The following is a 46,099-nucleotide window of genomic DNA, read 5'->3' on the forward strand; positions in this document are numbered from 1 at the left end:
GATTCGGTCCAATGCTTCCTGGCATTATCGTAATTCCTTACGGTGATTTAGAAGCGTTAAAAGCTGCTATTACACCAAATACAGCTGCATTCATTTTAGAGCCAATCCAAGGTGAAGCAGGAATTAACATCCCACCAGCTGGTTACTTAAAAGAAGCTCTTGAAGTATGTAAAAAAGAAAACGTTTTATTTGTAGCAGATGAAATCCAAACTGGCTTAGGCCGTACTGGTAAAGTATTTGCTTGTGATTGGGACAATGTAACTCCTGACATGTACATACTTGGTAAAGCACTTGGCGGCGGCGTATTCCCAATCTCTTGTGTAGCAGCAAACCGCGACATTTTAGGCGTATTCGAGCCAGGTTCTCACGGTTCTACATTTGGTGGTAACCCACTTGCATGTGCTGTTTCTATCGCAGCTCTTGAAGTGTTAGAAGAAGAAAAATTAACAGAGCGTTCTCTTCAATTAGGTGAAAAATTAGTTGGGCAATTAAAAGAGATTGATAACCCAATGATCACTGAAGTTCGTGGTAAAGGTTTATTCATCGGTATCGAATTAAACGAGCCAGCTCGTCCTTACTGTGAACAACTAAAAGCAGCTGGTCTATTATGTAAAGAAACACACGAAAATGTAATTCGTATCGCACCACCTCTAGTAATCTCTGAAGAAGATTTAGAGTGGGCATTCCAAAAAATTAAAGCGGTATTATCGTAATAATAGAGAGGTTGTCCTACATGTTGGGACAACCTCTTTCTTTTTATATTGATTTATACTAAAATAAAGTTGTAATTTTCTGCCTTTTAAAATTGTAAAGGAGATTCGATATGTTATTAAGGTACGGCAAACACATTAACTATTTGGCTACATCTTTTATTTTAGTTACGTTCTTTGGCTTCCTACTTTCCACAACATTGCTTATTAACTACTCAACTTCTACTACATTCACACTACTGAAAGCATCATTTTGGACTGCTGTTATTCTTACTATCATTGGTTTTGGACGAGAAAAAAGTGCACTTACCGTTATACTATTTGGCATTTGTACACTTGCATTCATTGGTCTTTACATTTTTTCGGTTATTGATTACCTCTATAACCCAAGACCATAAAAAAGAGCTATCTTCGATAAGATAGCTCTTTTTTCATTTCACTACATTTCGCAAAGTACCAATGCCTTCTACTGTAATGACAACTTCATCACCAGCATGTAAAAACTTCGGTGGTGTGAAACCTTTTCCGACTCCAGACGGCGTTCCTGTTGCGATAATATCCCCTGGTTCTAACGTCATGCCTTTACTTATCGTTGAAATAATTTCTTCTATTGAAAAAATCATTTTATTTGTATTTGAAGTTTGCCTTACTTCCCCATTTACTACCGTTTCAATGTGTAACGCATTTGGCGTTTCAACCATTGATTTATGAATTAAATACGGTCCCATCGGACAAAATGTATCGAAACTTTTCCCAAGGAAAAATTGTTTATGCTTCCTTTGAATGTCGCGAGCGGTTATATCATTTATAATGGTGTAGCCAAACACATGCTCAAGCGCTTTTTCTTTTTTTATTTGTTTCCCTCGCTTACCGATAATGATAGCTAGTTCTCCTTCATAGTCTAGTTCATTCGTAGCGTGGGGATGACTATTAATTTTTTCATCCATTCCAATAACTGTCGTTGGTGCTTTCGTAAAGATCATTATATTTTCCGGAATGGATTCTACTCCGCCCATTTCTATCGCATGCTCACGATAGTTTTTTCCAACGCATAGAATATTCTTCCTTGGCCTTGGAATTGGTGCTAATATTTTCACCTCAGTTAACGGATAATACGCGGTTTCCCCATGCTCTTTTGCCCAATTTACAATTTCACATACTTTCTCAAAGCATGTGGTCCCTCTTTCAATATACTCTAGCATTGTAATGGGGATTGTAACCTTTTCCCCCTTTTGCCTTTGCGCTTCTCTTAAGTGCAATACCTTTTTTTCTTCTTCATCCACAATACCTACAAATACCTTTTCATCTTTTTTTGCCGTTACCAAACGCAATATTTCCACTCTCCATCCTAAAACTCATACCATTTAATTGTATTCGCATCCGTAAGAAAAAAACCTTCTCATGCGCGCTAATTTTTACAATATTCTTCACCTATCCTATTCGTTACTCCTTTACATTTGACATAAAATGTAGAAAATTTACTTTTTTTAGCGAAAGCATTTCTTTTTTATGGGGTTTTTGTATAATATGTACTACATATATACTAAAAATTTCATTTAGAGATGGAGCCGATTTCAATGTTTGAGCAAGCGATTGAAAAAAAACGTGAAAAAATGATTTATTTTGCTGAACGCTACGGAATGACTTCTCAAAAAACAGTGGATTGTAGCCAAGAACTGGACAGGCTCTTAAATGTAATTTGGCATGTACATACGGATTTTCACCCTAATCAAACACTCGATACACACACGCAATAACGCGTGTGTTTCTTTTATTTCAAAAAAACACACATTTTATTGAAAACGCCCATACAATAGTAGAAAAGAAAATTTTAAAAACGAAAGGTGTTTTGTATGCCAGCTATGGTCGGACATATTCGTATCGTCAATATTGGATCAAGTGGTATTTTTCATATTGGAGATGTATTTGCGATTAGGCCTATTAGTTATTCACGCGCTTTTGCTGGGGCCGGCTCTTTTAATGTTGGAGATAACGTTTCTGTCTACAATTATCAAAGCGCAACGACTGTTAATGACTCCGATGTAATTGATCAAGCGATAATTGGTTCAACTTAGAGGAGGCGATTGTATTGAATTTTTACGTAAATCAAAGCATCATCATTAACAGCATTAAAATTGATAGCATTACAACCTCTTCTGTATTTCAAATTGGTACTGCTGGAAGTATTAAAGCTCTATCTAAATTCTCAAATAGTGGTGGCTTTACAGAGCCCCTTCGCCCCTTACAAGCGAAAGGACAAATTATTTCTATCAAACCATCAACTAGTTCTTCTTAAGACATCCTTGTCATAAATATATAGCAGGAATATATTTACCCTCCCTATTGAAAAGGAGGTTTCACAAATGAATCAAGATATATATACTTACTTACACCAACTTCAACAAGCTCTTCAAATACAACAAGCATCCATCCTGAATTTAGAAGAACAAGTGCGCCAACTCCAAGAAGAGCTTAACGAATTAAAAAATCGCCCCTCCTCTTCTGTAGGAAAAGTGGAATACAAATTCGATCAATTAAAAGTAGAGAACTTAAATGGCACTTTAAATATTGGTTTAAACCCATTTTCAGCAAAAGGACAGCAAATTGAAGATTTCCAAGTAGATACAGAAACTTTGAAGGTCAATCCTGAGACTGACACAAATCCAGACTTTTACCAAGGGATTCTTCAAGAAATGCATCGTTACTTAGATGAAGAAGCATATAATCGAATTCTCCATTTTGAACAAGAAGAGAGAACGCCGCTCGATGAAATGTATCGACAAATGATGGTTGATGACATAAAAAAACAGATGGAGCACAGACTTCCTTATTATTTAACACAAGCGCAATCATATGAAGGGATTTCAACAGATCCAGATTATTTACGAGATATTATTATTCAAGCAATGAAGCATGATATCGACAAAGCTTTCCTCTCTTTTATTCAACACATACCGGGCAATTTCCGAAAGGAGTAAGTATGTATGAATCTTAACGTTGTAAATCGTGAATTAAAGGTCGGCCAGATTAAAATGAACGGTGTATCGTCATCTGCACTCTTTTTAATTGGGGATGCGAATCTCCTCATTCTATCTTCTATTCTTGATACACCATTTGAAACTGTAACAGAGGGTCCGTTTGTACCGTTAGTAACAGATGTCCCTCCTACTCCAGGTTAAGGAGACTGAGAAATTATGTTACATCATGTGTCTGTTGTCCAAAATGTTTCTATTATTTCTTTAGGGATTACTGCCGTGTTTCAAGTTGGAGATGCAAATCAAATGGAGTTAAAAAGTAGGGCTCTTGCCGTCCACCGGGAAATTCCTTGTTATATAAAAGGCGAAGGTCGCTTAGATGCATTTGAAATTTTTACAGATGAACATGTCACAATCCCAAAACGCACGACAGATGTAAAATTAAACATTGTAAATGAATGTCCTTTTATTGAAGTGAATGACGTTGAATTACGAACACTCTTAAATTCTGGTTGCTTTCAAATCGGAAATGTTGATTATGCTTTCAATAACTCTCGTATTATGCAAATTCGCCAATATATTACTGATGAACCTTCCGCTCAATAATTCATATAGTAATTAAAAGGCTTAGTAAAGTAGGTGGATGGTATGCCTTCTGTTGTTGGAAATCTCGTCGTTCAAAACAGTAATGGTTCTTTTAATTTAGGGGATTTTTATAACGTATCTCCGAAAGAAAATACGAAAGCTTATAATGGATCCGGAGCTTCCAATGTTGGATTTGTCGTGAATACTTTTAGTGGTGTTAGTGCAACAAATACGTTTGATTCTGATGTGGCGGATCAAGATCAGATCGGAACAGCGTAAAAAAAGTAGGAGAATATCTCCTACTTTTTTCTTTTATCTCATTCAAGATTATGAAAAGACTCCACTGTTTACTGCTTCATTTTATTGAAATGATAACCCAGCTTCCTCCAAAGCCTTTCTAAGCTTCGGCATAGACGCTGGCCCCATACCATGCAGTTTTAAAATTTCTTTCTCACTATACTTTGATAGTTCTTCTATCGTGTGAATTCCATGATGCTCTAGCGCATTTCGTGCTGGTGATGAAAGAAGTGAAAGAAATCCTGTTGTTGGTTTCTTTTCTTTCTCACAATCTGGGCAAGTTGGACAATCGCTACTTTTATAGTATTCATGTCCTTTTTCACACGTTCTTAACGTTTTTTCCGTTGCCATTTTCAAGTCCCTCTATTCTTCAATTTTTACAATATGATTGCCATCAAAGAAGTATAAGCATTTCTCTTTCACAGGATGTTGCAAGCTTTTTTCAAGTGCCTTTGCATACAACGAAAGCTGCACTTTGTATCGATCTTCTAAAATTGGTTTCGCTTGATCAAATCCACCTGGGAACTTTCCTTCAATCGTATCTGTTTTAAAGTCGATTAATGTAATACCGTCTTCCTCTTCAATTATGCAGTCGATAACCCCTTGGACAAGTATTGATTCCCCGCTCTGCCCTTGCCAATCTTGATATGCTTCTTCTGCTGCAAGCATCATCGTAAATGGTACTTCACGCTCAACACTTTTCGCCGCTAATACCCTTTTACCTAGATCACTGTCAAAGAATGAAATCACTTTTTCGATTGCTATTTCTTCGGCTTGTTCGAATGTTAATAGTTCTTTATTAACCATGCCACTAATTTGCTCCCGAATCACTTCTTCTGTAATCGGCTTTTTCAAATCAACATGCTGCATAACAGCATGAACTGCCGTACCTCTTTCAGCGTATGTTAATCCTTTTTTCTCCATAAAACGAGGGCGTGTTTTAATTGGCGCACGCATTTTTTTAATAAAGGCGTTATCGCTACCTTCTTCAGATTGATAATTTCTCTTTATTTCCGTAACAGATTGTTTCGCACGGTGAGATGTTGCTTCCTCATATCCATACTTCCACATTAATCTGTCGTACACTTCATCTTTTCGTTCACTTTGCAGGGGAACAGCTTTTTTCTCACGAAGTGCTTCTAGTAATTCTTGTTTCTCTTCTTGAACCGGTTCTGGCGCAAGTAACGTGCTGCCGTCTACAACTTCGACTTTCCAGCTCGCACTATATCCATAAATTTCAGCTGGAATACTACCTTGTCCTAATTCAAGAAGCATTTCACTATCACGATGTCTATATAACGAAGGTGCAATCCAGTCTAAATAACAAGACGCCCCAGCACGTATATGGTCTGGTAATAACCACTCACTATGCTCCCTCGCATCAAGCCATTTTTCCATTTCCTTATTTGCATCCTTAACCGTTCCGATTAAAATTAACTTCTCTTTTGCACGCGTTAACGCTACGTATAATACGCGCATTTCTTCCGCGATTAATTCCATTTTCATTTTACGCTTAATTGCTAGTTGCGATAATGTCGTATATTTAATACGTTTACGTGGATCGATAAATTGCGAACCGAAACCGAAGTCTTTATGCAGTAAGAAACGTTTCATTAAATCTTGTGTATTAAAACGGCGACCAAGCCCCGCTACGAATACCACTGGGAACTCTAATCCTTTACTTTTATGAATCGTCATAATACGAACGACATCTTCTTGTTCACCTAAAGCTCTCGCCGTACCCATATCATCACCGCGTTCTAAAATACGCTCAATAAAGCGCAAGAAGCGGAATAATCCTCTAAACGATGTTGCTTCATATTGCCTTGCGCGGTCATAAAGTACACGCAGGTTTGCTTGCCTTTGCTTTCCAGCTGGTAAACCGCCAACAAAGTCGTAATAACCTGTCTCACCGTACACTTTCCAAATTAAATCAGAAAGTGACTGTTGACGCGCAAATTCACGCCATCCTTGCAGTAAGTTATAGAACCACTCTAATTTATCATGAAGTTCTTGTTCTTCCTCAAGCGGTGCCCCTTTTAAGAATGAGCTCATTACTTCATAAAACGACCCTTTCTTCCCATGAGCACGAAGCGTCGCAAGTTCCTCATCATTTAACCCAACGATTGGTGAACGAAGCACTGCGGCAAGTGGAATATCTTGCATCGGATTATCGATCACACGGAATACGTTCATCATAATATTTACTTCTGTCGCTTCAAAGTAACCAGTCGCAAGATCAGCGTATACTGGAATTCCTTGCAGCTTTAACTCTTCCATAATTTGTGGTGCCCACGGCATCGAGCGAAGTAAAATAACGAAATCGCGGTATTGTACAGGGCGCATACTATCCGTTTTACGATCGTACACTTCATAACCTGAATCAACCATCGCTTTAATGCGCTGCGCCATAAGACGAGCTTCAAGTTGCGCTTTTTCGACTTCCGCACCTTCTTCTCCGTCTTGCACTTCTTCTTCCGTTTGCTGAATGCATAGTAGTTCTGCCGCTACATCTTCACCTTCTGGATAGCTAGCACCTAACTTTAATTCAGCGTCTGCATCGTAGTCGATTTCTCCGACTTCTTCACCCATAATTTGTTTGAAAATAAAGTTCGTACCTGCTAACACTTCTTGACGACTACGGAAGTTTTTCGCTAAATCTATCTTCATTCCGCCGCCCGATCCTTCTGGTGTGAAGCGTTTATACTTTCCTAGGAATAAACCTGGTTCTGCTAGTCGGAAACGATAAATCGACTGTTTTACGTCACCTACCATGAACAAGTTTCCTTCACTCTCAGAATCTTTCGTTACGAATTTAATAATGGATTCCTGTACGAAGTTCGTATCTTGATATTCATCAACTAGTACTTCAGCAAATTTATTGCGATATTGAAGCGCTACTGCTGATGGCTTCATCTCACCATTTTCACTTTGTTCACTTAAAATTTGTAAACAGAAATGCTCTAAATCTGTGAAATCGACCATCCCTTTATCTCGTTTCATCGCTTGGAAACGCTCTGTAAATACTTTTACAAGTTGAACAAGCTTTTCTAATACAGGATGCATATCTTGAAAATCTCGTAAGAAACTTTCAGGTTTACGGCTAAATAGCTCTTCTTGTAATTTCTTCACTTCATCTTTCGCTTTATTACGAAGAGAGTCTACTTGTTTTACAACATCTTCGTTGTAATCACTTTTCTTAATACGCTTTAATGTTTGCCACGATACGTTTTGCATCGCTTCATAAACGCTTGTCCACGATTCACAAGCAGCTGATGATAACGTTCCGAGTAACGCTGCATCAGCTTGCAAGGTTTCAACGCGAGGCGCTGGACCGTCAGGAAGCATTGCGAGTTCATTCGCTTTACGAATATGCTGTTCTGCTGTTTCAAGCTGGAATTTCACATCTTCTAATAAGTAAGAAGCATACACTAAATCTTCAATTGTCTTTCCTTCCACGTCGTATGCTTCTACTAATTTATCGAGCCATTTTTCCGGATTTGGATGCGCTCTTGATTCTGTATGAAGCGCTAAAATCATACGCTGTAAGTCATCATCACTACGATCACTCGTATAACGATCAACGAGTTCAAAGAATATCGTATTATCTTCAATTCCATACTCTGCTTCTAATATGTCATCTAACACTTCTTCTTTTAATAATTCATTTTCTGTTTGATTCGCAATGCGGAAACGAGGATCAACATCAAGCATGTAGTAGTATCCTCTAATTACTTGTAAACAAAAGGAATGGATCGTCGAAATAGAAGCTTTATTTAATAAACTCAGCTGCTTTCTTACGTGCTGAGAGCCCGGCTCATCAATTAATACTTTTTCTAACGCTTCCCCAATTCTGTTTTTCATCTCTTGCGCCGCTGCATTCGTAAATGTTACAACGAGCAGGCGGTCGACATCGACTGGATTTTCTTCACTTATAATCTTTTTAATAATACGTTCAACTAATACTGCTGTTTTCCCTGATCCAGCTGCTGCTGCGACTAAAATATCACGTCCGTTCGCTACAACCGCTTTCCACTGATCATCTGTCCACTGACTACCTTCTGGTTTTTCAGGCCAATTTTCAATCATTCTCCGCCAACCTCCTCTCTAATTTTCTCCATCGCTTCGCTATCTTTCATATCTTTTAGCGTACGGAATTGATTATCTTCAAGTGATTCATCGAACTGACAAACAGATTTGAAGTTACAGAACGTACATGCCGCTTTGTTCCCCTTTTTGTAAGGAGCAATATCGATTACGCCTTCTGTAATGTCTTTTCCGATATTTTCAAACGTATGGTGTACGTATTTTTGCAATACGTTAAACTCTTGTTCACTTGCAATACTTGAACGCGCACTAAAGCTACCGTCTTTTTTCAGACCCGCAGAAATAATATCAGAGCTTCCTGTTGAAAGTTTGTTATCCATTAAACGAACAACGTCAGCATCGCCTAGCACGAGTCCTTTCATTTTAAATTTCTTTAAAATTTCTTTCTCAATTTCTGCTTCAGATGCGTCACCTTTCATCTCAACGATTGGGTTATGAATATGGAAGTACAGTACACCAGCCGGTGATGCCGTGCCGCCTTTTTTCATCCACGTATGTGCATTCGAAGTAACAACATCTAAATACGTTAACATTTGAAGTGCCAATCCGTAATACACTTCCGTTAAGTCTAACGATTTTGAGCTTGATTTATAGTCAATAATACGTAGGAACGTACCACTTTCATCTTCTGCCTTATCAACACGGTCAATACGGCCAACTACTTCCATCTTCACGCCATTTGGTAATGAGAATTCCATTGGCGGAAGTGATCCTGTACCGCCCATACCGAACGGCACTTCTAAATCAACGGGTACGAAACCACTTGATTTCGCATGTTCACGAAGAATAATTGACGTACGGAAAATGATTTGTTGTAGTTTTTGTTTTAAATAGAAATGACGGTTTGAACTTAATAAAATTTGTCTTTGTAATAACGGTGCAATCTCTTCTATTACTACAGCAGAAAGATGCTCACACTCTTTTATTGATAAATCTGCCCAAGTACGATTTTCACGTAATAGCCTGTCTGCAATTCTCTTCAGCGCTGCATGGAATAATTCCCCGATATCTGGCGCATCCAGTTTGAAAATATCACGCTCTCTTAATGATAAACCGTGCTGCGCGAAATGAGCATATGCGCAACGGTTAAATAGTTCCATACGAGAGACGCTTCCTTTTATTGTGTCTCCGTATAAATCTCTACTTACAACTGAACTTAGCTTTTGCGCACGATTTCGGTAGAATAAACTTGATAATACACGGCTACTTTTTTGCTTCCATTCATCTGAAGTAACGTAGAAATTATATACGTCCCACCAAAAGTCTAAATTCCCTTCAAATCCATATCGCTTCCACGTTTGCAGTTGCTGCATAACATATGACAACGTTACTTCTGGCGTTGCTACGTACGAAATTTGTTCCAAGCGTGATAAATCATTTACATCATTCGTAATAAATGTATCTTTCACATCAGGAAACATTCTTTTTATTTTCTTAATAAAGCTAGACGCAAGTAACGTCTTTCCTTCCTCATCTGCTAGCGGACAAGAAATATATAATTTCTCAGTCGCTCTCGTTACCATTTGGTACATAACGAACTGTTCTTCTAGTAAAGTTTGTCTCGTCGTTGGTGCTAATTCGATACCTGCAGCACTAAGAACATCTCTTTCTTCATCAGAAAGCATACCTTCATCCATCGGTGCTGCTGGAATCACTCCTTCATTTACGCCAATAACAAACGTTGCTTTCACATTCGATAATCTAGAACGATCAATATTTGCAATTAACACTTGGTCTAATGAAGGCGGAATGTTTGCGAATTGAAGCGCCTCAAGACCTGTCGACATAACGTCTGTGAACATAGAAAGTGACATTTTCTCTTCACCAAGCATCTCAACGAACGTATCAAGAAGACTCATTACTTCTTCCCATACTTGCTCATGATCTGTTGCGAATAAGAAATCTCCACTCTCTTCTGCACGAATACGTAATGCTTCTAGCTTTTTCGGAACATCAAGCTCTTCTAAAAATAAGTAAACAGCTTCGCACATTTGCATAACTGTTCCCGCACGCTTCAACCTTTTTTGCATACGAATAACAGGCGTTCTTACAACGTCGCGTAGTCGATTTATTTTCTCTTCCATTTCACGTTCACTGTCTGTAATCATCCCGTCCGTATCGTCAAGAGAACGATAACGACGGTACATCCACGGATCTTCTGAAGTCCATCTCTTCCCTTGTACACCGTACGCTAAACAGTAGTTTTCAAACTCATCCATCTCTTCACGCATCGTTTCTTTTCTTACGTCTAATGGATATAAAAGCTCTGTTTTCACGCAGCGAAACACTGCATCATAACGCCAATTCCCACTAATAATCTCTAGTGCAGAACGAATACATTCTACTAGCGGATGATGTGACATTGGGCGTTTTTCATCGATGAAGTGTGGGATATTATAATCCGTAAATAACGTTCGCATTACATCGTAATAACTTTCCCCATTACGAAGAAGGACCGCAATATCTCGGTAACGGTAGTCTTCATCCGCCACAAGTCTACGAATTTCACGAGCAACACCTTCTACTTCAGCTCGTAAATTCGCTGCTGTATGAATCGTTACACTTGCTTCCCCGTGAAACTTTTCATTCGGACGCGCTTCATAATGCGTTTCTAAATGCGCTAATGCTTGCGAATGAAAACGTGGTTGTTCCATAAGTGGAATCGTTTTTTCAATTTCTATCTTCTCTTCACGCGCCACTTGCTTTATTTTTTCATACGTTAACGTCGTTTCATAAAATAAATCTAGTTCATTTACTGGCTGTGCTAACGTTTTTTCATCTATCGTTAACGTGATTGTAACTCTCGCTCCGCAAATCATAAGCTGTCTTACAATTTCTAGTTCTTGCGGTGAGAACGAATGGAATCCATCTATATAAATTTCAGCTCCATTTACATATTCAGATTGCGGAAGCTTTTCCACTAGTAATTGCAGGTAGTCTTCTGAATCTAAATATTTTCCGATTAAAGCACGTTCGAAATCATCATATAATAGTTGTAGATCATACACTTTATTCGCTAATAACTTTTGCTCTGCACTGCTACTATGCGCATCTAATTGTTGCCACATTTCATATACGTTAGATGGCGTCACGTTGTAACGTTTAAACTCCGCAATCATGCTACCAAGATGTTCAAAGAAACCGTTTTGCTCCGCTGCTTTTTGGAACACTGATAATCCATCTTTACGAGACTCTACAATTTTACGAAGTAGCATATGTACACCCGCTTCATCGATGTGAAGACGACTCGCTCCGCCCACTTCTTGCAGCACCTTCCACGCTAACCGTGAAAAACTAAAAACTTGTGCCCGAATAGAACCTCTAACATCCTCACTACCAATTAACGCCTGCTGCGTTTGGAATGTCATCTGTTCTGGCACAAGATATAATATTGTTTCCCCTCTTGGGCGCTGCTTTAACTCTTCTTGCACTTCGTGTAAACAAAGTGTACTTTTTCCACTTCCCGCTCTACCAATCACAAATCGAAGTGACATGTAACCCCACCTTTCACTTACATAACGAACGTTAGTTTGCTACTATAATTGTATTATAGGACACGAAAAAAGACAAACGGAGTAGTTTGTCTTTTTCTATACTTTTACCTATTATATCAACCTTTTGAAAAATTCGTTTGTACCTCTTGAATTGGCCAATATCGTAAATCAACTTTACCGACAACTGTATCAGCTTTTACAAATCCAAAGTGTCTACTATCCCAGCTCCCGAGGCGGTTATCACCTACTACAAAAATATATCCAGGTGGCACCGACTTTTCTTTCGTTAACTCTTCTAGTTTAAAATCACCTGTTAGTTGTCGTCCATTTATCTCTTTCTTATACGTCTCTAAATAAGGTTCATCCACGAATTGTCCGTTTATATATAGTTTATCATGCTTATATTCAATTTGATCCCCAGGTAAACCGATAATTCGTTTTACGTAGTCCTCTTTTTTATTCGCATGAAACACAACAACATCAAATCTATTCAAGTCCCCCACTTGATAACTCACCTTATTTACAACGAGCATATTGCCATCTTGCAATGTCGGCATCATTGACTTCCCCTCTACAACGTACGTTGAAAAGAAAAACGTTCGAAAAAATACAGCTAATAATACACCAATTAAAATTGTTCGTATCCACTCTATGCCTTCTTTTTTCAAAGTTTTCTTCATCCGCTTCTCCCCTTATCCTTTAATAATGAAGCTTTCCTTTACCAAGAAGACTATTCTTAATGTAGTTCTAACTTTACTTCGATTTTCTTACCGACATACCATAAAATAAAAATACCAATCACTACAATGACTGATTTCACCGGATTATGAATAAATGACATTAAATCATGACCGATATACGTTAAAATAAAGATCATCACAAGCTTTCCGAACGCGAGCGCAAGTCCAAACTGCTTTACACTAATGCGAGATAAACCAGCGACAACATTTATAAGCGCAGACGGTGTAAACGGAAAACAAAATATGACGAAAATCGGTGCGAATCCTTTCCTTTCAATCCATCCCATTGCCTTTCGTACTCTCTCATGCTTATTTACAAAAGAAAAGAAACGACTTCTGCCAAAATGGCGGATAATGAAAAAGACAAGTAAGGCGCCCATTACTGATCCAAGCCAAGAATAAAGAAAACCGAGCCAAAATCCAAATGCAACAGCATTTGCCAGTACAAATACGATGAGTGGCAATGCCGGAATCAACGCTTCTATCATCGGCAAACCAATACCAAGCAGTGGTCCGAACGCTTTATAGCTTTCAACAATATGATCCATATTTTCTGGTGAAAAATACTCTTTGATTGTCTGAAAATCCATTCTACACTTTACCCCTTTACTCTAAGTACTACCTCTACTGTATCATTGCTTATATGAAAGAGGAAATGGTGGATACGACATATGGAGATGTAATTATTAAGTTTCCATACCTTTCACAAGAATTCCTTCATTATTACGCTATGATAATCTATCAATATTCGACAATAAGTCATCAAAAAATCGCAAGTCTAATTTATTTGTATTAATTTATATTTTTCTTATTTAATTTCAAAATATAAAATGGAAGTTACAATAAACATAAAAATACAGCACTGACATATCAAAGCTATTGGACTTTTTTGTTAACGTCACTATTTTTCAACCAATTACACTCTTCTTTTCTTATTTTAATAAAAAAAGAGCCTACATTAGAAATTCTGTGCCGGCTCTTTCAAATACACTTATTTATTCCTTTTTAGAAATTCTTGGTACTCCTTATGCCAAGCTACATCCCAATTCTTTTCACTACATAAAAATTTCAGTTGTTCTTCATTATTTATGCCACTTGCAGTAATAATATCATGTGTCTCTTTGTTTACAATCAGACCATTTTCAATGTAAGTCGAAAGCTCTTTATACCTGTTACAACTTCTTATATGCGAAAACTCCGCTGTCTTTCGCACTAGTCTTTCACCAGTAAGTTCGTCATGTTTAATATCAAATTTCCTAATCCTTCTATGTTTTAAACCCTTCTTTTGTTCCTTCAAATATTCTTCATACTCTCCACGTAAAACTTTTGCTCTATCTGAATCTCTTATTGCCCTTAAACATTCTTCAGAAAACCTTAAGTAAGCGCCTCTTGATTTAAGACCTGCATTTTCTATTTCTTTTGTTAACTGCCCTACTATAACGAAAGCTCTAATATATATATATCATCTCCTAGATTTAATTTATTCGCCTTTACTATACCACTTAAAATGTACTCAGCAGAAGATTTATTAGTTCTTAATATAGTATGCAATACTTTTGCAGCAATCCATAATTGTCCCTTTTCGTCTAAATAAGCATGTGCATCCCACGCATTTGTAATTTCAGTTAATGTTTTTGGTGTTAATTTCTCTGAACCTTTTGGCTTCTCATATAGAATACGGTTTTCCCAACTCGGATGAGGCATAATTTCTTTTTTTTCACTTCCCATTCTGCACCATCCTTGCATATAAATAATTTAATTCTACAGTTGCTTTTTGTGCCATAGGGTGTTTACATACATCTGGATGTAGCTTTTTCATCAACTTATTGCGCCATGTAGTTGCAAACTCTTTATTTTGATAATGAAATGGCGTTATATTTAACTTTTCCTGTCTAACTTCTCCATCCAATTCCATTATATAATAAATAAGCTTATCCACTTCCGATTTAAAATATGGCACATTATTTTCCACTTTTTCTTTAAACTCATAGCTACCCGTTTTAAATTCTACAAACCGCTTTAGAGATTTTACCGCTACAAATAAATCATCCCAACTCCTTGCGACTACTTTAATATTTGGCCCTAAATCATTTGATACTTTAAATTTTATATCCTTTAATTTCCCTAATTGTCGAAGCTCCTCAACTGTCTTCACTTCAAACCATTTCATTCCAAATACCTCCCCTACATAATAGCTAAATTACTATTCTTTCTCCCAACTCTTTCATTCACGTATCCACATTACTCTTTCTATTTTAAACACTTCAAAACAAAAGCACCCCTAAAATAAAAGGTGCTTTTATTTATATATTTTACTCTCCCCTTTCACGAATCAAACGTTGCCTTAATGCTTCCGTCTCTTCTGTCACCGTCTCAGGTCTATATGGTTCATTTTCTGATTCATGCTTGAATAAGGTATACATTAATACAGATACAATTCTATAGGATGAGAGTACAAAGTAGAATACCAAAAATAACCACAAGTAACTAATACCTATAAAATACATATTTAAAGTTTGTTTTGAAATAACATACATACCAATTGATAAGATAACCACAGCAAAACCAGTCAAAAGCCCTCTTTGAAAATAACCAAATAGAATTTTCCTTCCATCACCACCACTTTGGGCCATATAACTATATAAATGTTGAATAACATTTGATTTAGATATGCTCAAAATTATGGCTAATAAAGCCCCTAAAAACCCCAGCGCGATAGAAGAAAAAGAAATTACTCCATCAAGAACCTTTTCAAAACCATCTATTTTAGGAGTAAATCGAAAACAGCCAAATACGATTACCAACAATGCGCTAATCACAGTCGGATAGTATTTCTCAAACTTCATGTTTATTCATCCTTTTTTTTATAAAGAATATTTATTAACTCCGTCTTCTTACGTTCATATAAATCCTCCATCGCTCCAATCACAACTTCATGTTTCAATGCAGTACGAGGTTTTACAGTAAAACTTGTAACATCATGTGCATTTTCAGCAAATAAATCAATAGTCTCTGGGTCCGATATATCTGATTTTTTCACAGATGCTTGCGCTCTAGTGATTAATTCACTATTTTCATATACCTCATCCAATAAACCTTTCAAATTCCCACCTAAACTTGCTTTTCTCTGTCTTCCAACGGTTACTACTATTTCTCCCGTTACAGAATCATAATCATTAAAAAGAGAAATCCATTTCTTCAGTGATACCCCACTCACTACTTCTTCAGCCTTTTTCACATCAGCAAATTTCACTTTTAGTTTCCGTACATATTGTGCTTCTTTAATACGCTCTCTTGCATTTTTTATTGGAATGGGTCTAAAAACGACTTCATCCTTACCATCTAAAAATTGATTAAAATAAGTCTCAATTGCGCCTGGTCCCAAGCTATTTCTGTTTCTTTGAACCATCAATATATTACGTTGTTCATCATAAATGGCTGATACATTCTCTCCCAAATATTCATCATCTTCTAAATCAACAGGCTGAGATAAGCCATTTTTTTTCGCTCTGTTAGGTAAATTAAAATCTCTAAGTCTAGAAAAATACAACCTCCACAAAGTTGTGCTTTTTCCAACCAATCCAATTTCATCTAATCTTGCTTTTTCTTGCTTATATTCTGTTGTTCTTTCTTCTAAACTTTTTTTGTCTAGAATAGTAAACATAGTTGTCAAATTAAAAGGCGTTTCCCTTCCAACAACCGGAATCCCTTTTTCTTTACAGCATACCGTGAAATAATCGAAACTCACATATTTAGTAATGGTAGTATTTGTAGTATTTGTAATAACTGTGTCTGTAGCCAAGGTTTTTCCTCCATTTTTTTCATTTTTATGATATATTGCAAATCATTAGGAATCCCATTATACACTTCAATGATTATTATGATAAACGCGTTAGAATTCGCTTGCTATCATTATAAGAAAAAATATAATTAATTACCACTTTTTTCATTTTTTCAATTCCATTATCCAAAGAATTATTTATTATATAGAGGGATTCCCTTTCTCATATCTAAAATATAGACCCACTATACGGAAATCAGTTATGGAGAAAAAGACCCAACTAACGATTCAAAACAAAAAACATTAACATTATTATCGAGGAAAAATTTAGCTAGTATCATATTCGATTTATTTTTCATTTCCCATTATTTATGCAATTTTTTCATAAACCTAATTGCCTAGGGTATAAAAAGATATCGATATTTTGTCAGGTACATCAGTTACTACTTTTAAAACATATCATTTTGCCAAAAAGACCCTCAATAACCACAATTCCTATATTAAGATTAGGAAAAATTTCCTTCTCTCCCTAAAAATAATATATTCTATATTAACCCTTTCCTTGCAACTTTTAATCATCCTGTACACTATTAATAAGCACAAATTTCAGGGCAAATAAAAAGAATGGGGGTTCCCCCCATCCTCTCACACTTCGCCTTCCTTAACAAAATACACTTTCTCATATGCTGGTTTCAGTCTAGATTCTTCCGTTTTATCAATCTCTTTAAAACAAGGGTTTCCTTGTTTTTTTCTACAATCTTCATATTCAGTACGCAATTTCGCTGTACGATTTTGTTGATTTTCAAAACTACTTTTTGATATTTCTAATTTCACAGCAAAGCCATTTATAAATCTAATAATAACATTTCCATCTTTTGACTCTTTATTACTTTCAATATAAAAATGAGACAACCAAGCACACTCTTTTCTAGAGTATGAATAAGTGGGGAAAAAATAAAGTTGATCTGCCGGACTAATGGCAATCGGTGCTTTATGTGTAATATGAGTTAACTCTTTCGTTCCTTCTTTTCTGCCTAAGAAACTAGAACCATGCTTGCGGCAACTTCTTTCTATAATATCTAGGGGCTTTTGAAATACGAAAAAGGAATCTTCCATCTCAACAACTCGTGTAACAATTTTCTTCTCACTTAGAATAACAGGAAGTAAGGCCATTGTATTTTTATTTACCACATAATTTTCAACATAGCGTTCTACTTTACTTTCCATATTCTACTGTCTCCTTTTTTTCTATTTATATTAGCAGCTGCATATATAATTCTAGCATCTATGTAAAGGAAATGGTTTACAGGTTCCGCTTTTTTACAATACTTTATCATTTATCAAACATCTTTTAAATTACAAAACAACACTATAGTGATTTAATAATAAAAAACCGATACAAAATCCATTTATACTACCTATAAATATTTACAACTGCTTCTTCATTTTTCATCATTATGACAATTAACTTTGCTATAATTAAAAGAAAAAATCCAATATATGGAGGTCTACTATGGAAGAAAAAGAAATGCAACCAACGATTCAAATGAAAAATAGCAGCATTGTGATCATAAAAAACTCAGCTAGCATTATATTCGGTTTATTTTTCATTCTACTATTTTTCGCAAAACCTTTTCGTAAATCGAAATGCCCTGAATGTAAGAAACGCGAAAAGAAAAAGATTGGAAAAGAAGAGTAAAAGGCCTTCCATTTTGGAAGGCCTTTTACTCTTCTTCGTTTTATATACTTTTTCATCGTATATTACAACAAAAAAAGGGATGGCAGCAGCCATCCCTTTTTTCCATAATAAACTATAAAATTATAGTTTGATTACGTTTTTAGCTTGAGGTCCACGGTTACCTTCTTCGATTTCGAAGCTAACTTTTTGACCTTCTTCTAAAGATTTGAAACCTTCAGTTTCGATTGCAGAGAAATGTACGAATACATCGTTTTCGCCTGGAACTTCGATGAAACCGAAGCCTTTTTCGTTGTTAAACCATTTTACTTGTCCTGTTACTGCCATGATTATTTCCTCCTAAGAAAATACAAATTTTAATTTTTTTAGTCTTCCTGTCTAAAAAAAGAATCCACACATTATCAAATACGAAACATAAACTAGTTCTCACATACTTTTTCTCGTTCGTTTTCAGCACTTGATAACATATGGATTGCTTAATTTAACTATTCAACTGGGACTATCATAGCACATTAAAATAAAATGTACAATCTTTTTTGAAAATAACTGACAAATCAAATGGATTGTACTTTCGTAAATAATTGATTTTAGTATGTGCGGATTTCATTTGAAAATGAACATACACATCATTTAAATACGATTACACCCCTTGTTCTGAAGTGTTACAATATAATTATATCGGAGGGGATTACATGTCAAACTACGCCAAAGAAGAAAAGCTTACAGGGGGAAATGTATCAAATGTGTATCGTTCTGAAAATACTGTTCGGCGAGAATTAAAGCCAGGCAGTGCAAACATTCATACATTATTACAACACTTAGAAAACAAAGGGTTTCATCATGCTCCAAGGTTTTTAGGTGTAGATGAAAAAGATAGAGAAATTTTATCCTTTATTGAAGGAGAAGCTGGGAATTATCCGTTAAAAGAATATATGTGGTCTAATGCTGTTTTAAAAGAAATAGCAAAGATGCTGCGCCTGTACCATGATGCGGTAAGTGACTTTCCCTTATCAGATAAATGGCAACCGATGGATTGTACTCCAAATGACATTGAGGTTGTATGCCACAATGATTTTGCTATGTATAACATTATTTTTAATCAAGAAAAACCAGTAGGCATTATTGATTTTGATGTCGCTGCTCCTGGTCCAAGAATTTGGGATATCGCTTACACGCTGTATACTTGTGTACCTTTAAGTAGAACGTATTATACAGAATCGGGTAAGGCAGTTCATTACGACTCATCGCAACATGCTAGCCGGATGAAAGAAAGAGTGAAATTATTTGTCCAGTCCTACGGTAAAAGTATGGACGAAGATTACTTAGGAATGGTGTTACTACGATTAGAAGCTTTATGTACATATATGAAAAGAAAAGCACAAGAAGGCGATGTGAATTTCCAAAGAATGATTGATGAAGGACATTTAAAGCATTATGAAAAGGATATGGAGTTTATTCGTAAGCATAGAGCTGAGTGGATTTAATCATATTGTCTTTTTTGTCGGTAAGTCGATATATCGAAAAAATCTTTGATATATTTTCATTTACTCTCGAATCGTTTAGAAAATAATAAGGGGCACCCTTCAAAGAGGTGCCCCTTCCTTTTATTTTGTAAACTGTGCTTCTTCTGTAGAGCCTTTTAACGCTGTCGTTGATGAAGTACCGCCTGTAATAACTTGTGCTACTTCATCAAAGTAACCTGTTCCTACTTCGCGTTGATGACGAGTTGCAGAGTAACCGTGTTTTTCTGCTGCGAATTCTGCTTGTTGTAGTTCAGAGTACGCTGCCATGCCGCGCTCTTTATAGCCACGTGCTAATTCAAACATGCCGTAGTTTAATGAGTGGAATCCAGCTAGTGTTACGAACTGAAACTTATAACCGTAAGATGCGATTTCTTTTTGGAAGCTCGCAATTGTTTTCTCATCTAGTTTTTGTTTCCAGTTGAATGAAGGCGAACAGTTATATGCAAGTAATTTCCCTGGATGCTCTTTATGAATTGCATCCGCAAATCGTTTTGCATCTTCTAAATTCGGTTCAGATGTTTCGCACCAAACGAGATCTGCATAAGGAGCGTATGCTAAACCACGTGCAATCGCTTGATCAAGACCTGCTTTCGTACGGTAAAATCCTTCTGGAGTTCTTTCTCCTGTAATAAATGCTTTATCAACCGGATCAATATCGCTCGTAATTAAATCTGCTGCATCCGCATCTGTTCTTGCAACAATAATGGTCGGCACTCCCATTACATCTGCCGCAAGGCGTGCCGAAATTAAATTACGTACCGCTGTTTGCGTCGGTAGTAATACTTTTCCGCCTAAATGGCCGCATTTTTTCTCTGAAGATAATTGATCTTCAAAGTGCACACCTGATGCACCTGCTTCAATCATACCTTTCATCAGTTCAAATACGTTTAATTGTCCGCCAAATCCAGCTTCTGCATCTGCTACAATCGGTACGAAATAATCTGTATCATCGCTTCCTTCCATATGCTGAATTTGATCCGCACGTTGCAGTGTTTGATTAATTCGTTTTACTACAGCAGGTACGCTGTTCGCTGGATATAAACTTTGGTCTGGATACATATGTCCAGAAAGGTTCGCATCCGCCGCTACTTGCCATCCACTTAAATAAATTGCTTTTAGTCCAGCTTTCACTTGTTGCATCGCTTGGTTCCCTGTTAATGCGCCAAGTGCGTTAATATAATCTTCCGTATGAAGCGATGACCAAAGCTTTTCTGCACCGCGGCGCGCTAATGTATGTTCAATATCAATCGATCCGCGCAAGCGAATTACATCTTCTGCCGAATACGGACGTGTAATCCCTTTCCAGCGTGTATCTAATTCCCAGCTCTCTTGTAATTTCTCGATTCTTTCGTTTTTCATTTGTTCCATCCCCTTTTCAATTTTTATAAAATTTCATAACCCGGTAATGTTAAAAATGGTACGAATTCATCATTCCGAACGAGATTTGTAAACAACGTTGTCGCCTCTTGGAATCTCCCTTTCTTAAAGGCTTCTTTACCAATCTCTCTTTCTATTTTTGCTAGCTCTTCTTCTTTTAGCTCTTCCATCAATTCAAGCGTAATATTACGGCCGTCATTTAGCTTTCCACCTTCATGACGAATCCATTGCCATACTTGCGCTCTAGAAATTTCCGCTGTTGCCGCATCTTCCATTAAGTTATAAATTGGTGCTGCTCCCCGTCCGCTTAACCAAGATGCGATATATTGAATACCTACACTAATATTCAGACGAAGTCCCTCTTCTGTAATCGTTCCCACTGGCACTTCTAATAAATCCTTTTCTGTAACATATATTTCTTCACGTTTTCTAAAAATTTGATTCGGAGTTTTCATAATGTGATTAAATACTTCCATCGCGACTGGTACAAGTCCCGGGTGGGCAACCCAAGTCCCGTCATGACCGTCTAAAGCTTCGCGCTCCTTATCTGCACGCACTTTTTCAAAAGCTGCTTCATTTGCTTCTGGATTATTTTTAATCGGAATTTGCGCTGCCATTCCTCCAATAGCTGGTGCATTACGGCGGTGACACGTTTGAATGACTTTCAAAGAATACGCGCGCATAAATGGCGCCGTCATCGTGACTTGCGCTCTATCTGGAAGTAAAAATTTATTATGCTTACGGAAACTCTTTAGAAAGCTGAAAATATAATCCCATCTTCCGCAATTTAATCCAGCAGAATGATCTTTAAGCTCATACAAAATTTCATCCATTTCAAACGAAGCGTGAATCGTTTCCAGTAGTACCGTTGCTTTGATTGTTCCGTTTGGAATACCGATATATTTTTGAGCAAATACGAAAACATCATTCCATAACCTTGCTTCTAAATGACTTTCCATTTTCGGTAAGTAAAAGTATGGACCGCTTTCTTTTGCTAAAAGAGCTTTCGCATTATGGAAAAAATAAAGTCCAAAATCTACTAAGCTACCAGACATATTCTTCCCATCAACTTGCATATGTTTTTCTTCTAAATGCCATCCTCTTGGACGCACAATTAATACTGCTGTTTTACTATTTAATCGATATTCTTTTCCGTTTTCATTTTTATGTGAAATCGTTCCCTGTACAGCATCTCGTAAGTTTATTTGTCCTTCAATTGCATTCTCCCAAGTTGGTGAATTCGAATCTTCAAAATCCGCCATAAAAAGATGTGCTCCTGAATTTAAAGCATTAATAACCATCTTTCTATCTACTGGTCCAGTAATCTCTACGCGGCGATCCTCTAAATCTTTTGGCAATTTGGCAATTGTCCAATCCGCTTCACGTATGTGCTTTGTTTCTTCTAAAAACTTCGGAAACTCTCCTGCATCAATTCTCTTTTGTTTCTCCGCACGTTTTTGTAAAAGTTCTATGCGGCGCTCATTGAAATTTTCATGTAGTTCCTTCAAAAAACTAAGCGCCTCAGGTGTCAATATTTCGTTGTACGCTGGTAACATTTCTCCGGTCAGTGTAACCCGTGAAGTTTGCGTCGACATATTAGCATCCCCTTCTTAAACTGTTTTATAACAGATTTGATTTTATGTTTTATATTATATAACAAATCTTCAGAAAAGGAAGTTTTTTTTGAAAATTTCATCGTTTTTTTATAAAACTGTATTCTTTCACCCGCATTACACACAAAAAAAGGACCAGTGTTATACAACACTGATCCCCTTTTTATTAAAGTGCTCTAAATAAGAACTGCGCATATTGTTCACGTGTTACTTTCATGTTCGGAGCGAAGTTACCCTTACCATCTCCTATTGAAATACCATTTGAACCTACTGCATTAATCGCATTTTCTGCCCAATGTCCCTTTGGTACATCTTTAAATCCTGCTGGTCCTTGTACCTTTAATCCAAATGCTCTCGTAAGAACTTGCGCCATTTCTGCACGTGTTAACGTATCTTTTGGCCTGAAGTTCCCTTTCTCGTCACCTGTAAAGATACCGAATTCTGTTACTGCTAATACTTCGAACGGAAACATCGTTGAGTTATCATCAACAATATCATTATATGGGCTTTCTAGTTCCTCATCTTCACCAAATTCTTCATCAAGATCAAGTGCACGATAAATTAAAGCTGCTACTTGTTCACGTGTTACGTTATGTCCAAAACCGAACATACCATTTCCATAACCACGCATAATGTCTTGTTCTGCTAAAGTTTGAATTGCTTCATAAGACCAATGTCCTGCTGGTACATCTTTAAAGATAGCTTGACTTGCTTGTTGTGGCTTTGCAGCTACTTCAGCTTTTGCTGTATTCCCCTCAGCACCAAATGCTACTCCACCCATAATTGTTAAAGCTGTTGCTACTTTTAGAATTTTTGTCTTCAAAGTATTCTCTCCCTAAAAACATATTTTTTTCTAATATAAAGAATTAATGAAAGCGTAACAATACAATTCCCATGTGATTTTTGTCTAATTTATGAACTATATTTCATATACTTTTATTTACACTCTATTAATAATAAAGTTACTAAATCGCATATTTAAGCAATAAAAAGTTACTTTATTCAATCTCTTCTTATCCACTAAATTCCAACAAATAAATTATGAACAGAAAATCGATATACTTATAAATAATATAAAACAAGAAAAAAGCGTGGGATTCCCGCGCTTTTTTCTTGTTTTATATTATATTGATATAACTTAAATATCCTTATATTTTAACTTTTATTCATAATTTTCATCTTTTACAGGAAAATAAAAAACAGCTCTATTTAAAAACGTTGCATATTGCTCACGTGTTACAACTGTATTCGGTTCAAATTTCCCATTTCCTGTTCCTACTATGACATGATTAGACTGCAGTGCACTAATTGCATTTTTTGCCCAATGATTATTTGGTACATCTTTAAATGTATGGTTCTTCTTCACCTCAAATGTAAATGCCTTCGTAAGAATTTGAGCCATTTCTGCACGTGTTACTGGTGCAGCTGGTCTAAAGTTTCCTTTTTCATCGCCGTTAAAAATACCATGCTTTGTTAATACTAAAATTTCATCTAAAAACATTGTTGCCCTCTCAGAAATATCTTTATATGGATTTTTTAAAGGTCCTTCTTTTTTCAAATTCAATGTACGATAAAGTACTGCTGCTACTTGTTCTCGTGTTACATTATCTCCTACACCAAACTTACCATTTCCATAGCCTAACATTACTTTATTGTATACTACGTCCATTATATCGTCATATGCCCAGTGGTTTACTGGAACATCATCAAACACAATCATTTCTGGATATTCTTCTGCTTTTACGTTTGGAACATTTGTACTTACAAACAAGCCGCCCATAATAGTTACCGTTGCCATTATACGTAACATGTTCTTCTTCATTGCCCTCTCCCCTTTATCTCCATTTGAAAAAACGGAAAATAATAGACTGAAATCCTTTCCAATATTACATATGTTGCCTTCGCACCCATTATGCAATATATTACATTTAAAAAATCTATTATTGTGAAAATCACTACTAAAGGAGAGCCAATTCGCTCTCAATTTCAATTTTTATGCCGAATTGTACGCAAATCATTTCCCTTTCCTATGGTCGTTTAAAGGTGTTTCTATACATTAAATATTCTACTTTCTAAAAAAGAAATCCTTCACATTTTAAAACTTCATTTTCTAGACAAAAAATGCAAATATATGTTGTTACTCTGTATATCTCGACGTTTCGACAAAGGATATCAACTGAACTACAAAATACGAAAATAATAACCTACCTAATTAATAAAAGCTCATAATGAGCAGAGGATGTCTCCTCTACAAATTATGAGCTTTCTCTTTATCTATTCCATTTTCCCTGAAGAATTATCAATTGATCGTTGTAAAAACTTCGCAAATTGCCCGCGTGTAACGAGCATTTCAGGCTCGAACTTGCCATTTCCCGTTCCAATCGCTACATTATTAGATTGCAATGCGCTAATTGCATCTCTTGCCCAATGGTTTTCTGGTATATCTGTAAATGTATGTGGACTCTTTGTTTTCAACTCATATGCTTTCGTTAAAATTTGTGCTAATTCTGCACGAGTCAGTGTATCTTTCGGACGGAAATTCCCATTTTCGTCACCTTTAAAAATACCGATACTCGTTAAATGTAAAATTTCGTAAGGGAACATTGTTGATTTCCCACTAATATCTCCATATGGGTTTTCATCAAACACACTACGCTTTAAATGAAGTGCACGATGCAATACTGCCGCTGCCTGTTCGCGTGTTATATTATCTTCTGTCCCAAACTTACCATTTCCATACCCATACATAATGCGATGATATACTAAATTCGTAATTTCATCATATGCCCAATGATCTGTTGCTACATCATCAAACTCTATCATAATATTAGGACTAGATTTTTCGATAACATCTGTATTTGCAGACACACCATTTGCACCTACAAATATTCCTCCCATTAAAGTTAACGATGTCGCTACCTTTACTAGCTTTTTCATCTCTCTCATCTACCTTTTCCTTTATTTTCCTACCTTTTATATTGTACAAAAAATAGAAAATTTTTCAATATAATATACCTATTTTTTTACAATTAAGAGCACAAGTTTTCTTTTACCGCTATTTTTTCATCCTTTGTTTTTCGAAAAGTAAATGCCATTCCTACAAATATAAGAACAATCCCTACTACTTGTATACTAGTCGGTCTAAAGCCGGTAAAGACTGTATCTAATAATATTGCAACCGCAGGATCTAAAAACACTAATACCGAGATTAATCTCGTCGATAAACCTCTTAAACTGTCAAAAAATAAGTAATATACAAATCCGGTATGTATAAGTCCTGTTGCTGTGATCATCATCCAGTTCATCTCTGTTAACCCTTGAAACTTGCCAAAATCTACGAATGGTAGCAATAAAAATATACCTAAAAACGTTTGTAAAAAGGTCATCGCATATGCGCTCGTATGCTGAATTCCTTTTCCTAATAAAGTGGTAAAAGCATAAAATACAGCTGCAAGAAGTGCCCATACCATTCCAGATGACATCAGTTTTTCGAGCGATAGACTTCCATCTACTCCAGCTACTAAAACTGTACCGATAAAACAAATGACAATGGACATAACCGCAAACACTGTAAGTCTCTCTTTAAATACAATACTACCAATCATTAATACGATAATGGGTGCAAGGTGATACACTGAAATCGCAATTGTAATCGACATAACTTCAAATGCTTTAAATAAAAATACCCAGTTAAAAACGAGAAATACACCGCATGCCAATATTTGCATTACTTCTTTTTTATTCCATTTTTCACTTTTATACTGTCCTGTTACGAGCCAACATAATGCTAAAAATATAGTCGCACAAATGCAACGAACGAATACTAATTCAAAAGACGGTAAACCTGTTTGAACAGAAAAAAATCCAATTGATCCGAAAATAGACATCGAAAGGATCATTTTTATAGCCGGCATTGATTTTTTATTGAACACCCTTTCTCTCCTCCTATAAACTATCTTTTACAAATGAAAAATCTCCAAAACATTACGTATTATTATATATTACAATCGGAAAATTGTAAAAAATTAGAATTTATTGAGTGATAGCTGCACAAAATTCCCATAAAAAAATCATCCTTTGTTATATAGGATGATTTCTTTATTTATTAAATGGAATTTTTCTATATTAAAACTTAAATATACTACTACTTTTGAAGAGTAAATTGGGCAACTATTTGTTTTAATCCTCCTGCTGCATTATGCATATGTTCAATTGAAACCGAGATCTCTTGAACAGATTTTTCTTGCTGTTGAATAGACTCTTTTACCCTATCAGTTCGGTCAGATGATCTTTGGGAAATTTGAGCCATGTCTTCTGCAGAAGCCGAAATCTCTTCACTACTCGCTGCAATTTCATCTGTAGACATAGATACCGTTTGAATTTGCTCAGATACTTGCTGTACTTTTTCTGTAATTTTTCCAAATACTTTTTCTGTATGCATTACTACTTGTGTACCTGCCTGTACCTCATTATCTACTTTCCCCATCATATGTACCGTATGGTTCGTTGTTCCCATAACTTGAGTAATAAGCTTCTCAATTTGTTTTGCAGAATCACTGGATTGTTCTGCTAATTTTCTTACTTCATCTGCCACAATTGCAAATCCTCTACCACTTTCCCCAGCACGTGCAGCCTCAATTGCGGCGTTTAATGCTAATAAGTTAATTTGAGAGGTAATACCTTGCATAACATCAATGATTTTAACAATTTCTTCTGATTGTTCTTTCATAGTCTCTACTTGTTTCACACCGTTATGTACTGAATTTTGGATTGTATCCATCTGTTGAATCATTTGTTTCATTAATTTGTTACCACTCTCTGCATCTAATGCTGATTGAGCAGACAATTCATTTACAGAGGATGATGTATTCACTATACTCTGCATTCCTTGTGTCAACTCTTCCATCGCACCCGCAGTTTGCTCCATTGCTTGCATTTGACTCTCTGCGCCATTTGCAACTTCTTCAATATCTATAGTGATTTTCTTCGCTGCACCACTAGATACTTCCGATGCAGATACTACTCCGTCTGCATGTTGGAATAAAAGCTGAATATTATTCTCTACTTCTTGCATATTTGTTCTTAGCCCTGCAATCATTTCGTTAAAATCACTTACTAATACACCTAATTCATCCTTAGCATTATACTCACCATGTACAGTTAAATCCCCATCTTTTGCTCTTTCCATCATAAGACTAACCGTTTGTAAAGGGGCAACTATAAGCTTGCTAATAATATAACTTACTATACATATAATGACTGTAGTAACTACTACAAGAATGATAAAAGTAATAACAGACCGCTCTATCATTTTTTGAGAATCTTTAAATACTTGGTCAGCTAAATTTGAAACATACGCTTCTAGATCTACAGCATAACTAGCTAACTCTACTCCCTTCGGTTTTAATTCCTTATGAAATTCGTTTACCATTTGAGATTCATTTGTTAGCTTCGCTTTATCAAACAACTTCTTATATGTATCCATATAACTTGGCAAAGATTTCTTCATCTTCTGAAACAGTTCATCCTCTTGCTTACTTAAATTGAAGCCATCATCATATTCTTTTAATAAAGAATCATATTTTTCAAGATCCTTTTCAATATTACCAATAATCCCCTCTTTATTTGTCGCCTCATTTGGTGACGCTGTAATTAATTCTAGTAAGTTATACTCTAGTGAATTTTGTGTACGAAGCATTCCTTCTAATAAAACTACAGAATGTTGATAATCATCTACTACAACCTCTGTATCATGCTTAATCTTGTTAATAGAATTAATTGCTACGCAGCTCATAATTACCATGCTCAATACTGCTAATGAAATAAGCGATAATAATTTATATTTCACTTTTAAATTTTTTAAAAAATACATTTTTTCACCTTTATTCCTTTATATATAGATTTTTAGAATTTTATAGCTTATTATTTACAAAATCGCAATAAAAAGCAATGATAAATATTCCCAATATAAAACTTATATCTCTAAAAAAGAAGTAGCATAATCGCTACTTCTTTTTGCTTTGTTTCTCATATTGTTCAAACGTATGAATTCTTTCAAAAATTGGTGGATGTGTGTATAGGAAAAACTTCACTAGCGCAGGCGGATTTACTTGGCTTAAACTCGTTTTTGATAAATATTGAAACGTTTTTACACCAGATGCCCCATCTTTTGTCATGTCCAAAGCATATTGATCTGCCGCTCGTTCTTCTATACGAGAAACATAGTTTGTTGCTGGCTGCGATGCAAAAGAGAGTACAGAAGAAATTAAGAAAAATAAAGGTAAAATTGAGAAACATGCTACTTTTGAAATTTGCAGCGTATCTCCCCATTTTCGAATGCACATATTTATAATACGACTAATGAGATACATCCCTATAAACGATAGCAGCACATAACTCGCAACGCCCCAATATATATGTTTCATAACATAATGCCCCATTTCATGGGCCATTATAAATAAAATTTCTTTATCTTTTAATTGCTGAAGCGTTGTATCCCACATTACAATACGGGCGTTAGGGCCAATTCCTGTTACATATGCATTTAACGCATTCGTTTTCTCTGACATATTTACTTCATACACGTGTTTAGCAGGAATGTCAGCTTTGTCTGCTATCGCTAAGATTTTCGTTTCTAATTCTTTATTTTGTAGCGTCGAGAAGTCATTATAAAGTGGGTCAATAACGACAGGCTGTATAAATGTTAAAAAGATTGTAAATGGAACAGAGAGCGCCCAGCCTGCTAGCCACCATCTCTTCGGAAATTTACGAATAAGCCATAGAAGAACGGTAACTACGATTAGCATCGTCGCGTAACTTTCCCAAAAACCGATAACGTGATCTTTTATCCAGCTTTGTGTACTTTGCGTTGAAATGCCGTAATCAACGGACACTTTTCGGCTAATCCATTGCATCGGTAGGGCAAGAACTGTTGTGAGTAGTGATAAATAAAAGAAATAAATCGCAACTTGCAGGACACTTATTTTCGTCGTTTCCTTCGACCATTTCTCAAACTTTCTTGAAACACCGAGCACAAGTACAAATAATAAAATAATCCATTCCAGAGGCGTCGCTAAAAAGTACAGCAAGTTTTTCACGCGCGAATAATCTTGGCTTAGCGTAAGCTCCCTTGCATTCATAAACGTTTCTGGATCTGCCTTTGTTCCTTTATACATGTCCGGAATCAGTTCATGATTCCATCCAAATAAATACCAATATATAAGCAACGCAAACCCAACGTACAAAAAAAGCGACCACCCAATAACCTTCCTCACGCTATTCCCTCCTCTATGCTGCCTGTCTATTATTATTGTAAGTTCGTACATGCTAAATTAGAACAAGCTTATTACGCGAATTGTTCAAGAGCCTTCTATTTATATAAAAAAACTCTTCTACAAAAAGAAGAGTTTTACCTACCTTTAGACACTTTCTTCGGTTCATACTCTGGGATAAGAAACGTACTTACAACCCAACATATTAAACCAGCGCCTTTTATATAGCGTATATATTCATAGTCTTGAAAAAATAAAGTCGTTACAATAAGCGTAAAAAATCCAATTAAAACTAGTACGTATCCTATTTGCTTCTTAGATAACATAACGCGCCCTCCTTAAGGAAGTACATCCACTAATAAACTAAAATCTTGTAAAGAAAAAGAACTATATTTCATAATACCTTGTACAGCTAAAAGTAAAATAAGACCTGTCACACACATATAATTAACGCTTTCTTCACTCTTTTTTTCAGCAACTATTCCGCCGCTTATACATAATATTCCTAACAAATGGAGTGCTAAATACATAAAGAAATAAGCTTCCTCCCAGCGAAGAATAACATTGACTGTCGTTATCAGCACTATACTAAGCAAAATCAAATAAAAAAACTTATTTGATGATATTGTTTCATTCATATAATTTTATACATCCCTTTCAAATTTAGAATTAATGATGTTTCAAAGCTATAAAGTAAATAATTGTTTTCATACTATAAAACAAAAGGAAAGCCACCATTACTTTCTCGAATATTTTATGAACCCACATATACTTCTCTTCATTTCTTCTGAAGATGCGCTTCATCATTTCTTCTACAATTAGACCAAATATTAATAAAACCCCTAACACAATAAGAAGAGAAATAATATTTTCTTTTACATGAGTACTAGAAAATAAGTAATACTCTGGAAACACAATCGTATCTACTACAGGTTGCACCCAATGACACACGCTTTTATCACACATATCTGTAAGTGACGTAGCATCTATAATGTCTTTCAATATTTTTTCAATTGTCTTCTTCATCTTATTTACTCTCCACTACGTCTGAAAAACTCTTTTCTTGCTCTACATATATAGCTGGCATTTCTTTATTCCAATATTTGCGGTTAACAAATAAAAAGATGAGTACTAAGTTTAATCCTGTTATAAAAATAATAAGCCCTGGAAAGAACGTCGTATAATTTGAGAAATCTGCAAAACTCATGATCTCTTCTTTATTTATTAAAAAAGAAGCACCGATTACAAATGCATTGTTTAACATGTGAATAGCAATTGGCATAAGTAAACTATTCGTACGAATATATACGATTGATAGTACAACGCTAAATACAACTGCGCCTAGGAAATCAACGTGTAACAACGCAAACAATATTGCTACTACAATAATTGCTATACTCGTTCCCCATTTTGCCGCAAAACGTTGCAGTAAAAATCCCCGAAAAACAAATTCACCAATAATTGGTGCGATGAACACGACCATAATAAACTGATATACAAATCCCCCTGTGCTATCTATAATCGGTTCACGTAACGCGTTCATAATAAATTCCGGTGTAATCCAAGCAAAGCTATACATGTACAAAATAAGATATCCATAACTAAACACGGCTAACATAAGTGCAATGTATAAAACTTGCACCAGGTTAAATGTTTCATTTTTATTAATAAATAATGAAAATGAAACACGGTGTTTTCTATACTCAAAAAAAATCCACGTAAACGGAAGGATATAGAATATAAGAATATTTATAAAAGTAGAATTTTGCATATGAAATGTATTTTCTATCAATTCATTACTGACTCTTGCAACTAAAGTTAATAGTGCAAATACAATTAAAAAATATCTAGCTCGCATCGTTTGAAACGGATTCACACTCATCTCCTCCCCTATGTTACTTTTATCATATCATTTGATTCTTAATTTTTTGCGAAAGAAAACCTTAAAATTTCCTTAAAAATTCCATAAGTTATAGAAAGATGATATGATATTCGAGGAAATTAGGAGGGATTTTTATGTATGAAGCAAATATTTTGCTCGTTGATGATGAAACAGCAATTTTACAATTACTAACTACCATTCTTGAAAAAGAAGGTTTTTCTCATATTACAACTGCAACATCCGCTGAAATAGCGTTATCTCTCACTGAGCAAAACGATTACGATTTAATTATTTTAGATGTCATGCTTCCTGGACAATCTGGTTTTGATATTTGTCCGATCATTCGCCAAAAAACAGATTGCCCTATCTTCTTCCTCACAGCTAAAACATCTGATTTAGATAAAATATCCGGATTTTCACATGGTGCAGATGATTATATTACGAAGCCATTTAATCCACTTGAAGTAGTAGCTCGTATGAAAGCACAACTCCGTAGACATATGAAACAAGCAGTACCCAATGAACAAAAAGCACACTCCAGTTCATTTGGCAGATTTGAAATTGATCGATATTCCGCAGAACTTACAGTAGGTGGACAGGTTGTCGAATGTTCCGCCCAGCTATTTCAGCTATTACTCTTCTTTTGCGAGAATCCGAACTACGTATTTTCGAAAGAAGAAATATACGAAAAAGTTTGGGGAGCACCTGCCTACAATGGCGATGACAATACCGTTATGGTCCACATTCGAAAACTACGTGAAAAAATTGAACAAGATCCAAGTAAACCAGAATATATAAAAACTGTTCGCGGACTTGGCTATAAGTTCATTACAAAGTAGGGTGACGATATGAACTTTAATAAACGACTTATTATCCAGTTTATTATGCAACACGTATTTGTTTTGGTTACACTACTAATTGCTGTAGTAGCTGCTTTCACTTATTTAATTTTTCTTGTTACGAGTACTTCATACGAACCGAACATTCCAGACTCTGATAATTTTGTGATTGCAAGATATATCTCTTCAGAAGATGGCGATATTTCATTAAAAGCTGAAGTAAAAGACTTAATTAAAGAGAAAAATGATTGGATTCAAGTTGTAGAGGAAAACGGAAAAGTTCTCTATCACTTTAATACGCCAAATAACGTACCGACATCTTATACGAAAACATCTTTATTCTCATATATACAGAATCACATAGAAAGCCCTTATACATTTACATATTGGGAAATTGAATTAGAAGAAAAAAACGTACTTGTTATTTACGGCGGTACGTTAAAAAGCAATGAATTACTGAAATCAATCCAGAAAGAGCACCCTTCTGTATCTACGGATACATTCACATTAACAGAAGAAGAAAAACAGTTACTTTCTAAAGAAAAAGCAACGCTTCAAATCTTTAATAGTGGCGGCGAAGAAGTATTCTCCTATCCAAATGGAAAGAAAAAAACGTTTTCTGCCATACAAGCTGCTCTTAACGCAAAAGAACCGTGGAATCATAAAGAAAACACGTCTAGCTTTTACGACACAAATAGCAATCATCTTCTCGTTGTAACTGCCAAAAATGAGCACTACTACCCAGATGATGAAATAGAAGATGTATTTGCTAAAAAGTTTCTAATCGGATGCGGATTAATCCTGCTTATCGTATTTGTTTATTTAGTCATTCTTTCTATTTGGTACGGTAATAAATTTGGAAAACCGTTATTGCATGCGATGCGCTGGCTTAAGAATATAGCTGGTGGAAAGTACGAAGAACCTGTTAGTAAAAAAGGGAAACCTGTCAGGTTCCGGCGATCCGGTAAAGAAAAATGGTCATTCCGCTTATTTAGTGATGTGACAAATTCACTAGAGCATCTTTCTATTACACTTAAAAAAAATGATGCAATGAGGCAAGTATTGCAGCAAACACGTGAAGAATGGATTACCGGTCTCACGCATGATTTAAAAACGCCACTTAGCTCTATATATGGCTACGCATTATTACTAGAATCACAGCAGTACAACTGGACTGATCGTGACATTCAACAATTTGGCAGCGTTATGAAAGAGAAATCTCAATATATGACGACATTAATTGATGACTTAAGTTTAACGTATCAATTAAAAAATAACAGTCTTCCTGCGCAGCACGTAAATATTGAAATGAATCAATTCGTCCAAAAAGTATTATTACAATTCATTAATAATCCGACACTTCAAAATCAAAATATTGAATTCGTACCAAGCTCAAACAAAATTCAATATTTCATTGAAGAAAAATGGTTCCAGCGTATTATCGAAAACTTACTCGTAAACGCTGTAAAACATAATAATGAAACGACAAATGTCAGCGTAAAACTTTCCCAAAACGCTACTTCATTTACACTCTCTATTTCAGATAACGGAAAAGGAATGGATGATAAAACGAAAGAGCTTCTCTTTGAGCGCTATTACAGAGGAACAAATACAGAAGAAAGTAACATTGGAACAGGACTTGGCCTCGCCATTACGAAACAGCTCGTTCATGCTCATAATGGAACGATTTCGATTGATAGCGAACTTGGAAAAGGAACGACGATTATACTTGTGTTCCCGTTTCATTCGTAGAAAAGGCGCTATGTGGCGTCTTTTCTTTTTGCGTAGTTCAGCGGTAAATGAAATGCAATGATATAAGCGATTTTCAAGATATATCGACTTACCGACAAAAATCGTCAAATATAGGTTGCGATATTAGAAAAGCGAACCACGCAGTGGTTCGCTTTTCCTTCTATTACTTCTTCTTCACCGGTATCCAAAGTTCAATTTGAGCGAACTCACTTTTATCTGCATGGGAACGCTCATCGTATAGCTCAAACTCATTAACGCCGCAATGTTCGTATCCTGAATGCGGGAACCATTCTGAGAATACGGCATTCCACGTTTGGTGGATAGACGATACCATCTCTTCATGAGGAACTTTCGGTGTTGTAAACACGGCGTATGTCGCTGCCGGGAAAGTACGCTTCGCAACTTCATTTGGTACATTTTCAAAGCCTGTAACTTCCATTCCAATTATATAAGTGAAGTCCCCTGTTTCTAAATTAAAATCAGTACATAATCCAAGCTCTACCCATTGACTCGTATCTTTACGATTCGGAATCATTGTTCCAAGATCTTTCTGTAAATATTCTTGCCAAAATGCTGGGATGTCTTGATGGTTTTTCCCTTCTTTACTTGTCGTCTTCAGTTCATAACCCGCCACTAAAAATTCTGGTTTATTTACAATACGATATTCCATTTGTATGCCTCCTAAATACGGATTTAATTTTCTTTGCTTTACATTCACGCTGTAATACATCGGTGTTTCAATTTCTTGTTTTCGATATTCACTCGGTGTCATTTGAAATAATTTTTTAAAGGCTCTCGTGAACGTTTCATGAGATTGAAAGCCATGCTCAAACGCGATATCAATAACTTTTTCATCCGTATGAGAAAGTTGATAAGCTGCCCGGGCTAACCTCCTCTTTCGAACATACTCCATTACTGTATCGCCTACTAACGCCTGAAATACACGATGAAAATGCGACTCAGAAAAACCTGCAATCCGCGCTAAATTACGCAGCGTCTGTTTTTCCATTACATCTTCTTCAATATAATCAATTGACCTTTGAATTTGTGTTTCATAGCTTTCCATCTCTGTTCACCCGCCTTATATGTATTATGATAAAAGAGAATCCTATCCAATTCTTGACGTTTTTTACTATAATTTTAAAAACAAATGTAACTTTTTTATATGTATTTCGTTGTTATGTATGAAGGGAGGGAAATGTAGTGAAACGCAAACAATCATTAGAAGAAATTTACTCCGAACATATGCAAGATTTATTTCGCTATCTTCTCTCCCTAACCGGAGATTCCCACTACGCGGAAGATCTCATGCAAGAAACATTTTACCGAATGCTCGTCCATATTGATTATTATAAAGGAGAAGAGATTAGGCCGTGGTTATTTACGATTGCCTACAACGCCTTTATCGATTGGTATCGAAAAGAAAAAAGATATAAAACAACGACAGTTGAAGAATTCCATTTACCAAACGTACCAAGTACAGAGCACTCTTATTTTATAAAACACGAGATTGCTAGTTGGTTAGACAGTTTATCTTCGCTTCCCCTTGAAAGACGAAATGTCCTACTACTACGAGATTACTACGGATTCTCTTATAAGGAAATAGCAGAGATGACCGCTCTCTCACTAGCGAAAGTAAAAATTGAATTACACCGAGGACGAAAAGAAACGAAAAGCATAAAGGAGTGATAGTCATGGGTTGTACAGCGTTTAAAAAACTATGGGGAAAGTACGAAAACGGAACGCTCACGCAGGATGAACAAGAAGAGTTAGAAAGTCATATTGAGACATGTGAAGAGTGTGAAGCACATTTGGATGAATTGCTCGCAAAAACAGAACCAGTTAAGAAAAAATTATCGCCAAAAGATCTTCAAGTTCCTTTTTGGAGAATTAAGTGGAAACATCGATTACAGACGCTTGGTTTCATCCTATCCATTTGTATCGTCATATATATAATCGGCGGAATATTATCCGCCTTTTATTTCCAATCTAATAACGATAAAAGGTTAGAAGAAATAAGAAGTGTTCCTTCTCTTGCACTTGAAGCGACTATGCCAAATAGCCGCGTTATGGGCGGTGGAACAAGTGTAGAAGCTTTTTTCCGTACGAACAGCCACTTTGATGTAGTAAAAACGGTCGGTAAAAAAGAAATACCACTCGGGACATTAGAAACGAGTAGCTTCTTATCATCTGTAAATGTCCTAAATAACTCTTGGATGAATACATTCTATCAGCCAAAGCTCTTCTTTGTTCACCCAAAAACAGAACAGGGTGATTATTTAAAGGAATCTTCAAAAAAGGTATGGGATACACTTGCAAAAGTACATGAAGGAACCGTTGCAGAAATAGCAATTTCTTTTGACAAAGCTTACACTTTAAAGGAGCTAGAACCACTTTTATATAACGTATTTGAAGCACAAGAACTCCCTCCAACTCCTTTATGGTACGCTTTAGATACGGGACAAGAAAAAACAAATGTAGAAGACCACATCCTACATGGCGGAGAAGCTATAGGCTTTCCAGAACATATAAGATTCCTAGATAGTGATACAGAGAATCAGAAAACGCCAGAAGATAAAGTTATCGAAATGATGCGTATTCTTTCTACACATACGGAAACGGTAAGTAAAATAGCTATAATTCCTGAGAAAGAACTAAAATTAGATAAGCGCTACCAGTATGTAAAAGATAATGGCGTTAAAGTATACGGCATGGTCATTACTGGCCCGTCAAAAGAGTTATTAAAATTACAAAACTCACCGAATGTGCGTTATGCGACTCTTGGGGATATTGAGGTTTGGAATTGGTTTGATTATTAATGAGGAAAAGGAGAGCAAAGATATGCTCTCCTTTTTAATTCGAAATCACTTTCACATACATCCCTCCCACCGCTTTTTCATAAGCAATTTCGCTCATCTGCCTTATGTTTTCTGATACGACAGACGATGAAACAACTTCACCTTCATGAAGTAATGGCGGATCAATGAGTCGGACTTTATTTTTCTGATACAAATCATAATCGTTTCTATCTTCTATTACTTTTACATTTGGATGGACTTTACTTAATAAAGCATGTACTTCTCGATCGTTACATTGCTGCAATTTTGAAATAAGCGACTCATCTTCAAGAAGGAAATCATCTGCATGAATAACCTTTTTATGAAGAGCTAACTTTAACGTCTTAGCTAACATGTCGTTTCCGTAAATATTCATTGGGTTCATAAAGAAATCGATTACTTCTTTGTAATACGTTTCTGTAAACCATTCTGCCATTTCGACACTTTGAACAACCATTTTCCCATCTACAGCGATGACATCTTCTAAAAAACTGTGAACTTCTTCTAAAGAAACATACCCATATGTATACATATCTCGTAACGTATAATCCACTCGGTCTGCACATAATTCTGGTGCTGACCTTTCCAGTAATGTCCACTTCGAATCATCTAATAAAATATCTTCATAGTTATAACCATACTTTGAAAGAATCGCTGGAATTTCTGAGTTTTTCACGACAGAACTAAATATCTCTTCATGATAACTTTCACCCTCATTATGAAAAACGTAATCAATCACGTGGGAAAAAGCAGTATGTGATACGTCATGCAGTAAACCTGCAATTTGTTCTTCTACTGAACCACCTAGTTTTTTCACTAACAACATAACACCAACTGAATGATCAAAGCGCGTTACATTCCATTTCTCGCTCATTAAATAACTTGCACCGTTTTGATGGATGCCTTTCAACCTTTGCACAGGCTTGCTTAAAATTAACTCTTCTACTACTTGATCCACTTTAAACTCACCGTATATAACATCTGATATAACCACTTATAATCCCCCTTTATTTCAGCAGAGTCTTCTAATCGTACCTCTTTTATGAAATCGACATCAACAAAAATATTAAATCTAAATATTTTTATATAATTTTATAATTATTGTATATTATACATGTCTGTTATTTCTTTTAATTCATTTGAATTGCGAACATTACGTTAGAAATAGGAGCATACATATTCCAGCGAGAAAAAGGATAAGATTGCCAGTTTTATTCTTTTTTGATTTAATACAGGTATGGCCGTCAAGGAAAAGAGGGGGAACATGAAAAAGATTTTCTTCACCATTCTATTCATCATTATTGTATTAATTAGTTTAGGATATTGGAAATTCTTCACTTTATCTGGGGTTTCAGGCGGCGAAAAAATTCAATCCATACACTCCCCAGATAAAACGTATACTTTACATATATACAGGCATAATGGCGGTGCAACGACTAGCTTTGCTATAAGAGGAGAGCTTGTAGCAAATAATAAAAAATTTATGAACACGAAAAATATATACTGGAATTATCGTGAAGAAGATGCAACTGCACAGTGGTTAGACGATCATACAGTAATGATTAATAAACATAAATTACATGTAGAAACGGACACGTATGATTTTAGAAAAAACTAGTTTTACAGTTATAGTACGAAAGGTCGGGAATCTATGGACAGTTATTTTCCAAAAATGGGGAAGTTAATTGGTGGATTATGTGTACTTGTCATTTTGCTTTCATCGCTTTGGCTTATATGGATTGGCGAAACAAATATTCGTTATAGTGGAGATCATACGGGCACGATGCCTTTTTGGCACAAGTGGATCCCTGTTATAGTCGGTATACTTCTTGTCCGTTTCTTACCGTTTTATCATAAAAACTATAATCCTCTTCGACAGTTTGAACAAAGGCGCATCATGATTCAAGCTATTGTCTTGTTCTTGAGCGGATCCCTCTTCACAATTAGTCTTCTCACCACGAACTTTGAAGGGATGGCATTACAATTTTGGTTTATGATATTTAAAATCATTTTATTATTATTCACGCCATCCATGCTTCTTTTGTTTTATAAAAGTAATCCCCAAAAAGAGAAACTAAAATCTATGAAATCAATAGAGAATCATAAATGGTATCGTTTTACACCACTTATTGTCATTATAATATGGGGATACTTCAACTTCTTTTCTACATTCTCTACACCATTTGTTTCGGCTAAAATGGAACCCATGGTTTTAATATTAATTTTACTTGTAGGCTTTCTTATAAATAGTGTACTGGAAGAGTTTTTTTATAGGGTTTGGTTGCAAACACGTTTGGAATTATTACTAGGCACTTGGCCGGCTATTCTTCTTACCTCATTGTTATGGGCGAGCTGGCATATTGCATTACACGGCTCTGGTCATTGGGATATTGATACCGCTACGGTTATTGTGAACCTTGGTATCGTAGGTCTATTTCTTGGATATTTGTGGGCACGTTATCGTAAAGTATGGGCAATTATTATTGTCCATGGACTAATTAATGCACATCCACTACAACTAATTGAAATTTTATTCAAGTAACGGGCGCGATTGCGAAACAAAAAAGGATTATACATATGAGTCATGTATAATCCTTTTTTTACAATTCAAATCCTAGTAACGGATGAAAATTTCAGCTTACTGCGTATGTGATTCTACTTCTAAATAAGTAAAATTTTATAACACTACTCAAACGTAACTTCCACCTGTACAATCTCTGACCTACTTCCAAGTCGAAGCGGTGGTCCCCAGAATCCGAAACCAGAAGAAACAATCGCGTGGAATGTGCCTTTTTGTACGTATCCCCAGTCTAATTCGTACATTCTTCTCGTTACAATATGATTCGGTGCCATTTGTCCGCGGTGCGTGTGGCCGGATAATAGTAAATCGACGCCAGCATCCGCCGCTTGTTTCAACTCGAATGGTTGGTGATCCATTGCGATTACTGGCATAGATTTATTTACCGTACTCATTAAACTTTCAAAGCTTTGGCGATCTCGCTCTGTTTTATCTCTTCTTCCAACGAGATAAAAATGATCTTCAATTGTAATCACTTCATCTAACAGAATACGAATATCAATCTTATCCATCTCTTGTAAAAATTCAGGAACCGCTCGTCCGTAATATTCGTGGTTTCCTAGCACACCATATACGCCTAATGGAGCTTTCATTTGTTTCATAATTGGTCCCATATTTTTTTGAATGAACACACCTGGATGATCATCGATAATATCACCTGGCAGTAAAATAATATCAGGCTCCATCTCATTTATATGACGGACAAGTCTTTTTAAATGCGAAACACCAGATAATTTACCGAAATGCATATCCGAAGCCATCGCAATGCGTAAGCTTTTACGTCCCTCTACTTTTTTCGGGATGTGCACCTCGTACTTTCTTACTACTGGGCTATATGCGTTGAATACCCCATATGCAAAAATAAAGATAAACGCAAGTAACACGGCCGCTCCTGTCCAAATAATTGCCGCTTCTTTCTCCACTGAAAACTGTAAAAGAAAGACTATGATATCAGCAATTGGCAACAACATCAGCGCGTATTGGATAACCGCAAACCAAATCGAACCAATCGTTCGTAGGAATGGAAGGAACTTAAACACTTGCACGAGAATGTACGCATATGAAATAAATCCGACTACGAAAGCGTAATATCCCCAAGACTCCCAGCCAAATACCGCATGAAGCCAAACCCAGCCGTTCCAGCCAATGTAAAACATGAGTAGTGTGTATACAATTAAAATAGTAAATATATTGAGATAACGAAAATTTTTCACTGATAGCCTCCTTATTGATTTCTTCTATTATATCTTGTTATGCACGTTTAACGTAAATATTAAGCACAGCAATCTTCACAATAAAAACCTCTAACTGCTAGATGCAAACCTAACAATTAGAGGTGCCATTCAAAACAAAATTACTTTTACAGATTTTCGTTATAGAAACTTGTTAATTTTTCAACTGCAATTTTTACTGGTTCTGATTGGTCGTATAAATCGTAATGACTCGCACCTTCCAAAACAAGTAAATCTTTTTTCTCCGAAGCTGCTTTCTCATACAGCTCATGACCATCTTTATAAGAACCGAATGCACCTTGCTTATTGCCGACAATAATTTGCAACGGCTGTGTTAATAATGTATCTGCTAAATGGAAAGCATCAAAACCAATTACCGATCCCATGCTCGTAAAGTTTAACTTATTTGGAGAGTTAACACTTTGCCCTCGCGGTGTTGTATAGTACTCAACTGCTTCTACAATATCTATATCCGTCATACTTGCTGCCTTTAATTCCTCCTCATTTTTAGGAATCCAGTTTGTAATCATCGCTTCTGCTCCGCGTGCTTCAGCAGTACGTTGTTTACCAATCGCCTCTAACACCCCAATCGGATCAGCTTCACGGTTTAATCGGCCGATATTTGCACCAACAACTGTGCCAACTGCTTTAATACGGCGCTCCGTCATTGCGGCATTTACCGCATAACCACCGCCTGCACAAACGCCTAACACACCGATACGTTCTTCATCTACATAAGGAAGAGTAGTTACATAATCTACCGCTGAGCGAATATCTTCAACGCGCGCAGCTGGTTCTTCCATATATCTCGGCGCCCCTTCACTTTCACCTTGATATGATGCATCAAACGCAAGCGTTACATAACCTTGTTCTGCTAATTTCTCCGCATATAATCCTGCTGTTTGATCTTTACAGCTACTACCTGGATGCACACAAACAATCGCTGCATTTTGTTTCTTTTCCTCAGCACCTACAGGAATATTTAAAACACCTGCAACTTGTAATCCTCTTGCATAAAAATGAACATTTCTCTTCGTAACTGCCATATATAAAACCACCCTTACTTTATTATAAATTTACACTTGTGAGAGTTAATACTCACGTGTATATTTATAATAAAGCGAGCAACCACTTGTTTCAATGACCACATTTACGCATTTGGGTGATAATACACACATAAAGAAATATGTGTATCAATAACGGAGGAACATCATATGGAGAAAATCGATAGAAGAATTATAAAATCACAAAACGCCATTCAATCCGCATTTATAGAAATGTTAATTGAAGATGGCTTTGACGAAATTACAGTAAAAAACATTACAGAAAAAGCGAACATCGGAAGAAAAACTTTCTACCTACACTACCTAGATAAATACAATTTATTAGACAAAATTGTGGACGACCATTTAAATCAATTAAGAGAAATATGCGATATAAAACAAACAAAAGGCTATATAGAAGGAGCTGTCATATGGTTTGAATACTTCAAAGAACACAAAGCATTTTTCGCAGCATTATTTAGAAGCAACAGCACATTATCATTTCAGAAAAAGTTCCTAACGTTCATCATGGGTGAACTAGAGAAAAAACTAAATACAAATACGTCATTAAATAAAAACATTGATACACACATCGTTTTAAAATTTTTAGGAACAGCTGTCATGGGCATTTTGGAATCTTACGTGTTGGATGAGATTGATAATGATGTTGAGTATGTTGCGACGCAAGTTGGGGAATTGATGGGGAGGAATATATAACGGTTATGAAAAAGTGCACCCGAATTGTTGGGTGCACTTTTTATATTTATCACCTCACATATTAAGTGCATCAACATAATACAGCATATCGTCCGTCTGAAAATACATAACAGATCCACGGCTATAATAAGCAACAAATTGAATCGGTTCTCCTAGTTCATTACGAAGATTCACATCCTGCACATGATCATTATTTAAATCATAAACAACTAATTTTTTATCTTGCGTAATGAATACTACTTTGTCTTGAGCAACCGCAAAACTTTCCGATCGTATTTCCTTAATTACATGTATTTCATTCCAAGACATATGAATTTTTTTATCTTTCATTTGAACTAAAGGAAATTCTGAATAATAATAGAGCCAAACGTCTCCATCTATAACGTTCATCCCATAACAATCATCTATAGGAGGCACATTAAGCCTTTCTACATATTGATCATAATGATTAAAAATCAATTGACCTTTAGAATCAAAAGCAACTATACCATTTATTCCAATTGAGCACTCTCCGAAAACCCCTTCATCACAATAACTAATCCATATATCTTCATTCGCATCAACCTGACAATCTTGAATCCCTTCTCCGGCATAAAACTTACAATATTCACTTCCGTCCGGATTATAAATGACTGCATTATCACCTTCATAATTAAATATAAGCAACCATCTCTCTCCGATTCGTTGCATACATTGGACAGATTCAACATCAATATCCACATTTAAATTGAAACTCTTTATATGTAAATGATTTTTATCCAAATAAATTATACAAGGCTGATCCGTATCATTTTGTACGAGTAACATTACATTTTGTTTATAATCCAAACTCATTTTTTTTAACTGATACGCTTCAACAATAGACTTAAAATTTTTTAACTCTTTACAGACGATATCTTTCATATAGATGAAAATCCTCTCATTGATTCTAAATATAAAAAATAAGCGTCAAACTTCCTTAATTCTAATAAGTTTGACGCTTACCCTCAATTATTATTTTAACTGCTACATTTTAATCTCTTATAGAAAATATTAAATTCCATTGTTTTTTTCTATAATTTATCGGACGCATCTTTTCAAATTTTTGATTTTGAATATGAAAAACTATTTTCTGTATATTTACTGTTGAATTAAATAAAAAATCTCTCAAATCGATATACTCTTCGTTTGCAAACACAGCTCCTTCCATAATAGAAAGTTTTTGTGCCCCTTGTTCTATATCTATATTTAAAATACATTGATATAGAATATCCTCATCATTTACTACTAAGTCTGCTTTTATAAGAATATCCGTATTCTCGAATTCAAATATATTTGTAACAACAGACGGCCGAACCCAAGTCTCGTCTTGATTGTCTACACTTTCATTCTCGTAATCCCACTCCCAAATTGGCACGCCAGAGAAATCTTCAAGGCTTAACTCTTCAATTGGCTTTGCATTAGTTGAATCCACTAGTGATCCTACCTCTTTAACTATTTCAGGAATAAGATTACTAAAGTACATATTTTTCTCATCCGTTATCAATTCCTTAATAAGGGGATATAAATATAAAGTAGCCATAGTTCTTAAACCATTACTCGCTCTTAATTCTAATTCCATTGCTATAGAAAAAGTCCTTATTGATAAATAACTAATTCGAATGTTTCCATTAAGGACCGTAAAAGTTTCTCCCTCTATATTAAATTCCGATTCTTGAAAATTAAACTCTTTATAGTAATAACTTTGTTCCTTATGAATAAAATCAGGGTACTTATTTAAATATATATCTAAATAATCATCTTCTACTAAAGTCTTATATGTTGGACATACAATTTTAAACTGTAACTTTCGAGATTTAGAATCCACAACAATAAAGTTATCCTGTATTATACAATGCACCCTAGGTATATAAAGTTGATTTCCTTCTATTATGAGCTTTGAAGGCTCTCGTTTTAACATTGATACTCCCTCTTTTATATTCAAAGTTAACTCCTTATCTAAAATATCCATTCCTATTAGAATAACGAACACCTTCTTTAAAGGCATCCATATACTGTGGATACTTTGTATCGTAAAATTTGTAAGTCTTTTTCAAAATCTTTCTATAAGCTTTCGGATCATTCTGTTTTAAATTTTTGTAGTATTTTGTACTTTGTTTACTACTTGACTGTGCAAAAGTTCTCATTTCCTTATGCAGTTGTCTATGAACATCAACTGGAACCTTAACTAACGGCTGTTTAGAATGTCCACCGATATATTTTGGGAATGCATGATGTTTATGACTTTTTACGCTTTTAGCCACTTGACGTATAGCTTTAGCACCGTATTTAAACCTGCCACCGCCAACGGCACCCATAGCAGCCGCTTTAGCAATCCCTCTTGCCCCTTTTCCTGATTTATACGCTCCATATCCATCATAAAGCGCAAAACCAGCATTAACAACTAACCAAGCAGCATGACCATCTGGATCCGTCTTCATTACTGGATTATTATCACCATACGTATACCCATTCATTGTAATCGGATCATCTTCATCACCTGGATCAGGATCCACCGATAAGAACACACCATGATCTGGATTATAATAACGTGCCATCAGATAATACATGCCAATCTCTTTATCATACATATATCCCGCATATCCAAATGGATTTTCTGCTGCGATACCTTTCGTATCGCTCTTTAATACATTACCCCATGCATCATATTCATATGTTGCTACAACTTCTTTATCCTGATTCGTCATCGCAACGACATCACCACGTGGGCTATAGTGATAGTATAGCGTTTGTCCTTTTGACTTCATTGCCAAACGTGAACCATCTAGCGAATATACATATTGACGAAGAACATTGCCATTTCCGTCTGTCTCATATAACGGACTAATACTATCTCCATTATAAAAGTAGCGGGTTACTTGACCATTTATACTCTTTTCAATACGACGATTATCGTCATCATATTTATAAGTCGCAAATGCATTACTCTCACCTTGTTTTGTGATAGCTACAATTTGGTCATTTTCATTCCATGTATACTTGTACTTGCCATCTGATGTACGATTTCCATT

The 46,099-nt window shown here is 35.7% G+C and carries 50 protein-coding genes and 1 pseudogene (1 of these 51 running past the window's edge); 18 read left to right on the forward strand and 33 right to left on the reverse strand.

From position 1 onward, the window contains the following. Together rocD and MR113_RS04525 are read left to right on the forward strand one after the other, a co-directional pair. A protein-coding gene (rocD, locus tag MR113_RS04520; RefSeq protein WP_000616654.1) for an ornithine aminotransferase crosses the window boundary here: on the forward strand, window positions 1–713 show its 3' portion. 478 nt of this gene lie to the left of the window's left edge; the window shows 713 of its 1,191 coding nt (coding positions 479–1,191); its start codon lies off the left edge, out of view; the stop codon is at window positions 711–713. A 110-nt stretch (window positions 714–823) separates the two neighbouring features. Beyond that, the gene (locus tag MR113_RS04525; RefSeq protein ID WP_242251550.1) at window positions 824–1,108 is read left to right on the forward strand and encodes a hypothetical protein; all 285 of its coding nucleotides are present in this window, start codon (window positions 824–826) and stop codon (window positions 1,106–1,108) included. 33 nt (window positions 1,109–1,141) lie between these two features. Here the strand turns inward: MR113_RS04525 and MR113_RS04530 are convergent, their stop codons facing one another. Then, window positions 1,142–2,041: a fumarylacetoacetate hydrolase family protein gene (locus tag MR113_RS04530; protein ID WP_170956832.1), complete on the reverse strand. Its 900-nt coding sequence runs from the start codon at window positions 2,039–2,041 to the stop codon at window positions 1,142–1,144. A 246-nt stretch (window positions 2,042–2,287) separates the two neighbouring features. Here MR113_RS04530 and MR113_RS04535 point away from each other — a divergent pair, with 246 nt between their 5' ends. From MR113_RS04535 to gerPF, 7 genes are all read left to right on the forward strand, one after another. Then, a complete protein-coding gene (locus MR113_RS04535; protein WP_000462845.1) occupies window positions 2,288–2,467 on the forward strand; it encodes an aspartyl-phosphate phosphatase Spo0E family protein in 180 nt (59 codons plus the stop codon). A gap of 96 nt (window positions 2,468–2,563) precedes the next feature. Beyond that, complete coding sequence (gerPA, locus tag MR113_RS04540; protein WP_001111187.1) at window positions 2,564–2,785, forward strand: spore germination protein GerPA; 222 nt, start codon at window positions 2,564–2,566, stop codon at window positions 2,783–2,785. Between the two features lie 14 nt (window positions 2,786–2,799). After that, window positions 2,800–3,006, forward strand: a complete 207-nt coding sequence (gerPB, locus tag MR113_RS04545; RefSeq protein ID WP_001012506.1) for a spore germination protein GerPB — start codon at window positions 2,800–2,802, stop codon at window positions 3,004–3,006. A gap of 67 nt (window positions 3,007–3,073) precedes the next feature. Beyond that, window positions 3,074–3,688 carry a spore germination protein GerPC gene (gerPC, locus tag MR113_RS04550; protein ID WP_242251552.1) on the forward strand — a complete coding sequence of 205 codons (615 nt, stop codon included), beginning with the start codon at window positions 3,074–3,076 and terminating at the stop codon, window positions 3,686–3,688. Between the two features lie 6 nt (window positions 3,689–3,694). Further along, complete coding sequence (gene gerPD, locus MR113_RS04555) at window positions 3,695–3,889, forward strand: spore germination protein GerPD (protein WP_001052807.1); 195 nt, start codon at window positions 3,695–3,697, stop codon at window positions 3,887–3,889. Between the two features lie 15 nt (window positions 3,890–3,904). Next, on the forward strand, window positions 3,905–4,291 hold the full coding sequence (locus tag MR113_RS04560) for a spore germination protein GerPE (protein ID WP_088095504.1): 387 nt from the start codon (window positions 3,905–3,907) through the stop codon (window positions 4,289–4,291). A gap of 42 nt (window positions 4,292–4,333) precedes the next feature. Beyond that, a complete protein-coding gene (gerPF, locus tag MR113_RS04565; protein WP_001141570.1) occupies window positions 4,334–4,549 on the forward strand; it encodes a spore germination protein GerPF in 216 nt (71 codons plus the stop codon). Window positions 4,550–4,630: 81 nt separating this feature from the next. Here gerPF and MR113_RS04570 read toward each other — a convergent pair whose 3' ends face one another. The 11 genes from MR113_RS04570 to MR113_RS04620 all read right to left on the reverse strand — a co-directional run bounded on the left by MR113_RS04570 (window position 4,631) and on the right by MR113_RS04620 (window position 17,916). Further along, complete coding sequence (locus MR113_RS04570; RefSeq protein WP_242251553.1) at window positions 4,631–4,918, reverse strand: RNA polymerase alpha subunit C-terminal domain-containing protein; 288 nt, start codon at window positions 4,916–4,918, stop codon at window positions 4,631–4,633. A 12-nt stretch (window positions 4,919–4,930) separates the two neighbouring features. Beyond that, the gene (gene addA, locus MR113_RS04575; RefSeq protein WP_242251572.1) at window positions 4,931–8,656 is read right to left on the reverse strand and encodes a helicase-exonuclease AddAB subunit AddA; all 3,726 of its coding nucleotides are present in this window, start codon (window positions 8,654–8,656) and stop codon (window positions 4,931–4,933) included. Then, window positions 8,653–12,168: a helicase-exonuclease AddAB subunit AddB gene (gene addB / locus MR113_RS04580; RefSeq protein ID WP_242251574.1), complete on the reverse strand. Its 3,516-nt coding sequence runs from the start codon at window positions 12,166–12,168 to the stop codon at window positions 8,653–8,655. The genes addA and addB overlap by 4 nt, the downstream gene beginning before the upstream one ends. A 116-nt stretch (window positions 12,169–12,284) precedes the next feature. Continuing rightward, entirely contained in the window at window positions 12,285–12,848 is a 564-nt protein-coding gene (lepB, locus tag MR113_RS04585; protein WP_048567025.1) for a signal peptidase I, read from the reverse strand. 56 nt (window positions 12,849–12,904) lie between these two features. Next, complete coding sequence (locus tag MR113_RS04590; RefSeq protein ID WP_242242232.1) at window positions 12,905–13,498, reverse strand: TVP38/TMEM64 family protein; 594 nt, start codon at window positions 13,496–13,498, stop codon at window positions 12,905–12,907. 401 nt (window positions 13,499–13,899) lie between these two features. Further along, complete coding sequence (locus tag MR113_RS04595) at window positions 13,900–14,205, reverse strand: hypothetical protein (RefSeq protein WP_242251576.1); 306 nt, start codon at window positions 14,203–14,205, stop codon at window positions 13,900–13,902. Window positions 14,206–14,342: 137 nt separating this feature from the next. Next, complete coding sequence (locus tag MR113_RS04600) at window positions 14,343–14,636, reverse strand: hypothetical protein (protein WP_242251577.1); 294 nt, start codon at window positions 14,634–14,636, stop codon at window positions 14,343–14,345. Continuing rightward, window positions 14,626–15,078: a hypothetical protein gene (locus MR113_RS04605; protein ID WP_044306651.1), complete on the reverse strand. Its 453-nt coding sequence runs from the start codon at window positions 15,076–15,078 to the stop codon at window positions 14,626–14,628. Before MR113_RS04605 ends, MR113_RS04600 begins: the two co-directional genes overlap by 11 nt. A gap of 142 nt (window positions 15,079–15,220) precedes the next feature. Then, complete coding sequence (locus MR113_RS04610) at window positions 15,221–15,754, reverse strand: hypothetical protein (protein WP_098326553.1); 534 nt, start codon at window positions 15,752–15,754, stop codon at window positions 15,221–15,223. 2 nt (window positions 15,755–15,756) lie between these two features. After that, window positions 15,757–16,710, reverse strand: coding sequence for a DUF6731 family protein (locus tag MR113_RS04615; protein ID WP_098326552.1), 954 nt, complete (start codon window positions 16,708–16,710; stop codon window positions 15,757–15,759). 624 nt (window positions 16,711–17,334) lie between these two features. Further along, window positions 17,335–17,916: a competence protein ComK gene (locus MR113_RS04620; RefSeq protein ID WP_242251579.1), complete on the reverse strand. Its 582-nt coding sequence runs from the start codon at window positions 17,914–17,916 to the stop codon at window positions 17,335–17,337. A gap of 286 nt (window positions 17,917–18,202) precedes the next feature. Between MR113_RS04620 and MR113_RS04625 the strand changes: the two genes are divergently transcribed. Next, window positions 18,203–18,388 carry a hypothetical protein gene (locus MR113_RS04625; RefSeq protein ID WP_242251589.1) on the forward strand — a complete coding sequence of 62 codons (186 nt, stop codon included), beginning with the start codon at window positions 18,203–18,205 and terminating at the stop codon, window positions 18,386–18,388. 120 nt (window positions 18,389–18,508) lie between these two features. Here the strand turns inward: MR113_RS04625 and cspA are convergent, their stop codons facing one another. Then, complete coding sequence (gene cspA, locus MR113_RS04630; protein WP_000301522.1) at window positions 18,509–18,712, reverse strand: RNA chaperone/antiterminator CspA; 204 nt, start codon at window positions 18,710–18,712, stop codon at window positions 18,509–18,511. Between the two features lie 365 nt (window positions 18,713–19,077). Between cspA and MR113_RS04635 the strand changes: the two genes are divergently transcribed. Next, window positions 19,078–19,869 (forward strand): phosphotransferase, encoded by a 792-nt coding sequence (locus MR113_RS04635; protein WP_242251600.1) that lies wholly within the window; start codon window positions 19,078–19,080, stop codon window positions 19,867–19,869. 120 nt (window positions 19,870–19,989) lie between these two features. Here MR113_RS04635 and aceA read toward each other — a convergent pair whose 3' ends face one another. The 13 genes and pseudogenes from aceA to MR113_RS04695 all read right to left on the reverse strand — a co-directional run bounded on the left by aceA (window position 19,990) and on the right by MR113_RS04695 (window position 32,045). Beyond that, on the reverse strand, window positions 19,990–21,267 hold the full coding sequence (gene aceA / locus MR113_RS04640) for an isocitrate lyase (RefSeq protein WP_000787360.1): 1,278 nt from the start codon (window positions 21,265–21,267) through the stop codon (window positions 19,990–19,992). Window positions 21,268–21,290: 23 nt separating this feature from the next. Beyond that, window positions 21,291–22,880, reverse strand: coding sequence for a malate synthase A (gene aceB / locus MR113_RS04645; RefSeq protein WP_242251602.1), 1,590 nt, complete (start codon window positions 22,878–22,880; stop codon window positions 21,291–21,293). Between the two features lie 184 nt (window positions 22,881–23,064). Beyond that, entirely contained in the window at window positions 23,065–23,721 is a 657-nt protein-coding gene (locus MR113_RS04650) for an S-layer homology domain-containing protein (RefSeq protein WP_242251604.1), read from the reverse strand. Between the two features lie 339 nt (window positions 23,722–24,060). Next, complete coding sequence (locus MR113_RS04655) at window positions 24,061–24,720, reverse strand: S-layer homology domain-containing protein (protein WP_242251606.1); 660 nt, start codon at window positions 24,718–24,720, stop codon at window positions 24,061–24,063. Window positions 24,721–25,172: 452 nt separating this feature from the next. After that, a complete protein-coding gene (locus MR113_RS04660) occupies window positions 25,173–25,844 on the reverse strand; it encodes an S-layer homology domain-containing protein (RefSeq protein ID WP_242251608.1) in 672 nt (223 codons plus the stop codon). An 83-nt stretch (window positions 25,845–25,927) separates the two neighbouring features. Beyond that, on the reverse strand, window positions 25,928–26,830 hold the full coding sequence (locus MR113_RS04665) for a DMT family transporter (RefSeq protein WP_242251612.1): 903 nt from the start codon (window positions 26,828–26,830) through the stop codon (window positions 25,928–25,930). 212 nt (window positions 26,831–27,042) lie between these two features. Further along, the gene (locus tag MR113_RS28705) at window positions 27,043–27,996 is read right to left on the reverse strand and encodes a methyl-accepting chemotaxis protein (RefSeq protein WP_442752377.1); all 954 of its coding nucleotides are present in this window, start codon (window positions 27,994–27,996) and stop codon (window positions 27,043–27,045) included. Next, window positions 27,991–28,770: pseudogene (locus MR113_RS28710) on the reverse strand (MCP four helix bundle domain-containing protein); the annotation flags it as partial. The pseudogene MR113_RS28710 and the gene MR113_RS28705, both read right to left, overlap by 6 nt. Before the next feature lie 133 nt (window positions 28,771–28,903). Next, a complete protein-coding gene (locus MR113_RS04675; protein WP_242251616.1) occupies window positions 28,904–30,172 on the reverse strand; it encodes a M48 family metallopeptidase in 1,269 nt (422 codons plus the stop codon). 134 nt (window positions 30,173–30,306) lie between these two features. Beyond that, complete coding sequence (locus MR113_RS04680; protein WP_016088942.1) at window positions 30,307–30,495, reverse strand: hypothetical protein; 189 nt, start codon at window positions 30,493–30,495, stop codon at window positions 30,307–30,309. A 12-nt stretch (window positions 30,496–30,507) separates the two neighbouring features. Further along, on the reverse strand, window positions 30,508–30,807 hold the full coding sequence (locus tag MR113_RS04685) for a hypothetical protein (protein WP_001006046.1): 300 nt from the start codon (window positions 30,805–30,807) through the stop codon (window positions 30,508–30,510). 31 nt (window positions 30,808–30,838) lie between these two features. Next, window positions 30,839–31,195, reverse strand: coding sequence for a hypothetical protein (locus tag MR113_RS04690; protein WP_242251618.1), 357 nt, complete (start codon window positions 31,193–31,195; stop codon window positions 30,839–30,841). Window position 31,196: 1 nt separating this feature from the next. Next, a complete protein-coding gene (locus MR113_RS04695) occupies window positions 31,197–32,045 on the reverse strand; it encodes a CPBP family intramembrane glutamic endopeptidase (RefSeq protein WP_242251620.1) in 849 nt (282 codons plus the stop codon). A 140-nt stretch (window positions 32,046–32,185) separates the two neighbouring features. Between MR113_RS04695 and MR113_RS04700 the strand changes: the two genes are divergently transcribed. Beyond that, window positions 32,186–32,890, forward strand: a complete 705-nt coding sequence (locus tag MR113_RS04700; RefSeq protein WP_061676517.1) for a response regulator transcription factor — start codon at window positions 32,186–32,188, stop codon at window positions 32,888–32,890. 9 nt (window positions 32,891–32,899) lie between these two features. Next, on the forward strand, window positions 32,900–34,642 hold the full coding sequence (locus tag MR113_RS04705; protein WP_242251622.1) for a sensor histidine kinase: 1,743 nt from the start codon (window positions 32,900–32,902) through the stop codon (window positions 34,640–34,642). Between the two features lie 163 nt (window positions 34,643–34,805). Here MR113_RS04705 and MR113_RS04710 read toward each other — a convergent pair whose 3' ends face one another. Continuing rightward, window positions 34,806–35,708, reverse strand: a complete 903-nt coding sequence (locus tag MR113_RS04710) for an AraC family transcriptional regulator (RefSeq protein WP_242251624.1) — start codon at window positions 35,706–35,708, stop codon at window positions 34,806–34,808. Between the two features lie 137 nt (window positions 35,709–35,845). Here MR113_RS04710 and MR113_RS04715 point away from each other — a divergent pair, with 137 nt between their 5' ends. Together MR113_RS04715 and MR113_RS04720 are read left to right on the forward strand one after the other, a co-directional pair. Beyond that, entirely contained in the window at window positions 35,846–36,331 is a 486-nt protein-coding gene (locus tag MR113_RS04715) for an RNA polymerase sigma factor (RefSeq protein WP_242251625.1), read from the forward strand. Window positions 36,332–36,336: 5 nt separating this feature from the next. Next, on the forward strand, window positions 36,337–37,461 hold the full coding sequence (locus MR113_RS04720; RefSeq protein WP_242251627.1) for an anti-sigma factor: 1,125 nt from the start codon (window positions 36,337–36,339) through the stop codon (window positions 37,459–37,461). A 34-nt stretch (window positions 37,462–37,495) separates the two neighbouring features. Here the strand turns inward: MR113_RS04720 and MR113_RS04725 are convergent, their stop codons facing one another. Beyond that, complete coding sequence (locus MR113_RS04725) at window positions 37,496–38,473, reverse strand: HD domain-containing protein (protein ID WP_242251629.1); 978 nt, start codon at window positions 38,471–38,473, stop codon at window positions 37,496–37,498. Between the two features lie 270 nt (window positions 38,474–38,743). Between MR113_RS04725 and MR113_RS04730 the strand changes: the two genes are divergently transcribed. Then, window positions 38,744–39,097, forward strand: coding sequence for a DUF5412 family protein (locus tag MR113_RS04730; RefSeq protein ID WP_242251631.1), 354 nt, complete (start codon window positions 38,744–38,746; stop codon window positions 39,095–39,097). Between the two features lie 33 nt (window positions 39,098–39,130). Then, window positions 39,131–40,021, forward strand: coding sequence for a CPBP family intramembrane glutamic endopeptidase (locus tag MR113_RS04735; protein ID WP_242251633.1), 891 nt, complete (start codon window positions 39,131–39,133; stop codon window positions 40,019–40,021). Between the two features lie 143 nt (window positions 40,022–40,164). Here MR113_RS04735 and MR113_RS04740 read toward each other — a convergent pair whose 3' ends face one another. After that, window positions 40,165–41,271 (reverse strand): metallophosphoesterase, encoded by a 1,107-nt coding sequence (locus MR113_RS04740; protein WP_242251635.1) that lies wholly within the window; start codon window positions 41,269–41,271, stop codon window positions 40,165–40,167. 146 nt (window positions 41,272–41,417) lie between these two features. Continuing rightward, entirely contained in the window at window positions 41,418–42,335 is a 918-nt protein-coding gene (locus MR113_RS04745) for an alpha/beta hydrolase (protein WP_242251637.1), read from the reverse strand. 168 nt (window positions 42,336–42,503) lie between these two features. Here MR113_RS04745 and MR113_RS04750 point away from each other — a divergent pair, with 168 nt between their 5' ends. Continuing rightward, a complete protein-coding gene (locus MR113_RS04750; protein WP_242251638.1) occupies window positions 42,504–43,049 on the forward strand; it encodes a TetR/AcrR family transcriptional regulator in 546 nt (181 codons plus the stop codon). A 54-nt stretch (window positions 43,050–43,103) separates the two neighbouring features. Here the strand turns inward: MR113_RS04750 and MR113_RS04755 are convergent, their stop codons facing one another. The 3 genes from MR113_RS04755 to MR113_RS04765 all read right to left on the reverse strand — a co-directional run. Then, entirely contained in the window at window positions 43,104–43,952 is an 849-nt protein-coding gene (locus tag MR113_RS04755) for a hypothetical protein (protein WP_242251640.1), read from the reverse strand. A gap of 109 nt (window positions 43,953–44,061) precedes the next feature. After that, window positions 44,062–44,988 (reverse strand): hypothetical protein, encoded by a 927-nt coding sequence (locus tag MR113_RS04760; RefSeq protein ID WP_242251642.1) that lies wholly within the window; start codon window positions 44,986–44,988, stop codon window positions 44,062–44,064. 34 nt (window positions 44,989–45,022) lie between these two features. Beyond that, on the reverse strand, window positions 45,023–46,099 hold a 1,077-nt coding region (locus MR113_RS04765; protein WP_242251650.1), incomplete at its 5' end, for an RHS repeat domain-containing protein.

Source organism: Bacillus cereus group sp. BfR-BA-01379, from assembly GCF_022663605.1.
Lineage (GTDB): Bacteria > Bacillota > Bacilli > Bacillales > Bacillaceae_G > Bacillus_A > Bacillus_A mobilis.

Excerpts from the sequence above, each read along its gene's own strand:
- MR113_RS04525 (WP_242251550.1), top strand. The coding sequence starts at position 824 with ATGTTATTAAGGTACGGCAAACACATTAACTATTTGGCTACATCTTTT.
- MR113_RS04535 (WP_000462845.1), top strand. The coding sequence starts at position 2,288 with ATGTTTGAGCAAGCGATTGAAAAAAAACGTGAAAAAATGATTTATTTT.
- gerPA (WP_001111187.1), top strand. The coding sequence starts at position 2,564 with ATGCCAGCTATGGTCGGACATATTCGTATCGTCAATATTGGATCAAGT.
- gerPC (WP_242251552.1), top strand. The coding sequence starts at position 3,074 with ATGAATCAAGATATATATACTTACTTACACCAACTTCAACAAGCTCTT.
- gerPD (WP_001052807.1), top strand. The coding sequence starts at position 3,695 with ATGAATCTTAACGTTGTAAATCGTGAATTAAAGGTCGGCCAGATTAAA.
- MR113_RS04560 (WP_088095504.1), top strand. The coding sequence starts at position 3,905 with ATGTTACATCATGTGTCTGTTGTCCAAAATGTTTCTATTATTTCTTTA.
- gerPF (WP_001141570.1), top strand. The coding sequence starts at position 4,334 with ATGCCTTCTGTTGTTGGAAATCTCGTCGTTCAAAACAGTAATGGTTCT.
- MR113_RS04570 (WP_242251553.1), bottom strand. The coding sequence starts at position 4,918 with ATGGCAACGGAAAAAACGTTAAGAACGTGTGAAAAAGGACATGAATAC.
- addA (WP_242251572.1), bottom strand. The coding sequence starts at position 8,656 with ATGATTGAAAATTGGCCTGAAAAACCAGAAGGTAGTCAGTGGACAGAT.
- addB (WP_242251574.1), bottom strand. The coding sequence starts at position 12,168 with ATGTCACTTCGATTTGTGATTGGTAGAGCGGGAAGTGGAAAAAGTACA.
- lepB (WP_048567025.1), bottom strand. The coding sequence starts at position 12,848 with ATGAAGAAAACTTTGAAAAAAGAAGGCATAGAGTGGATACGAACAATT.
- MR113_RS04590 (WP_242242232.1), bottom strand. The coding sequence starts at position 13,498 with ATGGATTTTCAGACAATCAAAGAGTATTTTTCACCAGAAAATATGGAT.
- MR113_RS04600 (WP_242251577.1), bottom strand. The coding sequence starts at position 14,636 with ATGGGAAGTGAAAAAAAAGAAATTATGCCTCATCCGAGTTGGGAAAAC.
- MR113_RS04605 (WP_044306651.1), bottom strand. The coding sequence starts at position 15,078 with ATGAAATGGTTTGAAGTGAAGACAGTTGAGGAGCTTCGACAATTAGGG.
- MR113_RS04610 (WP_098326553.1), bottom strand. The coding sequence starts at position 15,754 with ATGAAGTTTGAGAAATACTATCCGACTGTGATTAGCGCATTGTTGGTA.
- MR113_RS04620 (WP_242251579.1), bottom strand. The coding sequence starts at position 17,916 with ATGGAAAGTAAAGTAGAACGCTATGTTGAAAATTATGTGGTAAATAAA.
- MR113_RS04625 (WP_242251589.1), top strand. The coding sequence starts at position 18,203 with ATGGAAGAAAAAGAAATGCAACCAACGATTCAAATGAAAAATAGCAGC.
- cspA (WP_000301522.1), bottom strand. The coding sequence starts at position 18,712 with ATGGCAGTAACAGGACAAGTAAAATGGTTTAACAACGAAAAAGGCTTC.
- MR113_RS04635 (WP_242251600.1), top strand. The coding sequence starts at position 19,078 with ATGTCAAACTACGCCAAAGAAGAAAAGCTTACAGGGGGAAATGTATCA.
- aceA (WP_000787360.1), bottom strand. The coding sequence starts at position 21,267 with ATGAAAAACGAAAGAATCGAGAAATTACAAGAGAGCTGGGAATTAGAT.
- aceB (WP_242251602.1), bottom strand. The coding sequence starts at position 22,880 with ATGTCGACGCAAACTTCACGGGTTACACTGACCGGAGAAATGTTACCA.
- MR113_RS04655 (WP_242251606.1), bottom strand. The coding sequence starts at position 24,720 with ATGAAGAAGAACATGTTACGTATAATGGCAACGGTAACTATTATGGGC.
- MR113_RS04660 (WP_242251608.1), bottom strand. The coding sequence starts at position 25,844 with ATGAGAGAGATGAAAAAGCTAGTAAAGGTAGCGACATCGTTAACTTTA.
- MR113_RS28705 (WP_442752377.1), bottom strand. The coding sequence starts at position 27,996 with ATGATTGCAGGGCTAAGAACAAATATGCAAGAAGTAGAGAATAATATT.
- MR113_RS04680 (WP_016088942.1), bottom strand. The coding sequence starts at position 30,495 with ATGTTATCTAAGAAGCAAATAGGATACGTACTAGTTTTAATTGGATTT.
- MR113_RS04685 (WP_001006046.1), bottom strand. The coding sequence starts at position 30,807 with ATGAATGAAACAATATCATCAAATAAGTTTTTTTATTTGATTTTGCTT.
- MR113_RS04690 (WP_242251618.1), bottom strand. The coding sequence starts at position 31,195 with ATGAAGAAGACAATTGAAAAAATATTGAAAGACATTATAGATGCTACG.
- MR113_RS04700 (WP_061676517.1), top strand. The coding sequence starts at position 32,186 with ATGTATGAAGCAAATATTTTGCTCGTTGATGATGAAACAGCAATTTTA.
- MR113_RS04705 (WP_242251622.1), top strand. The coding sequence starts at position 32,900 with ATGAACTTTAATAAACGACTTATTATCCAGTTTATTATGCAACACGTA.
- MR113_RS04710 (WP_242251624.1), bottom strand. The coding sequence starts at position 35,708 with ATGGAAAGCTATGAAACACAAATTCAAAGGTCAATTGATTATATTGAA.
- MR113_RS04720 (WP_242251627.1), top strand. The coding sequence starts at position 36,337 with ATGGGTTGTACAGCGTTTAAAAAACTATGGGGAAAGTACGAAAACGGA.
- MR113_RS04730 (WP_242251631.1), top strand. The coding sequence starts at position 38,744 with ATGAAAAAGATTTTCTTCACCATTCTATTCATCATTATTGTATTAATT.
- MR113_RS04735 (WP_242251633.1), top strand. The coding sequence starts at position 39,131 with ATGGACAGTTATTTTCCAAAAATGGGGAAGTTAATTGGTGGATTATGT.
- MR113_RS04745 (WP_242251637.1), bottom strand. The coding sequence starts at position 42,335 with ATGGCAGTTACGAAGAGAAATGTTCATTTTTATGCAAGAGGATTACAA.
- MR113_RS04750 (WP_242251638.1), top strand. The coding sequence starts at position 42,504 with ATGGAGAAAATCGATAGAAGAATTATAAAATCACAAAACGCCATTCAA.
- MR113_RS04755 (WP_242251640.1), bottom strand. The coding sequence starts at position 43,952 with ATGAAAGATATCGTCTGTAAAGAGTTAAAAAATTTTAAGTCTATTGTT.
- MR113_RS04760 (WP_242251642.1), bottom strand. The coding sequence starts at position 44,988 with ATGTTAAAACGAGAGCCTTCAAAGCTCATAATAGAAGGAAATCAACTT.